Source organism: Parasphingorhabdus sp., assembly GCF_039939955.1.
Lineage (GTDB): Bacteria > Pseudomonadota > Alphaproteobacteria > Sphingomonadales > Sphingomonadaceae > Parasphingorhabdus.
Map to the genome: position 1 here is coordinate 1 of NZ_JBDVHS010000001.1, position 42999 is coordinate 42999.

41 protein-coding genes, 1 rRNA gene and 1 riboswitch are annotated in these 42999 nt (G+C 54.2%); of the genes, 16 read left to right on the top strand and 26 right to left on the bottom strand.

The features are described 5' to 3' along the window. Window positions 1–28: 28 nt before the first annotated feature. Both ABJG22_RS00005 and ABJG22_RS00010 read left to right on the top strand, forming a co-directional pair. A complete protein-coding gene (locus ABJG22_RS00005; RefSeq protein ID WP_348018182.1) occupies window positions 29–385 on the top strand; it encodes a GFA family protein in 357 nt (118 codons plus the stop codon). A gap of 111 nt (window positions 386–496) precedes the next feature. Beyond that, window positions 497–916 (top strand): hypothetical protein, encoded by a 420-nt coding sequence (locus tag ABJG22_RS00010; RefSeq protein ID WP_348018183.1) that lies wholly within the window; start codon window positions 497–499, stop codon window positions 914–916. 109 nt (window positions 917–1025) lie between these two features. On the opposite strand, the gene glnA is transcribed toward ABJG22_RS00010, so the two are convergent. The 15 genes from glnA to ABJG22_RS00085 form a co-directional block, all read right to left on the bottom strand. Then, window positions 1026–2438: a type I glutamate--ammonia ligase gene (gene glnA, locus ABJG22_RS00015; protein ID WP_348018184.1), complete on the bottom strand. Its 1413-nt coding sequence runs from the start codon at window positions 2436–2438 to the stop codon at window positions 1026–1028. 50 nt (window positions 2439–2488) lie between these two features. Further along, on the bottom strand, window positions 2489–2827 hold the full coding sequence (locus tag ABJG22_RS00020) for a P-II family nitrogen regulator (RefSeq protein WP_348018185.1): 339 nt from the start codon (window positions 2825–2827) through the stop codon (window positions 2489–2491). Window positions 2828–3079: 252 nt separating this feature from the next. Continuing rightward, window positions 3080–5203, bottom strand: coding sequence for a PQQ-dependent dehydrogenase, methanol/ethanol family (locus tag ABJG22_RS00025; protein WP_348018186.1), 2124 nt, complete (start codon window positions 5201–5203; stop codon window positions 3080–3082). Between the two features lie 178 nt (window positions 5204–5381). After that, window positions 5382–5915 carry a histidine phosphatase family protein gene (locus ABJG22_RS00030; protein ID WP_348018187.1) on the bottom strand — a complete coding sequence of 178 codons (534 nt, stop codon included), beginning with the start codon at window positions 5913–5915 and terminating at the stop codon, window positions 5382–5384. Then, on the bottom strand, window positions 5912–6706 hold the full coding sequence (locus tag ABJG22_RS00035; protein WP_348018188.1) for an adenosylcobinamide-GDP ribazoletransferase: 795 nt from the start codon (window positions 6704–6706) through the stop codon (window positions 5912–5914). The genes ABJG22_RS00030 and ABJG22_RS00035 overlap by 4 nt, the downstream gene beginning before the upstream one ends. Further along, window positions 6703–7716, bottom strand: coding sequence for a nicotinate-nucleotide--dimethylbenzimidazole phosphoribosyltransferase (gene cobT / locus ABJG22_RS00040; RefSeq protein WP_348018189.1), 1014 nt, complete (start codon window positions 7714–7716; stop codon window positions 6703–6705). The genes ABJG22_RS00035 and cobT overlap by 4 nt, the downstream gene beginning before the upstream one ends. Then, the gene (bluB, locus tag ABJG22_RS00045; RefSeq protein ID WP_348018190.1) at window positions 7713–8363 is read right to left on the bottom strand and encodes a 5,6-dimethylbenzimidazole synthase; all 651 of its coding nucleotides are present in this window, start codon (window positions 8361–8363) and stop codon (window positions 7713–7715) included. The genes cobT and bluB overlap by 4 nt, the downstream gene beginning before the upstream one ends. Further along, window positions 8360–9835 carry a cobyric acid synthase gene (locus ABJG22_RS00050; RefSeq protein WP_348018191.1) on the bottom strand — a complete coding sequence of 492 codons (1476 nt, stop codon included), beginning with the start codon at window positions 9833–9835 and terminating at the stop codon, window positions 8360–8362. The genes bluB and ABJG22_RS00050 overlap by 4 nt, the downstream gene beginning before the upstream one ends. Continuing rightward, entirely contained in the window at window positions 9823–10764 is a 942-nt protein-coding gene (cbiB, locus tag ABJG22_RS00055) for an adenosylcobinamide-phosphate synthase CbiB (RefSeq protein ID WP_348018192.1), read from the bottom strand. Before cbiB ends, ABJG22_RS00050 begins: the two co-directional genes overlap by 13 nt. Beyond that, window positions 10761–11534: an ABC transporter ATP-binding protein gene (locus ABJG22_RS00060; RefSeq protein WP_348018193.1), complete on the bottom strand. Its 774-nt coding sequence runs from the start codon at window positions 11532–11534 to the stop codon at window positions 10761–10763. Before ABJG22_RS00060 ends, cbiB begins: the two co-directional genes overlap by 4 nt. Then, window positions 11534–12517: an iron ABC transporter permease gene (locus tag ABJG22_RS00065; RefSeq protein ID WP_348018194.1), complete on the bottom strand. Its 984-nt coding sequence runs from the start codon at window positions 12515–12517 to the stop codon at window positions 11534–11536. Before ABJG22_RS00065 ends, ABJG22_RS00060 begins: the two co-directional genes overlap by 1 nt. Further along, complete coding sequence (locus tag ABJG22_RS00070; protein WP_348018195.1) at window positions 12517–13395, bottom strand: ABC transporter substrate-binding protein; 879 nt, start codon at window positions 13393–13395, stop codon at window positions 12517–12519. Before ABJG22_RS00070 ends, ABJG22_RS00065 begins: the two co-directional genes overlap by 1 nt. After that, window positions 13392–14003 (bottom strand): cob(I)yrinic acid a,c-diamide adenosyltransferase, encoded by a 612-nt coding sequence (gene cobO / locus ABJG22_RS00075; protein WP_348018196.1) that lies wholly within the window; start codon window positions 14001–14003, stop codon window positions 13392–13394. Before cobO ends, ABJG22_RS00070 begins: the two co-directional genes overlap by 4 nt. Further along, window positions 14000–14983, bottom strand: coding sequence for a threonine-phosphate decarboxylase (locus ABJG22_RS00080; RefSeq protein WP_348018197.1), 984 nt, complete (start codon window positions 14981–14983; stop codon window positions 14000–14002). Before ABJG22_RS00080 ends, cobO begins: the two co-directional genes overlap by 4 nt. 1 nt (window position 14984) lies before the next feature. Continuing rightward, a complete protein-coding gene (locus ABJG22_RS00085; protein WP_348018198.1) occupies window positions 14985–16880 on the bottom strand; it encodes a TonB-dependent receptor in 1896 nt (631 codons plus the stop codon). Between the two features lie 132 nt (window positions 16881–17012). Further along, window positions 17013–17214, bottom strand: a riboswitch (cobalamin riboswitch). 31 nt (window positions 17215–17245) lie between these two features. Between ABJG22_RS00085 and cobU the strand changes: the two genes are divergently transcribed. Further along, on the top strand, window positions 17246–17782 hold the full coding sequence (cobU, locus tag ABJG22_RS00090) for a bifunctional adenosylcobinamide kinase/adenosylcobinamide-phosphate guanylyltransferase (RefSeq protein ID WP_348018199.1): 537 nt from the start codon (window positions 17246–17248) through the stop codon (window positions 17780–17782). An 875-nt stretch (window positions 17783–18657) separates the two neighbouring features. Here cobU and ABJG22_RS00095 read toward each other — a convergent pair. Then, entirely contained in the window at window positions 18658–18876 is a 219-nt protein-coding gene (locus ABJG22_RS00095; protein WP_348018200.1) for a hypothetical protein, read from the bottom strand. A gap of 690 nt (window positions 18877–19566) precedes the next feature. Between ABJG22_RS00095 and ABJG22_RS00100 the strand changes: the two genes are divergently transcribed. Next, a complete protein-coding gene (locus ABJG22_RS00100) occupies window positions 19567–20439 on the top strand; it encodes an OmpA family protein (protein WP_348018222.1) in 873 nt (290 codons plus the stop codon). Window positions 20440–20457: 18 nt separating this feature from the next. On the opposite strand, the gene ABJG22_RS00105 is transcribed toward ABJG22_RS00100, so the two are convergent. From ABJG22_RS00105 to map, 5 genes are all read right to left on the bottom strand, one after another. Then, window positions 20458–21756, bottom strand: coding sequence for a hypothetical protein (locus ABJG22_RS00105; protein ID WP_348018201.1), 1299 nt, complete (start codon window positions 21754–21756; stop codon window positions 20458–20460). 10 nt (window positions 21757–21766) lie between these two features. Continuing rightward, a complete protein-coding gene (locus ABJG22_RS00110) occupies window positions 21767–22516 on the bottom strand; it encodes a VOC family protein (RefSeq protein ID WP_348018202.1) in 750 nt (249 codons plus the stop codon). 360 nt (window positions 22517–22876) lie between these two features. Further along, window positions 22877–24220: a hypothetical protein gene (locus tag ABJG22_RS00115; RefSeq protein ID WP_348018203.1), complete on the bottom strand. Its 1344-nt coding sequence runs from the start codon at window positions 24218–24220 to the stop codon at window positions 22877–22879. A gap of 261 nt (window positions 24221–24481) precedes the next feature. Then, the gene (locus ABJG22_RS00120) at window positions 24482–25375 is read right to left on the bottom strand and encodes a bacteriophage abortive infection AbiH family protein (RefSeq protein ID WP_348018204.1); all 894 of its coding nucleotides are present in this window, start codon (window positions 25373–25375) and stop codon (window positions 24482–24484) included. 135 nt (window positions 25376–25510) lie between these two features. Continuing rightward, on the bottom strand, window positions 25511–26335 hold the full coding sequence (gene map, locus ABJG22_RS00125; protein WP_348018205.1) for a type I methionyl aminopeptidase: 825 nt from the start codon (window positions 26333–26335) through the stop codon (window positions 25511–25513). 135 nt (window positions 26336–26470) lie between these two features. On the opposite strand from map, the gene ABJG22_RS00130 reads away from it, so the two are divergent. Together ABJG22_RS00130 and ABJG22_RS00135 are read left to right on the top strand one after the other, a co-directional pair. After that, window positions 26471–28222 carry a sulfatase-like hydrolase/transferase gene (locus ABJG22_RS00130; RefSeq protein WP_348018206.1) on the top strand — a complete coding sequence of 584 codons (1752 nt, stop codon included), beginning with the start codon at window positions 26471–26473 and terminating at the stop codon, window positions 28220–28222. 40 nt (window positions 28223–28262) lie between these two features. Continuing rightward, the gene (locus ABJG22_RS00135) at window positions 28263–29033 is read left to right on the top strand and encodes a competence/damage-inducible protein A (RefSeq protein WP_348018207.1); all 771 of its coding nucleotides are present in this window, start codon (window positions 28263–28265) and stop codon (window positions 29031–29033) included. 226 nt (window positions 29034–29259) lie between these two features. Here ABJG22_RS00135 and ABJG22_RS00140 read toward each other — a convergent pair whose 3' ends face one another. Continuing rightward, a complete protein-coding gene (locus ABJG22_RS00140; protein ID WP_348018208.1) occupies window positions 29260–29856 on the bottom strand; it encodes a hypothetical protein in 597 nt (198 codons plus the stop codon). An 86-nt stretch (window positions 29857–29942) separates the two neighbouring features. Between ABJG22_RS00140 and ABJG22_RS00145 the strand changes: the two genes are divergently transcribed. The 7 genes from ABJG22_RS00145 (at window position 29943) to ABJG22_RS00175 (ending at window position 37188) form a co-directional block, all read left to right on the top strand. After that, entirely contained in the window at window positions 29943–30206 is a 264-nt protein-coding gene (locus tag ABJG22_RS00145; protein WP_348018209.1) for a hypothetical protein, read from the top strand. Between the two features lie 178 nt (window positions 30207–30384). Next, window positions 30385–31629 carry a nucleotidyltransferase gene (locus ABJG22_RS00150; RefSeq protein ID WP_348018210.1) on the top strand — a complete coding sequence of 415 codons (1245 nt, stop codon included), beginning with the start codon at window positions 30385–30387 and terminating at the stop codon, window positions 31627–31629. Window positions 31630–31742: 113 nt separating this feature from the next. After that, window positions 31743–32102 (top strand): hypothetical protein, encoded by a 360-nt coding sequence (locus tag ABJG22_RS00155; RefSeq protein WP_348018211.1) that lies wholly within the window; start codon window positions 31743–31745, stop codon window positions 32100–32102. Then, window positions 32092–33132 (top strand): CBASS cGAMP-activated phospholipase, encoded by a 1041-nt coding sequence (locus ABJG22_RS00160; RefSeq protein ID WP_348018212.1) that lies wholly within the window; start codon window positions 32092–32094, stop codon window positions 33130–33132. Before ABJG22_RS00155 ends, ABJG22_RS00160 begins: the two co-directional genes overlap by 11 nt. A 155-nt stretch (window positions 33133–33287) precedes the next feature. Beyond that, entirely contained in the window at window positions 33288–35966 is a 2679-nt protein-coding gene (gene acnA / locus ABJG22_RS00165) for an aconitate hydratase AcnA (RefSeq protein ID WP_348018213.1), read from the top strand. Between the two features lie 44 nt (window positions 35967–36010). Further along, entirely contained in the window at window positions 36011–36661 is a 651-nt protein-coding gene (locus ABJG22_RS00170) for a carboxymuconolactone decarboxylase family protein (protein WP_348018214.1), read from the top strand. Beyond that, complete coding sequence (locus tag ABJG22_RS00175; RefSeq protein WP_348018215.1) at window positions 36658–37188, top strand: VOC family protein; 531 nt, start codon at window positions 36658–36660, stop codon at window positions 37186–37188. Before ABJG22_RS00170 ends, ABJG22_RS00175 begins: the two co-directional genes overlap by 4 nt. On the opposite strand, the gene ABJG22_RS00180 is transcribed toward ABJG22_RS00175, so the two are convergent. Continuing rightward, a complete protein-coding gene (locus ABJG22_RS00180; protein ID WP_348018216.1) occupies window positions 37185–37823 on the bottom strand; it encodes a TetR family transcriptional regulator in 639 nt (212 codons plus the stop codon). The two genes, ABJG22_RS00175 and ABJG22_RS00180, sit on opposite strands and share 4 nt — an antisense overlap. A 159-nt stretch (window positions 37824–37982) precedes the next feature. Between ABJG22_RS00180 and ABJG22_RS00185 the strand changes: the two genes are divergently transcribed. Then, complete coding sequence (locus ABJG22_RS00185; protein WP_348018217.1) at window positions 37983–39557, top strand: DUF389 domain-containing protein; 1575 nt, start codon at window positions 37983–37985, stop codon at window positions 39555–39557. Between the two features lie 9 nt (window positions 39558–39566). On the opposite strand, the gene ABJG22_RS00190 is transcribed toward ABJG22_RS00185, so the two are convergent. Then, the gene (locus ABJG22_RS00190) at window positions 39567–39983 is read right to left on the bottom strand and encodes an acyl-CoA thioesterase (RefSeq protein WP_348018218.1); all 417 of its coding nucleotides are present in this window, start codon (window positions 39981–39983) and stop codon (window positions 39567–39569) included. Then, on the bottom strand, window positions 39973–40275 hold the full coding sequence (locus ABJG22_RS00195; protein WP_348018219.1) for a hypothetical protein: 303 nt from the start codon (window positions 40273–40275) through the stop codon (window positions 39973–39975). Before ABJG22_RS00195 ends, ABJG22_RS00190 begins: the two co-directional genes overlap by 11 nt. Before the next feature lie 120 nt (window positions 40276–40395). Here ABJG22_RS00195 and ABJG22_RS00200 point away from each other — a divergent pair, with 120 nt between their 5' ends. Further along, window positions 40396–40824, top strand: a complete 429-nt coding sequence (locus ABJG22_RS00200) for a CBS domain-containing protein (protein WP_348018220.1) — start codon at window positions 40396–40398, stop codon at window positions 40822–40824. 78 nt (window positions 40825–40902) lie between these two features. Here the strand turns inward: ABJG22_RS00200 and ABJG22_RS00205 are convergent, their stop codons facing one another. Next, window positions 40903–42420 carry a lipopolysaccharide biosynthesis protein gene (locus ABJG22_RS00205; protein WP_348018221.1) on the bottom strand — a complete coding sequence of 506 codons (1518 nt, stop codon included), beginning with the start codon at window positions 42418–42420 and terminating at the stop codon, window positions 40903–40905. Between the two features lie 490 nt (window positions 42421–42910). Between ABJG22_RS00205 and ABJG22_RS00210 the strand changes: the two genes are divergently transcribed. Further along, window positions 42911–42999: ribosomal RNA gene (locus tag ABJG22_RS00210) — 16S ribosomal RNA — on the top strand; the annotation flags it as partial.

Below are 42999 nucleotides of genomic sequence, written 5' to 3' on the forward strand. Positions count from 1 at the left end.
CCCGAATGGGTGGAGGAGATGTTGCGCGATGTCTGACGGATTAAAATTACAGGGCGGCTGTCATTGCGGCGCGGTGCAGATCACGGTTGCGACACCGCCCGCCGAAGTGCTGCGCTGCAATTGTTCGCTATGCCGCAAAACAGGCTGGCGCGGCGGCTATTGGCATCCCGATCAGGTGACGATCACGGCCGATCCGGACGCGCAAAATGCCTATGTTCAGGGTCATGAATCGATCACCCTGTGGAATTGCAAGACCTGCGGATCGCAAACCCACTGGACCCCGCTAACCGCGCCGCCGGACCGCATGGGGGTGAATATGCGGATGTTCGACGTTGCTGACTGGCAGCACCTGCCGGTGCGCGATGTGGACGGGGCTAGCGGTTGAAAATGCAGAGACCAGCGCCCCGCGGCGCCGGTTGAGGTAGCGGTTTAGACAGCCTGCGCTCACCGCAATATTCGAGCTTGTTCGACAAAAAGGAAATGTTAAACATAGCCGATGCGAAAATTCCCTACTGATTTCCTCATTCCCACAAATGCTCGGCTTTCGGGTCCGGCAGAGGCAGCCAGTATGGAAATCAAGTTGGAAAGGTTCTCGCTAGACCATTTGGATGAACCAATAGAGACATCCATTCGTCTCGACGGCATTCAGTTGCCAAACTTGGTTCCGCTCGAACTTTCTGGTGAAGCTTTTGATTTTCCGATTAATCCGACTCAAGGATATATAGACGGATCGATCTACATTGGGCATGCCCATCATCCCGTTGACGTCACTTCAGTCAGCTTTGGGCGCTGTGATGGCAACCAAATCGAAGTAGAGGTCGTCATGAAGTTCATTTTCGACTTTGAAGGACTCGATGACTTTTCAGCCACCGACTGGGTATGCCGCACAAATTCGGTTATCGCCTCAAGTCACTAATGTCGCGTTGAACAATTTGTCTCCAAAATGGGTAGCATCCTCGTCGTCCAGAAAAAAGCCCGGAGCAATCGCTTGCCCCGGGCTTTTTGTTTCAGTCTGATCGGAAAGATCAGCTGCTGTAATACATGTCGAATTCGACCGGGCTCGGTGTGGTTTCGAAGCGGCTGACTTCTTCCCATTTGAGTTCGGCATAAGCATCGATCTGGTCTTTGGTGAACACGTCGCCTTTGAGCAGGAATTCATGATCGGCTTCCAAAGCTTCCAGGGCTTCACGAAGCGAACCGCAAACCGTTGGCACTTCGGCCAGCTCTGCCGGTGGCAGATCATAAAGGTTCTTGTCCATGGCTTCGCCCGGGTGGATCTTGTTCTCGATGCCGTCGAGGCCAGCCATCAACAATGCAGCCGATGACAGATATGGGTTGGCAAGTGGATCAGGGAAGCGGAATTCTACGCGCTTTGCTTTGTCGCCTGCACCATATGGAATACGGCAAGAAGCAGAACGGTTGCGGCTCGAATAGGCGAGCAGCACAGGTGCTTCAAAACCGGGAACCAGACGCTTGTAGCTGTTGGTTGTCGGGTTGGAGAAAGCGTTGACCGCTTTGGCATGTTTGATCACGCCGCCGATATAATAGAGGCACATGTCCGAAAGGCCGGCATATTCATTGCCCGCAAAGAGCGGCTTGCCGTCTTTCCAGATCGACATATGGGTGTGCATACCGCTGCCGTTATCATCCTTGATCGGCTTCGGCATGAAGGTTGCGGTCTTGCCATAGGCATGGGCAACCTGTTGCACGACATATTTATAGACCTGCACCCGGTCAGCGGTTTCGGTCAGCGTACCAAAGGTAATGCCCAGTTCGTGTTGAGCCGAGGCCACTTCGTGATGGTGCTTGTCCATCGGCAGGCCCATTTCCATCATGGTCGCAACCATTTCACCGCGAATGTCTACGCAGCTGTCAACTGGCGCAACCGGGAAATAGCCGCCTTTGGCGCGCGGACGATGGCCCATATTGCCCATGTCATAGTCACGGCCGGTGTTGGTCGGCAGTTCGATGTCGTCGATCTTGAAGCCCGAACGGTCATAGCCGTCTTCGAATTTCACATCGTCAAACATGAAAAATTCAGGTTCCGGTCCAACATAGATGGTGTCACCAATGCCGGTCGACTTCAGATAGGCTTCGGCGCGGACCGAGGTCGAGCGTGGATCGCGGTTATACAAGCTTCCGTCACCGGGTTCGACAATGTTGCAAACCAGGATCATCATCGGGGTCGCAGAAAACGGGTCCATATAGACCGCGTCGAGATCGGGACGCAGGATCATGTCGGACTCGTTAATCGCTTTCCAGCCTTCGATGGAAGAGCCGTCAAACATGAAGCCTTCTTCCAGAACATCTTCGTCGATAACTTCTGCGCACATCGAAAGATGCTGCCATTTGCCCCGTGGATCGGTGAAGCGCACGTCGACCCATTCGACTTCGTGCTCCTTGATCATCTTAATTACATCGGATGCTGAATTGCCCATTTTTTAGTCCCTTGGTTCTGGTTGGTTTAATTGGGTGGTGATTGAAGAGATTAGATGGCGTCGTTGTCGCGCTCACCGGTACGAATACGGATGGCTGCTTCGACCGGAATGACGAAAATCTTGCCGTCGCCGATGCGACCGGTTTGGGCTGCCGCAGAAATGGCTTCGACCGTGCGGTCGGCAAGGCTGTCTTCTACGACCACTTCCAATTTTACCTTGGGCAGGAAGTCCACAACATATTCCGCGCCGCGATATAGCTCGGTATGGCCTTTCTGACGGCCAAAGCCCTTGGCTTCGGTCACGGTGATACCAGACACGCCGACTTCGTGTAGCGCCTCTTTGACTTCGTCCAGTTTGAAGGGCTTGATGATGGCTTCAATTTTCTTCATTTTTTAATCCCCGTGTACCTTTTCCTAAGCCCCTTTCTCGCACAGCAAGACAACGGCTTCAGCCGGACACAATTGCCCGAAGATATTCAATTACCATGCCAGAATCGATTCCCGAACAGAATCGCTGATATGCGTTGGGCTATTGCTAAGGCGTATTCGAACGACTGACAATGCCGCCTAAAATATAGGCATTTATCGAAGCAAATGACTATATTTTAGGCAGTTGTTGTGGCGTCGAAGCGTGTGCGTTGGTTAGCGCGGGGTCGGCGCGGTCAGCTCTGGCAGATTTTCTTTCGTCCAGATCGACCGGTTCACGACATAGTGGCGGATGTTTTCCACCTGATCGCTGCTCAGCTGGGAACCAAAGCCGACCATGCCATGCTGTTTCAGCGCGCCGCCGGTGACGATTGACCCCCATGCTGCGGTGTCGGGCAGCACGCCGCTGACCCGCAGGTCCGGTGTGAAGCCATTGCCGACCGCGCTGTCGCCGTGACAGACTAGGCAGTTGCGCCCGTAGAGACCCTTGCCCGCGGCAATCTGTTCCGGGGTTCCATTTTGCACAGGTGGATCCCAGATCACTTCGGTTTTCTCAGGCAGGGCTGGCAATTGCGTGTCTCCGCCCAATTTCATCACCACGAGCCGTGGAATATTGGGGAGCTGGCGTGTGACGCCGCCCGCGACACCCGCGACCAGCGGAAAGGCACCGCCTTTGCTGGTCAGGAAGGCGACATATTGCTCGCCGTCGATCAAATAGGTGGAGGGCGCGCTCACAATGCCGGACTGCATCGGCAGGCTCAGCAATTCGGTGCCCTTGTCGGCGGAATAAGCCTTGAGAAAGCCGGTGCTGGTTCCCTGGAATACCAGATTGCCTGCGGTGGTCATCGTGCCGCCATTCCATGCGGCTGGATAGTCCGCGCTCCATTCGACCTTGCCGGTCTTTGGATTGAACGCGACCAGCTTGCCGGTGGTTGCGGCAATGGCCGCGCGATAGACGTCCTTGTCATCGGGAAGCTGGCCGATGGCCCAGCTGATTCCGACGTTAAAGCCAAGGCGCTCGCGCTTCTTGTCGATCTCGGAAACCGGTACATCAAAACCCTGCGGAACCTGCTGCGCGGGAATATAGACGAGGCCGGTCTTCGGATTGTAGCTCATCGGATGCCAGTTATGCGCGCCCAAAGCGCCTGGAATGCCGACAAAGGGCTTTCCGGTTTTATAGAAACGCGCATTGGGATTTTCGATCGGGCGACCGGTGGTCAGGTCATAGCCTTCGGCCCAGTTGATTCCGTCGACAAAAGGTTCGGCGCTGATCAAAGTGCCGTCGAGCCGGTCGATGACAAAGAAAAACCCGTTTTTCGGCGCATGATAGAGCACTTTGCGCATCTGGCCGTCGATTTCCAGTTCGGCCTGAATGATATGCTGGGTCGCGGTATAGTCCCAGGTCTCGGCCGGTGTTTCCTGATAATGCCAGAGATATTTGCCGGTATCGGGATTGACCGCGACGACCGAGGACAGGAACAGATTATCGCCTTCGCCGCCGGACCGCAGGCCGTGGTTCCACGGGTTGCCATTGCCGACACCAAAGTAAAGCTGGTCGAGCTCTTCGTCATAGACGATGCTGTCCCAGACGGTTCCGCCGCCGCCGGAGACTTTCCACTCGCCGTCGCCCCAGGTCTTGGCCGCGGCTTTTGCAAAAATCTCGTCGCTGGCCGCGCCGTCCGCTTTTCCTTCCGGATTGGGGACGGTGTAGAAACGCCATTTCATATTGCCGTCGCTGACATCATATGCGGAAAGATAGCCGCGCACGCCAAATTCGGCGCCGCCGTTACCGATGATCACCATATTTTTGACCACGCGGGGCGCGCCGGTGATGGTATAAGGTTTGCTGTTGTCGGTGGTCTGGGTTTCCCAAAGCCGCGCGCCGGTATTCGCGTCCAGCGCGATCAACCGGCCATCAATGGTCCCGAAGAATAGCTTGCCGCGCGAAATGGCGACGCCGCGGTTGACGACATCACAGCAGGCATCGACGGCTTTCTCGCCCGGCACTGCCGGATCATAGGACCAGAGTTCCTCTCCGGTTTTCGCATCATAAGCAAAGACTTTTGACCATGCGGTGGAGATATAGAGCTTGCCATCGACAACAATCGGGGTCGCTTCCTGTCCACGCGCATCGGGCAGGTCTTTAAACCATGCGATGCCCAGCTCGCCGACATTGTCTTCGTTAATCTGATCCAGCGGGCTGTGGCGCTGCTCCTTGGCGTCAAAACCGATATTGCTCCAATCCGTCGCGACGGCCGCATCGGTTGCCGCCGGTTCGCTGGTCTGGCTTTGGCAAGCCACCAACATTAGAGGAGCCAATAACATTCCCAGCCTACGCATCACCCGTCTCCTAATATCGCCGAACGGTTTGCCGCCCGTGCAATTTAATTGACTAGCTAAACCGGAGGCCGTTGGTCAAGGATTATAGGTGAGGCTGGGCAAGGCCAACGTCCGCTTAGGTCCAAAACAGACAGCCCGTGGTATCTGCCGAGAACAGAATGCTGTAAATTGGGGTCACCTAAATTCTTGTAATGGAACCCGGCTCAGCGATGTGATTTGGAAGAAGATGAAATCCGTCTTGGCATTTGTCGGCCATGATGGCGGCAATAGGTCCACCATGGGCGATGACCGCGATATTCTGGTCTGCTGGCAGGTCATGCCAAGCCCCTAAAGATCGGGCTACCATTTCAGCCGTTGTTTCACCACCGCCGGGCCGGAAGGTTTCCGGAGCGCTCAACATTCCGTCCATGGCGTTTCCGGTATCGCGGTATATATTGTTCCAACTACATCCTTCCCAACTACCGAAATTCCGCTCTCGCCAGCGGTAATCTGCCTGCGCTTCAATTGACAAAGTATCGGCAGCACGTTCGGCAATGGTTCGGGTCCGGCGCATGTCGGAATGGACAATGATGTCGGGGGAGAATGCAACGAGCTTCGATACAATATCCGCCGCCAAACAAGCGCCCTCGCGGCTCAAACCCATATCGCTAATGCCATAGCAGCGCTTCTGCCAATGGAGCGCCACAGGGGGATGGCGGACCAGCCAGATCATATGCCTGCGACCGCCAGTGAAGCGAGCAAAAGGATGAGTTGGCCTGCATAGGCAGCGAAGCCGAGGCAGTCACCAGTGGTTCCGCGCAATCTTCGCAGCAGCAGCTTCCGGAACCACAGCAGGAACAGGCTGGAAAAGCCCAATGTCAGAAGTGCGCCAATCGGTTGGAAATAGACAAAAAATCCAAGAGCCGGGGTAGCGCTGACGAGTGCCAGAAACAGATCAGAAAATCCGGTTCGCCCGCCGACATCCTTGGCCAGACCATCAACTTGCGTCGCCGCCGGTGCGACAAGAGCCATGACCGCAACAGCCAGTAACCGGCCAAAACAAGCCGAGGCAACCAGCGCGACTAGTACCAAATCCTGCGGCAAAGCAATGAGCAAGGCCGCCCGCAGACCAACAGCAAGCATCAGGCCCAAGGCCCCATAGCTGCCGATCCGACTGTCCTTCATGATCCGTTGGGTCGATTCGACATCATGGCCACCGCCAAAAGCATCACAGAAATCTGCCACGGCATCCTCGTGAAAAGCGCCAGTCAGCCGTGCTTCAACGACGAGAGCGACGATAACCGCAATAGCGCGGGGCCATATATGTGCGCTCCCGACCAGCACCGCCGCAGTGGCGAGGCCGACCAAGGCTCCCACCAGCGGAAACCAAATCACCGAACGGGATAGACCATATCGGGCTTGCTCGGCGGTCAATCCACGCAATCCGGGTACCGGCAATCGGGTCAGAAACTGCACGGCCAACAGTGGTGGCATCCACCAATTGAGAGCGGGGCGTTCAGTCATGGCATGATATCCGAAAGCTTCGCGACATCATTCAGCAGGGCTGCGGCGCTATCAAGCAATGGCAAAGCAGTCAGCGCGCCGGTTCCTTCGCCCAGCCGCATATTCCATTCCAGCAGAGGTTTTAGACCAAGATGGTTGAGTGCCGTGCGATGTCCCGGTTCCGCTGATAAATGGGCGGCAATCATAGATTTTGTTGTCCCCGGCACCAACCGCTCGGCAATCAAGGCTGCGGCTGTGGTGACATAGCCGTCGAGCAACAAGGTTGAACCCTGTTTGGCGGCCTGGGCATAAAAGCCCGCCATTGCCGCGATCTCGAAACCGGCCACTTCTGCGATGGCGGAAACGGGATCATCGGCTAATATTATACGGGCCCGCTCTACGGCTTGAGCGACGATGGCGCGTTTGTTTGATAAGGATTCATCATCCGCACCGGCGCCGCGTCCCGTTGCTATCTCGACGTTAGCATCTGCAAGCAACATCGTCAGGCAGGCGGCAGGCGTTGTATTGCCAATGCCCATTTCGCCGGCGATCAAAAGCACAAAACCTTCTTCGTGCCCGTACTTAGCCTCTGTTTCCCCAACCGCCCAAGCGGTTTGAAACTGGGCCCGGGTCATCGCCGGTCCGGTCGCCAGATTGCCTGTCCCCGCTGCTATGCGAGCGTCTTGGAAGGCCGGAGTTCGGCTCCCTGCGTGTGGAGGCTGGATCGTTCCGACGTCGACCAAACGCAAATCTGCTCCCTGTGCGCTGGCCAAGGCAGTGCTGGTCGCTTTCTCGACCAGAATCGTTTCCATCATGGCAGTCGTCACCGTTGAAGGCCATGCAGATACGCCGCTTTCAACTACCCCATGATCGCCCGCAAATAAGACGATCCGCCGCGGCTTCGTTCGTGGCGCTAGATTTTGTTGCGCCACCGCCAGCTGAACCGCCAACTCTTCGAGATGGCCCATACTCGCTTGCGGTTTAGCAAGAGCATCGAGATATTCAGCTACATGCTTCCGGGTAACAGTCATCTTACAAACCGCGTCTTTCTTTGGTCTATTCTATCTTGCCAGCCCAGTTTCACCAATTCTGGTTCATCACTCTCCTGCGCAGGATAGCCCATGCACAGATAGACAATGAATCGCCAATCAGAAGGAATGTCCAGTATCGCGCCAATCTTATCCGGTTCCAAAATTGAAACCCAGCCCAAACCAATATGGCGCGCCCGGGCCGCAAGCCACAGATTTTGAATTGCCATGACCACGGAATAGGTCAGTGTTTCCGGCATAGTCTGACGGCCTAGCCCACGCCCTTCCGCCGCGTTTTCATCACAGAAAACTGCCAGGTGAACGGGAGCTTCCCGTAATCCGTGGAGCTTTAGTCTCTGATATTCCGATCGAAGCTGTTCATCATCATAAACATCCGCGGCTTTTCGATTTTCCGTATCGACATGCTGGGCGATTGAAGCGCGAATGGCTTCGCTTTGTACCGAAACAAAACGCCATGGCTGCGCATTGCCAACCGAAGGCGCCAAACAAGCATGGTCGAGTAAATCATCGACGATGTTCGGATCCATCGGGTGGCTATCAAACCGTCGTATATCGCGACGCCATGCCAAAAGCGTGGTGAGGCTTTCACGAAAATCACCATCGAATAGGGGCGCGTCCAAAGAGGTCATGCCGCGTCTCCAGCAATCGCCAGAAGTCGCTCGACATCGATATATTCCTCTAACGCCTTTGCCAATGCATCCAAGGCTTGATCAATAATGGCAGCCTGTTCTTCGCCATTGGAAACAGTCCCGAATTTTTCCAACCATGATTGGCGCTGAGATGCGCTATTGAACAGTCCGTGGACGTAGCAGCCGGATATTCGGCCATTGGCGCTGATTGCGCCGTCGAGGCGTCCATCCTGGAACCGCAGCATCGGACTTGCGCCGTCTTGATTTTCTGCATCAATATGGGTTTGCCCCACATGGATTTCATAGCCGTCAAAAGCCTGATCATCGGCAATGGATGTGCCGGAACTCTGCGTTAGCGTCTTGGACGTCGTGAGGGTTGTTTTTACGGGAAGCAGTCCTAGTCCGGGGACGGTTTCCGCCGCGCCTTCAATCGCGTCAGGGTCTGCAATGCTATCTCCCAACATTTGATAGCCGCCACAAATGCCCAAAACATGGCCACCCCGGCGGACATGGGCAGCAATATCAATATCCCAGCCTTGGGCGCGCAGAAACTGGATATCCGCGATGGTCGCTTTGGTCCCGGGAATGATGATCAGCGATGCGCTGGCCGGTATCGTTTCTCCCGGCGGCACCATGTGCAGACGCACCTGTGGTTCTAGGCGCAAAGGATCAAAGTCATCGAAATTGGCAATCCGCGACAACATCGGCACCGCAATTTCGATAACACCCGCGCTTGCTGTTTCGGATTGCTGCAACACAACCGCATCTTCGGCAGGCAATTTATGGACCATCGGCAGCCACGGAATGACGCCCAGTCCTTCCCAACCCGTGCGCTTGGCTATTGCGGCATAGCCATCATCAAACAGGCTGATGTCGCCACGGAATTTGTTGATCAGAAAACCTTGGATCAGTGCGGCATCTTTGCTTTCGATCACCGCTTTCGTGCCTACTAGTGACGCAATCACGCCGCCGCGATCGATATCGCCGATCAGGACAACCGGCACGTTGGCGGCTCTGGCAAAGCCCATATTGGCGATATCGCCCTCGCGCAGATTGATTTCTGCCGGACTGCCGGCGCCCTCCACCAGCACGATATCGGCCTCCGCAGAAAGCCGGTGATAGGAATCCAGAACGGCTTGGAGCAATTTCTCTTTGCGATCCCGGAAATAGCCGGCGTCCAGTGTCTCTTGCACTTTGCCGTGGACAATTACTTGTGCGCTCTTGTCGGATTGCGGTTTGAGCAGCACCGGATTCATATCAACATGCAGCGGCACCCGGCAGGCGATGGCTTGCAGGGCCTGAGCCCGGCCAATTTCACCGCCGCCCGGGGTCACCGCTGCATTGTTCGACATATTCTGCGGTTTGAACGGGCGCACCCGCAGGCCGCGATTGGTCAACAATCGACACAGACCCGCGACCAGCACCGACTTGCCGACATCGGAACCGGTGCCTTGCAGCATCACAGCACCCATATCAGTCCTCCGATAACCAACCACAACAAAAGGCAGGCGCGCAGATAGATTGCCAAAGCCCTCGTCAAATCGGATGGACGGGGCCGCTCTCCCTCACCCAATGTGGCGCGAGCAATCCATTCACCATCATAGGTCGCCCCGCCGCCCATCTGCACATGGAGCGCGCCGGCCATTGCCGCTTCCGACCAACCGGCATTGGGGGAGAGATGCTTGCGCGCGTCGCGTAACATAATCCGCCAACCGCCCATGCCCGCAATACAGATTAGCAGACCGGCAATCCGGGCCGGAACGAAATTCATCACGTCATCACAGCGCGCGGCTGCCCAACCAAAATGCCGATAGCGATCATCAAGATGTCCGATCTGGCTATCCCCGGTGCTGATGGCTTTAAATACGAACAGTCCCGGCAAGCCGGCGACCAGAAACCAGAAGGCTGGCGCGACGATGCCGTCACAAAAACTCTCGGCTAGGCTTTCCGTGGCGGCGGATGCGATCCCGCGATCATTCAGATCATCTGTGTCGCGCCCCACAATCATCGACAAATATTCTCGCGTTTCAACAATGTCGCCCTGTTTCAACGACAGGACAATCTTTCGAACGTGCAGATAAAGGCTGCGCTGGGCCAGACCGGTGGTTCCAAGCAAGATGATGACGGCCCAGCCGAGCCATCCGGTCAAAGCCGCTTCCAAAGCTGCGCCAATGATGACGGTCAGCGCGACAAGCAAGGTCACCGTCCCGACACCGGCCCATTTTTGCGCGGCTTCACTACCGGCGTTCCATGTCCGATCCAGTTTCGATATCAGGCGCCCCGCCCACACCACGGGGTGGGGGACGCGGCGATGGAGTGCCTCGGGATAGCCCAGCAAAGCCTCAACCACCAAAATGGCCAACAGTTGCTCGGGGCGATCCCCGAGTAGCGAAAATGTCATGGCAGACGCCGCACCGGGACGACCAGGGGTTCACCCGTGTCGCTCTTGCCGATCTGCACCTCGACCCCGTAAGCTTGTCCCATGATGTCTGCGGTCATAACGGCATCCCGCGGACCGGCCGCCAATATATCGCCATCCTTCATAATCATGATGTCATCCGCGAAACGCGCCGCCTGGGTCAGGTCATGGAGCACAACAATCACGCCATTTCCGGCTTTGGCGTAGTTTTTAAGCCGTTCGAGAACATCAAATTGGTGCGCCGGATCAAGGCTGGCCAGCGGTTCGTCCGCGAGCAGCCATTTTGGTTCGCCGGCTAACACTCTGGCCAGCAAGACCCGTCCCTGCTCGCCACCGGAAAGACGCATGGCTTTGCGTTCTGCCAACTCGGTACAATCCGTGGCCGCCATTGCTTTGGTGACGGCTTCATGATCAGCAGCGCCCATTCCCCATCGCCCCGAATGGGGCAAGCGGCCCAGTCCGACGACGGTTTTCACGTCGACATTCCAATGAATATCTGGTCGTTGCGGGAGCAAACCGATAAGCTGTCCGCGCTCTCGCCCCTCGAGCGACAGGATCTGTCGATCATCCAGCTTGACTATGCCGCTTTGCGGTTCTCGCAGACCGGCCAAGCAGGACAACAGGCTGCTTTTGCCCGCGCCATTTGCCCCTAATATGACGGTCACCCGGCCGAGTTGAAACTGGCCGCTGATATTCTTCAAAATGTCACGGCCGCGCAATGTCAGGCCGAGCTTTTCAAAAGATAGAAACATCAGGCAAGCTCCCGGTGCATTTTATAGAGCAGGATCATGAAAAACGGCGCGCCGAGCAAGGACATGGCGATACCAAGTCGCAATTCGCTGACCGTCGGCAATATCCGAACGGCACTGTCCGCAGTCACGATCAAAAGCGCACCCGCCAGAGCCGAAGGCAGCAGAACTGCCGATGGCCTATGTCCGGCAAAGGGCCGCACGAGATGCGGAACGATCAGACCGACAAAGCCGATAATACCTGCTGCGGCAACCGATGCGCCGACCGTCAAACCGACACCCAGAACCGCGAGCCATTGTAAGCGTACAACATTGACGCCCATTGATCGCGCGGCATCTTCCCCCAAGGTCAGTGCATCGAGAGAGCGGCCCGTCGCGATCAGAAACAGCATGCCCACGGCAATGATCGGGACAGCCAGTTTGACATCATCCCAGCTGCGATCGGTCAGCGCGCCCATCAGCCAAGTGACGATCTCTGTGGTCGCAAAGGGGGTGGGGGCAAGGCTGATCATCAGCGACGTCAGCGAAGCCGCGAGGCTGGAAAGAATGACGCCCGCCAGTGTGAACAGGATCAAACTGCCTGAACGGCCCGCCAACAAAGCTAGCAATCCCATGCCGATGGCCGCACCCGCCAGCGCAAAGGTCGGCAGTAGCCAGGCCGTCATTGCATAGCCAAAATAGAGCGAACTAACCGCACCCAGCGCCGCGCTACTCGACACGCCAAAGACGCCCGGATCGGCCAACGGATTGCGCAAATAGCCTTGCATGGTAGCCCCTGCCATCCCCAGTGCGGCACCAATGGCCGCGCCCAAGATGATCCGCGGCAATCGCAGTTCCATGATGATGAGGCCGCTGAGATCATCTTCTAGCCAGGCCAGTGGTGAAACCCAGACTTTGCCAGCCGCAAGCGACAATATCATCATCACGATAAGAGCGGCCATCAATAAGAGATTGAGCCGGACAGCATTGCGATTGGGGCCTATCATTATCGTGTCTCCAATTGGCGGCGGGCGGCGGACAGCGTTCCAACCGCTTCGATCAATGTCGGACCGGCACAATGCAAGAGCCGCGCCGGATAGTCGGCGACGGTGATCCGATGGGACAGGCTTTTGAGCACGGGATGCGACAACAAGCGGTCACTATATCGGCTGCCCTTAACTTCTGCGTTGTTCGAGAATAGCAAGCGTGGCGGTCGCGCAACGAGATGCTCTAGCGGTAAGATATCCCATTGTTTCAAGCCGTAGCTTTTGCTGACATTCTCAAAACCGGTTCGCCGGAGCAATTCACCCGGCAAGGTTCCGGCACCCGGTACCAGCCCCCCGCTTCGCCAGATCAGTGCCGGGATCAGTTTGTCGTCCGCTGGCTTGGCTTTGGCAAAGGCCGCAGTGATGGATTTGTTGAGGCGGATGCCACGCCGGGGTGCGCCGACAATCTCAGACAATTCTGTTATTTGCTGCTGGCTTTCGGCGACGCTTTGCGGAATCGACAATTTGATCAGCGGGATACCCAACCGGTCCAATGCTCTCTCTGTGGGAATGGCGATATGAGAGCCTGCAACCACCAGATCCGGTCGCATCGCCAAAATCTCTTCCGCCGTTCCGGACGTTGCGGGAAATTGTCGTGCCAAGGACAGGCCAATAGAGGTCGCGCGTTCGTCGTGTGAATAGTGGCTGATTGATTTGATTTGATGTTTGTCCGCAAGCTGCATCAACAGCGCATCGGCGCAAGGATTGATCGATATGACGCGCTTTGGATAAGTAGGAACATCTGCCGTCGCGCTGCGCGTGATCACCTCTGCATCGACCAAGGTGGCGGGCCATAAAAGCATCGCGGACGCGGCCAGAATGGTAGAAATCGGTTTCAATATTCAACACCCTTTTGAGCCTTGAAACCGGCCTTGAAAGGATGTTTCACTTCTTCAAACTCGGTCACCAAATCCGCAATTTCAATCAACTCAGGCTTCGCATTTCGTCCGGTGATGCAGATATGCTTCTCCATCGGCCGCTGCGCCAAGAAATCTGTGATGTCTTTGATGTCGAGCGTGTCGTCGCGCAGCACGATATTGAGCTCGTCAAGAATCACGAAATCATAGTCTGGATCCATGATCAACGCCTTGGAACGCTCCCACGCCGCCTTTGCTGCGGCGATATCCTGCGCACGGTCCTGCGTGTCCCAGGTGAAACCGTCTCCCATCACTTCGAGGGCCAGCAGATCGGGATTGGCTTCGAAGAAATTCTTTTCACCGGTCTCCCAACTGCCTTTGACATATTGCACGATCGCAACTTTCATGCCCCACCCCAGTGAACGGATAGCCATGCCGAAGGCCGAGGATGATTTTCCTTTGCCCTTGCCAGTGTGCACCAGCAATAAACCACGCTCAATCGTCCGGCGGGCCTGTATCTTCGCGCGTGCAGCCTGCACCCGCTTCATCCGGGCATTATGTTTGCTATACGGTTCTTCGCTATTGGTCACCGGTTCTCTCTCCAATTGTTGAGGGCGATAGATAGCCGATCCCACGCCGTTTCATCTTTGGGTAGTCCAAAGCGCAATTGCTGAGAATTCGCTTCAAACGGTCGGACCAATATGCCCGATTTCCCCAGATACTCAAACAGGTCCCGTGCGTTATCATGGGCCGCGAGCCGGAACAGGGACGTACCACCGACAACGTCAAGATCGTTATCTCGTAGCAGCTGATCCAATCGGGTGGCCCATGTTTGCAGCCGCTGTCGATGGTCCTGTTGCCACTGCTGGTCCCGATAGGCCGCAAGACCAACCGCTATCGTCATACCCGAAATCGGCCAGTCGCCAAGCAAAGCGCGCAAGCGCCGTACCACCGATATATCGGCAATGACGAAGCCGAGCCGGAGACCCGCCAGTCCAAAAAACTTGCCAAATGATCGCAGCACAATCGCGTCTCCGCGATCGGGGAGAAGGCTTGTCGCAGGATCACTATCGGCAAAGGCCTCATCGACAATCAATTGCGCCTGCACCTGCCGCAAGCGCTCCGTCGCTATGACCCGGCCATCAGGATTATTGGGATTGGCAAGGATCAGCAGATCATGATCATCGGCTTGAGCGAGCGAAATTTCAGCAGCATCTGGCCATGCGGCCCTATGTCCGGAATAGATGGGCGTTAACATTGCACTGCATTGGCTAGAGAAGAGCGTACCCAACAGCCGGATTGCAATATCACTGCCGGGCACGGCCACAATTTCGGCCGGATTGTTCACCCCAAAAGCATGGGCAGCGGCTGCTTCTAGCTCCCCCAATTGCTCGGGTTCCGGGAGGCGGCACCATAAGGATGGATCGACATCGGCAATGGGATAAGCCAGCGGGCTAATCCCGGTCGACAAATCAACCCAAGGGGTTGGCGCATCATGAAAATGCGCAGCCGCAGCCGCCAATCGTCCGCCGTGAAAGCGGAACGGATCGGCGGCTGGACCGAGGTTCATATCAGTAGCTCAACCGAACGCCCGCAAAGGCAGAACGTCCCGGTGTCCCATAGCGGTAGATCGTTTCATATTGCTCGTCGAACAGGTTTTCGACGCGGCCATATAGCTCGATATTGTCGGTGATGGGCATGGCAGCGCGCAGATCAACCAGCACATATCCCTCGACTTCACGCGTGTTGGACACATTGTCGAACTGCGATCCCACATGGGTGATTGTCGCGCCGGTTTTGAGGCCGAAAGACCAGTCATAGTCGACCGAGGCATTGATGCTATGTTTCGGGCGACGATTCAGGATCAGACCCGTGTCACGGTCTTTTGCATCGACCAACCCATAGTTGAGCGACCATGTTAAAGCTTCGACCGGGCGAATGGTCAGAGCAAATTCAACACCCTGCGCGCGTGCGCGCGTGACATTATCATAGGTGCCGAACGGGCGGTTTTCGCATATACCGGTCTGCACGGGGCAGCTGATGAAATTGATCAGGTTGCGACTGTTGCGCCGGAAAAGCGTGACACTGACCTCAACTTTTTCATCGATCAATTTTTGCGTCACGCCCGCATCCCAACTCGTGGAGGTTTCAGGAGCGAGGGAGACATTCCCATATTGGCTGAACAACTGGAATAAGGAAGGCACTTTAAACCCTTCCCCATAGCTAGCACGGAACGTCGTATTGCCCTGATTGGGGCTGTACACCATGTCGCCAGCAAAAGTGGTTTTGCTGCCAAACGTGCTGTGATCATCGTGACGGAGACCTGCCGTCGCGGTGAAGCCTTCGATTGGCGTGACGCTAAGTTGACCGTAGAAACCGTCAATATTTGCATCAAAATTCTCGGCCGATGTCCCCGAACCGTCGCGATACCGGGATGTCTCTGTCTCCGCGCCGATCGTTGCCTGGAACATATCCGATATGTCGAATATACCTTGATATTCAAACCGTTCATTCCGGCCCAGCGCATCAAAAGTCTGCACATCGAGATTGAAATTATCACGCTTTGTCCGTGTATATGCAAAACCGAAACGGTTGCGGAAGCGCCCATCGAACAAAGCGATGTTCACGCCTGAATATCCGACAAACTCTTCGGTATTGGCGACCTCGGGCGTATCGCCGAAGGCAAATGTCGGTGGTGCGAAACCATCAATATCGGTCCGGCCATCCGAATAATAGCCGCGCAGGTCGACAGAAATATCATCGCTCAAGCTAATCTCGAATTTCCCGTTGGCACCAAAGTTGCGATAGCCATCGGCCTCGGTTCCGCCGCGCTCTTCGTTGAATGCCGAGAAACCATCGCTGCGATAATAGCCGGCACCGACACTAGCGGCGACCGGGCCAAATCGTCCGGAGACATTTCCGACCACTTGACCGGTATCCCGATAACCATATTCCGCACGGACATTGACGTTGAGGTCTTCGGTTGGCGCACGGGTGATGGTGTTGATCACGCCGCCAACGGCCTGACTACCCCAGATCACCGATTGTGATCCGCGCAGCACTTCGATCCGCGCAATATTGCCGGTCATCAGATTGCCAAAGTTAAAGCCGCCGCCCGGTGAGGATGGATCATCGAGTTTGACACCGTCAATCAGCGCAACGGTCTGGCTGGAATCAGCGCCGCGAATGAACACCGATGTCGACGTTCCAATACCGCCATTGCGGGTGATGGTGACGCCGGGTATATTGCGGAGCAGGTCGGCGACCGCGACGCTCTGCGTCTGTTCGATACGATCTTCGTCAATGATCGCGATCGATTGGCCTGTTTTGGAAAGAGGCTGCTCCGAACGGGAAGCGGTAACGACAATGATGTCCTCGCCATCCTCGGTCGTTGCCGCTGTCTCAGCAAGAACAGGCTGAGCGATCACCAAAGCGGTGCTGGACAATAAGATATTAGAAAAACGCATAAATATTCCTTTTTGACAATCATTCAAAAAGGCCACGCATATTTACGCCCGTGGGAATTCCACATGCGCAGCCCGAAGTTAATCGTCGCCACGCGAGGAGATCCTCGATCATATGGCACACCCCGTCCGCATGATAGGTCGACAGCTACGGGCAGGTCTCCTGGCTCTTGGATCATCGCTTGGCCTGTCCCCTTCCCAGACATGACGTCCAGTGGGATTTGACAGACTCGCTCACCAATCACAGTTGCGGGGGCAGCTTCGGATTGGAAAATTGCTTTTCCTTCCGAATTCCCTTTTGATCCCGTCTCCGGGAACCTGTAGCGGGGGTCGCTCTAGTCATCCCCCATTTTCGGAGCAAGGAAAATATGTCTGCCGATATAGTCAAAAATGAGCATATCACCTTGATATTGGGCGGAACCCGGTCCGGGAAGAGCAGTTTTGCGCAGGATTTGGCCGAGAAAAATGGCGATAAGCTCGTCTATGTTGCCACCGCACAGGCCTTTGATGAAGAAATGGAAGATCGCATCCATCGTCATCAGAATGACCGCGGATCCGGCTGGCAAACGGTGGAAGAAACGCGCGATCTAGCGTCCGTTATTACCGCTTATTCATCGCCCGAGACAATGCTGTTGATAGATTGCCTGACGATATGGCTTAGCAATCTGATGCTTGCCGAAGCGGATCTGGAAACGGCGCAGGATCAGCTTGTCAAAGCGCTATCCGAAGCCCCGGGTCCCATCATCATGGTGTCCAACGAAGTGGGTGCCGGTATCGTTCCAGAAACCCCCTTGGGACGCCGTTTCCGCGATGAAAGCGGGTGGATGAACCAGCGCGTCGCCGCCGCGGCCCATGATGTCGCCCTAATCACCGCAGGTCTCCCCCTATGGCTCAAACAATCCTAGGTTGAACAAATATTGTTTGTTTTGACATGGAACGACGTTCTTTCTGAACGCTTCGAGACACCATAATTTATGAAAAAGAGGTGCCCTAACTAGTCCGTCGAGAACGGGTCTCAGGTTTAATTTTCTCTGTTAACCGGCTAATGTGTAGGGAAAGTTCTGCAATCATCCATAAATCCAAGCTGCAACGATGACTAAAACGCCTAAATTCTATAAGTAATGTACTCCATATGGATGCCTCGACCTCAAAAAAACAACAGGGAATTGCACGAGCATTGTCACTCTAATCCCTCTGTGATTCAACACAGTGATTGAAGCTTGAAAGCTTCAATGGAAACAGGCATATTATTATGAGAGACAATACAGTTGTGAAATCTCATGTTGTTGCCACGTTAGAGTATATTCCGTTCGTGACGTTTTGCAAAAATCTAGGCAGTTTCGATGATGAAAAACTTATTATTGGTATCTAATAAAGTTGGTTTTACGATCACTTTTCTTGGGATATCTACATTTTTATTTTTCTTGGAATTTACCTATAACTTCACCGGTGCTTTAAATTTTCAACTAGCACCAGATGATCGTGTTATAATACAAGGTATTTGTATATTTGTTGTTCTTACGTGCTTATTGATTAAAGACACAATTGAAAAAGAGAACGGATAAAATAAATTGAAGCGCTGTTCGCCTTCCTTGTTGAACAGGCGAAGAAGCTGGTGCCATCTCACAAGCCAAGCATCGCTTAACTTTTTTCTCCACGAGACTCTTTTTCAGATTACAGTCAGATGAGTCCATTCGTGGATAAATATTCATCGATCCTCCTGCTGTATCGGTTGGCATCCATAGCGCCGTCGCACTAAGCAGGAGAGTGGCTACATCAATTAAGCTACGTCACCGCCACCCAAAGCGCTACCATCTACAAAAGCATAGCCATTCTCCATGGCAAACTCTCTCAAACCGGACTTAAATTCAACAGCTTGGCTGGGCGACAGATTAAATTGATAAGATTGTTCCGCCATATGGCGACCATCCCCGCATGACACGACTGCCCATGCTCCAACAACAACAAAAAGTCGTTCGCAGATTTGTCGTTTGCTCATACGCCATCACCCATGAAAGTGCATCGAATCTTTTCTGCGATACCGCCTCTCCCAAAGAAGGTGGCAAACGCTACGCGATTGAATAGTTCGTTTCCAACAGTTCCCGTCCCAATGATCGCAATATTTGAACCGCCATCTACAGATGTGATTCTCATAAAAACCGACTCCGGAGGGAAAGCGTGGCGACCTCTAATAGTTTCATTTGAGACTGTCCTATTGGAATAATCAATAGTCTGCCGTATCCAGTTACCTCCGACAAGTTCAACGTTGCGCTCCGTCTGCGCCGGAAACCGCATTCCTGCGCCTAGGGCGGCGCAGCAAGGTGCCGGAGGCGTTATATTCCGCGATCAGGTTCTGGCCATCATAGCCCATGCGGATGGTCGTGCTGCCGGTGGTTTTCGCAAGACGGCCATAGGGATCATAGCTCAGGGTCGTACCCGACGGTCCGGAGATAAGGTGGTTCTCTATTTCATAGGTATAGCTGTTGGTGCCATCCGAGGTGAGATTGCCGCGATTGTCATAAGTCAGCGACAGAACGCCCCCTATGGCTCAAACAACGCTAGGCCGCTTTTACGGCCAAAGGACAAACGACCGTTGTAACCGCAATTATAATTGCGTAACCGCAAGTTCAGGGGGATGAAATATCCAGGGCGCGCAAAGCCAGAGGCTATTGACTGAAGGAGTAGAATGATGACCAGCATTTCCAAGATGACGAAAGCAAGCCTTTTGCTTGCCACGGTTGCAATATGGGCACCGAGCAGCGTCATGGCGCAGACCGTGGCCGATCGACAGGATATTGTCGTAGAGGGTCAGCAGCTTATCGATCTAGCGACCGCGCCAAAAGGTCCGGAGATCAAAGGCATTATTTCCGCTCGTAGCGGCGACCGGCTGCAAGTCACGGCGGCAGACGGTACACAGACCATCATCACCTTTATCGAAGCGACCGAGATCAGATCCAGCAAGGGCCCTTTCGGTCTGAGCCGCAAAAGACTGGGCGGTGACGCATTGCTCAATGGCTTGCCGGTCACCGTCAAAACCGTGCAGATGGGCGGCGGGCTATTCGCGAGCCAGATTAAATTGCGCAGCAGCGACCTCAAAACCGCGCAGATGATCCACAATGGCACCAGCCAGAGCTTTGCCGAACAAACGGCGGCAACCGACGCCTTGCGCAGCCGCGTGGGCGATATTGACCAATATAATGTCAAAGGCACGACCAATGTCTATTTCGACACCGGCAAGGCGGAGATATCCTGGCAGGGCAAAGCCGATCTGTGCGCGACCACCGATGCCGCCGAAGCCATGAACAACGCCCTGATCCTTGTCGTCGGCTATACCGATTCCACCGGGGATTATGAATATAACCAGCAGCTCAGCGAGAAACGCGCCGGCCGCGTGGTCAATTTCATTCAGCAGACATGCGGCTGGAAACCCTATCGGATGCTAACCCCGACCGGCATGTCCGAGGCGGATCCGATGGCCAGCAACGATACCGAAAGCGGCAAGGCGCAAAACCGCCGCGTTGCGGTGAATATCCTGGTCAGCAAAGGCCTCGACGGCTTTTGATTGCATCGCCCAAGACTGCTATTCAACAAAGGCCGGTACGATGACCTCGGCAACCTGCGTCATGATCTTGTCATCCCGGTCATGGCCGGTGATGACAATATTCAGGTCCAGCGCATCCACCGCAATGACATATTGGCCGCCGCCGCCCCAGGCCCAAGTGGTGTCATAGCTTGTATCGCCGACAATGATCGGCCTTTGATACCAGAAATAGCCGTAACGATAGGTTTCGGGCATCCAGTCTAACGTCGGCTTCACCAGCCCGCTGGTGGCCTTGTCCAGATAGTCTGCCGAAATCAGCTGCTCGCCATTCCACTGTCCCTCATTGAGGACGACGCTGCCCCATTTGAGCATGTCGCGCGAGGTCTGGCTGACCATCCAGCCCGCTTGCGGCAGGCCGCTGACATGCGTGTCCCAGCTATAATTGCTGATCCCCATCCTATCGAGAAATTCTGTTTTGATAAAAGCCTCGGCGCCGCCTGGCACAAGCGCGTCAATGACCGTCATCACCATCATTGGATTGAAGTTGCCATAGCGATAGACCTGTGATTCCGGGGTAATCGGTTCCGTCTGCTCGAGCAGGGTCTGCACCAGTCCCTGACCTTGCAACGGCGCGGGGTCTTTCTCCAATTCTTTCCATTTCTCATCATCGACGTTCAGCCCCCCGTGCATCGTCAGGGCCTTGTGCAGCGTGATATTCTCAGCGCCCGCCGCAAATTTTGACGGATCCAGATCTTTCAGAAAATGGACCAGGGGCTTGTCCAGATCGTCCATGGTCAGATAGCCCAACTGGATCGCGCGGCCCAATAGCAGACCGGTATAACCCTTGACGGACGACGCCTGCGGATGCGCCAGATTGATGCGACCGCGCCGGTTGTAGCTTTCGAACACAAGCTTGCCCTTATGCGCGATCAGCAGGCTATCGTACCGGCCATGTTTGTCGTCGGCGATTTCTTTGGCCAGCGTGACAATCTTGCCGACATCGCCGCCATCGACCCCCAAGGTGCCGACGGGAATAGCGTCCCCCCTGTCCGCGGGTGTGGTGTCGATAAAAATCTGTTCGAGAAGCGGGACATCCCGGAATGTGCCTTCGGCCTCGGCCGCAGTGGCTTCCGGCGCGCGCGCACCCTTGTCTGCATTGCTTTCCGCATGGGCAGCATGGAGACTGCCAACGCCGCTCAACAGAGCAATGGCAAGCAGCCGCGTCGATTTCATAGTGATCATCATATCTTCCCCCTCGTTGCAGCGCATCTGTCGGGCAAGGGAGGCAAGGAACAAGGATGGTTCGATCAAATTTACCGGCGGTTCGATGAACGACATGGGGGCATGGTCACAGCCGTTCCAACCAATTGTGCAATCGGGCGCTGGTTCGGCCCCGCATCAACCAACGCACATATAGATTGGCCATCCGGATCATCGCGGAGGGGCCGCGCAGTTCCAGTCCGGCACCCGAAAATTCCACTTCTCCTTTGGGGGTGCCCAATTTTATCGCAATTTGGTGCGGGCCTTCTTTCACATGCTGCTCAATGCCGAGCGATTTGAAAAGCCGGTTCAGACGCGATGCTTCGGGATGGGTGAGGGTCAGGCCCAAAAAACTGGGCCCCGCATCGTCATGCAGCCCTTCGTAGCGGCTCCGCCATTGGATGACATTGGGGCACACGCTTAAAAAGCCCGGTCCGATCATCGCGCGCGTATAATCAACGGGGACGCCATCGGTCGTGTGCGCCGCCGACTCCACCTGTTGAATGCGGGCTCCTGCCTCTTTGGCGGCGGCGGTGAAAGCGGTAAAATCATGGGTCGCGATATACCAGAATAGCGGCGTGGGCTGCTCCAGTTTTTTGACAATTTCAATGAAGGGATTGAAGCCTTTATAGATTGGGTTGGGGCCGAGTATCTCAAGAAACCGGCCCGCGCCGAGAGGCAAAGTCCCGCTCCAATAAAATTGGCCCGGCACAGGGTCCTGCAATATCGGCTTATAACCAAGGCGCCGCGCAACCGCATTCACGCCGCTTTCGGTATCAGGAACACCGATACCAATATGATCAAGCGGCGCTCCCCCTCGGTAAACCAATAGCGACATTAGAAATATCCCCGTTAATGTTAATGGCTATCATTAGCATATATTGGCTTTTATTCCAGTGAAAGCGTGATTTCTAAACGATTACTGTGATGAGGGGGTGTGTTGACTGTCATCGTAAGTCCTGCTCGACAACCCTCTGCTTGGTCGCAGCGCGGAGGAAAACGCCCCCGGCTTGCGGCGCATTCGTCAGCAGGCGCATATTGTGTTTTACAGGGTGGAACGGGATCGGCTGTTTATTGTGCGGGCGTTGCCGCACGGGATGGGTTTTGAGCGGGTTTTAATGACTGGAAGTGATGATTGGTTTCGGTAAGTCATAACTAGTGCGTTTGATAAACTGTCACCGTAATCCCGTAATCTAGGCTATTGCTGTCTTTCTTCGTTCAATTGAATAGTGAATTTCCATTCATAACCATCTTTGATTACGCCGCCTCTGAAAGGGGTCTTCTTTAGACTGATTTGTCGTCCACTAAGAAGCTCTGAAAACTCCATCAGTTTTTCTATATGGCCATCCACGTCTGACAATTCTGCTTCTGGCATGGCCCGAAACAATAGCACAGCGCACATATCGCAAAATAGCTGTTCAGCTTCTTGCGCCTCACCCAGGGCATTGACATTGAGCGTGAGTGTCAACTTTGTTGCGGCAATCTCATTTCCATCAACATAATAGGCGACATTGTTTTTCCAAGGACTATCGCCGATCTCGAACATGTTGGAACTGACGCCCCAATCATCGCCGATATAATGGCAATAATTACCCATCTTGAGTGGAGTTTCTTTCAGAAAATCCATCGCTGCATAGGGTGAAAAACCATTCTCGGCCGAAACTTCTGGTGGGTTTTTCTCCCTTGCGCTCATGGTTTTAATGTCCGTTATGATCTGCCGCACCTCTCTCTTGGTCGAAGGCTTGTGCTTGATCATTTCTCGTCTCCAACGTTGAAGATGATCAATATTGAACCGAAAATACTTTAGAGCTAGCCATTTGCTCTGGCGGCGAAGTTTCGCGTCCTCAATCCAAATGCCGAGAATGGAGTAAGCCGACTCATACACCATGTATCTGCTAAGCAGATAGAGAAAGGGTATGAACAATATTGAGAGAAAGACCGGAACAAAGAAATCTCGCAAGACTTCTGCAAACTCCAATGTTGGCCAGAGCTGGACGGTTTGCAAAAGGCTTGCGATGAAATAAATTCCGCCAATAACAGGCAAGATACAGCCCAAGAGTTTTTCAATTGATGCAAATTCAGGCTTGCCTGCAGAATATTGATCCATGATTGCGAGGACAGTGATGATGGGGACCGCGATCAGTTCGAGGAGTAGGTGATAGCTGTGCATTTCGATGATGAAAGTAAGCAGAGCGGTTAAGGCAAAAAGTTGACGGACTTCTTTCGAAAAATATGAACTGTCTTCAGCGATCTTATTTGCGCCAAGCAATGTGACGAAGGCGGTGGTTAGTGTCCAGGCAATGACGGCTTTAAGATTATCAAACGTCCAGATCGAAAATAGGCTGAGCAGCCATATGCAGCCAATGATGTAGATGGTTGCAATCAGGAAAACCGAAGATACTTTCCGGTGAAAAAAGACCCGTAGCACCGCAGCGAATGCTGAGCGAATATCGGGTTTGGCCATGACGAAGATCAGAAAGATAGCGATCCAGATGAGAGCTGCATATTCGCGATTACTGAATTGTTCGAAAAATGCCGCCATGCGAACAAGATAGGAGCTTGTCGACCAAATGAAAACCGATATTGGCATCTTGCTGCGCGAAGCAAGGACGGCTCCCTCAAATTACGGCAACAGCTTCAGCAGGCACCAAAATTTTTTCGGAACTTGCGCGCAAAGTCAGGCCGCAGATCCGAGCGTAGAAATCTGAATGGTGGGGACCAGTACGTTTATGAACTTTGAGTTTAGTGCAATTAGTAAACTGTCACCGTAGTCGGTAACTGATGCCGCCGACCACAGATCCGATTAATCGAATTGCGAGAGCAGACGGTACTGCACGAGATGAGATGCGATGTCATAGGCACCAAAAAGTCTCTTTCGCTCCTCACGATCGTCATAGACACTTATAGTCCATTGAGTCTTCTGAAGATCGACTTGGTCCATTATCGCTTCGATATAGGGTTCATCCACCTCAGCGAGACCATGACCCATAATACTCACTTCACGGATATCGCTAAGCGAACCGAAGAATGCGGAGTTTGAGTTGATCAGTGCTGCAGTGGGCTTAAATGTAGCCGCAAAATAGTCATCAATATGTTCGATGCCTTCACGTACCCGCCAATCATCATCCGGTCCCTCGGGCTTGAAGTTGAGGCTGTCCTCTGGTCGCCGTTCCCAACCGTGCCCGAACACTAGTTCTTCGGCAGGCTCGGCGGCAGAGCCGTGAATATGTAGGATACGTCCTCTAGGCACGTCGTAGACCTCCTCGAGAGTCGGCGTATAGTTGAAGTTCAAGAACAGCGATGTAGGGTCAATAATGAGCGGATGCGCGATTGTCGATCGACTGGGTATCTTTAAGCTTCGGATCCAGTCCGAGAAATGGCCGCGCAACACATATGAGAGACCGGATGCGATTTTTTCGAGCTCATACTGAAAATCGTCATAGCCCTTTTCGTCGAGGAACTGGGAAGCATAGTCAACCGCTTGATCGGCGTCGAATTCAGCGAGTCGTTGTTCGAAATCGGCCCAGAAAGGGAGGTCAGCCGAGAAATACTCGCCTACCATACGAAATACGGAGGGGTTTGCTTTGTAAAGATAGGTCGCAAAGTGACGATATTCCGATGCGATCTCGTGGAAGAGGTCGAAGCCGTTACCAATGATATAAAGTCGGTTAACGCCCATGACTTGGGAATGCATCATAAGGGACATGCGCATCTACGTTGGAATGCAGATCTCGACGAAAATTAGTGGGGTGTAATCCAATTCGGGTGCCAGCTTTACACCGGTCCTTTTCGCCCCAATGGCAACCAACCAACAAAGAGTTGTCCCACCCCCTCAATAAGGCGGGCAATCCAGTCCAGTCGGGCTCTTCGTAAATATCTCGTTCCCGTCCTCGGTAATCCCGATACTATGCTCGAACTGCGCCGTTAGCGAGCGGTCGCGGGTGACCGCTGTCCAGCCGTCGTCGAGCATCTTGCAGGCATATTTGCCGATATTGATCATCGGTTCGATGGTGAAGAACATGCCGGGGCGCAGCTCCGGGCCGGTGCCGGGGCGGCCGACGTGGACGACTTCGGGGGCGTCGTGGAACATCTGGCCCAGACCATGGCCACAGAAATCGCGGACGACGGAATAGCGGTGGCGTTCGGCGTGGGTCTGGATCGCGTGGGATACGTCGCCCATGCGGTTGCCGGGCTTGGCCTGTTCGATGCCCAGCATCAGACATTCATAGGTGACCTGCACCAGACGGCTGGCCTTGATCGGGGTCTTGCCGACCAGGAACATGCGGCTGGTATCGCCGTGCCAGCCATCGACGATCACGGTCACGTCGATATTGACGATATCGCCTTCGTTGAGTTTCTTGTCGCCGGGAATGCCGTGGCAGACGACATGGTTGATCGAGGTGCAGCAGCTGTGCGTGAAACCGCGATAGCCGAGCGTTGCCGGAACCGCGCCGGCGGCAAAGGCCTGCTGCCGGACCATATCGTCGAGCGCGCCGGTGGTCACGCCGGGGACCACATGGGGAACCAGACTGTCTAATATTTCGGCGGCCAAGCGGCCGGCCTTGCGCATGCCTTCAAATCCCTCGGGCCCGTGCAGCTTGATCGCGCCGGTGCGGGATTGCGGGGTGGTGTCTTCTACGGTCATATAGTCTGTCATGCGGCCTATATAGGCATGGCGTGCTTATTTGGCGAGACCCCAAAATTGCAAGACATTTTGGGGATATTAACCTAGAGGGGGCTATGTCGCCCGTCAGAAATAACAAAGGCGTTCAATAGGTTGATGCAAAATCGCATGAAATTTATGCTGATCGGACTGAGCATTTTGCTGGGCGCCAGCGAGATATGGCGGCGGCTGACTCTCTTGATGCTGCCGGAATTTCAGCCGGTCGGGCTGGTCGCCTTTGGCGGATTGTTCACGCTCTGCCTGATCAGTCTGATCGGGATTGCGCTGTTCACAAAGGGCTGGCTGCGCTGGCCGCTGGCGCTGGTCTTGGCGGCGGGGTCGATGCTGGTCGACGGCTATCAATGGGCGGTGGGCGACTTCATGGAATATGAGGCCTTTGTCACCATGGTGCAAAGCGCCGATGATGTGGGCAGCGCGGTGGCGCAGCAAGGCGCGGCGCTGGCGATGAGCGCGGCCAAGGCGCTGCTGCTGCTGATCGGTGTCGGGATGAAGCCGCGGGGCGCAAGTGGGCTGTTGACGCGGGCGGCAAAGGCTGTGGCTCTGCCGGTCCTGCTGGGGCTGCCGGTGCTCTTATTCTTCCGCGGCGGGGAAGGGGGCAGCGGCCTGCCATCCTCGCACAGCGGGGCCAGTCTGGCGATGCTCTATGGCTATGATATGGCATTCACCGACCGTGGCGCGCGCCAGCCGGTGACGCTGAAACCCAGCGGCGCGCAGCGGACGTCCGATATCGTGCTGATCATCGATGAGAGCATTGCCGGGGCCTATCTGGATATCAACAGCGCGGCGGGCGTCTATTCCGGATTGATGCCAGAAGAGGGTGAAGCGGGTGAAGGCGAAGCGGGTCCCAAACCGCCGATCCACAATTTCGGGCTGGCGACCTCGGTCACCCATTGCAGCGTCGGCACTAATGTCGTGATGCGCTATGGCGGGACGCGGGACAATTATCGCGAGACGATCCGCAGCGGCCCCTCGATCTGGGCTTATGCCAAGGCGGCGGGCCTCGCCACCGTCTATATCGATGCCCAGCGCACCCATGGCCGCTACCAGAACCAGATGGACGCGGCGGAGCGGAAGCTGATTGACCGCTGGGACCAGTTTGACGATGTGCCGGTGCTGGACCGCGACCATGCGGTGGCGACCCGGCTGGCGGGCTATCTCGGGGATGAACAGCCGCAGCTGATCCTGATCAACAAGATCGGCGGCCATTTCCCGGTCAGCGACAAATTCCCGCTCAGCCACGCGCGCTATCAGCCGATGTTGAAGCGCGGGAAATTCGCCAATGTTGCCGACACGGCGACCCCCGACGGGCTGGACGGCAGCGCCAGCAACTGGCGGCTCTACCGCAACAGCTATCGCAACACCGTGCTCTGGAATGTCGGCGGCTTTTTCGACCGGCTGTTTTCCGAAGAGACGGCCGCGGGCAATTTGGGTGACGCGACGATCCTTTATACATCCGACCATGGCCAGAGCTTTCACGAGCGCGGGGACCGGGGCGAGGCGACCCATTGCACCCCCGATCCGCAGATTGAGGAAGGCGTGGTGCCGCTGGTGGTGATCGGCAATAGCGGTGACGCGGCGCAGACCCGGCGCTGGGCAGAGGCCGCCGCCGCGGGCAAGGACAAGCTCTCCCATTATCGCATCTTCCCGACGATGCTGAGCCTGATGGGCTATGCGCCACAGGATATCGCGCCGCTCTATGGCCCGGATCTGTTCGCCAGCGACCCCGATCCGTTCACGTTCAACGTGCGGTTTAACGCGCGGCTGGGCAGCGATCCGGAGTGGCGGCACGTGCCGCTTGCCGATATCGCCCGCCCGCCGCGTTCCGACTATCGGGCAAAGCCGATCACCAGCCCGAAATAACATATTCCCAAAGCGCGTGGCATCGCTCTATAGAAACGCCATGACCCAAGAAACGCCACCAGAAAAAATCTGGACCGCCGCGCTGATCGTGATCGGCGATGAAATCCTGTCCGGCCGGACACAGGACAAGAATATCGCGCAGGTCGCGAGCTGGCTCAACGTGCAGGGCATCCGCCTGGCCGAGGTCCGCGTGGTCGCCGATGATATGGATCATATCGCCGAGGCGGTGAACATATTGCGCGCGCGCAATGATTATCTTTTTACCACCGGCGGCATCGGCCCGACCCATGATGATATCACCGTCGATGCCATCGCCAAGGCATTGGGCATTGGCGTGACCATCCACCCGACGGCGCGCGCGATGCTGGAGAAATATTACGCAACGCGGGGCGGGCTGAACGAAGGCCGCCTGCGCATGGCCCGTGTGCCCGACGGCGCGGAGCTGATCGAAAACCGCATGTCCGGCGCGCCCGGCATCCGGCTGGACAATCTGTTCCTGATGGCCGGGGTTCCGCATATTACCGCCGGCATGCTCGATGCGCTGACCGGCACGCTGGAAGGCGGCGCGCCCTTGCTCTCCGCCACGCTCGGCGCCTGGGCCGCAGAAAGCGAGATTGCCGCGATCCTAAGCGATACGGAAAAAGCCCATGAAAGCTGCGCCATCGGCAGCTATCCGTTTTTCCGTGACGGCACCGTCGGCGCGAATTTCGTGGTGCGATCGACCGATCCGCATGATCTGGAGGCCTGCCGCGTGGCGCTGAAAGCCGGGCTTGAGGCTGCGGGCTATGAGGTTACCGACGGCGGGATTTAAGCGGGTCTCGTAGACTCGTCCCCCCGTTCGTCCTGAGCTTGTCGAAGGACCTGTTCACACGCGAAGGACGTTTCCAGACGCCATGCTTCGACAGGCTCAGCACGAACGGATTAGCAAATCCACCACCGTCATCCTGAACTCGTTTCAGGATCCATTGCGCCGCAATCGCAGCCTGTGATCTTGGAGAGGTGGACCCTGAGCGGAACGCCATCGAAGATAAACGAGTTCAGGATGACGGGTGTTTGTCACCCAAAGCCCTCGCCTCCAAAGCCCGCCCGCGCAATGCGCCCGCCCGCGCGTCCTTGGCCTGTTTTGCCTCCCGCGCCCGCCGCGCCAGTAATTTCGTCCGCATATCCGCCAGCTTGGCGTCCAGCGACCGGGCGACCGCGGCGTCGGCCTCGCGCCGGTCGACTTTATTGCCATGCTCGTCAAAGCGCAGGCCGTCCTGCCATTCGTCCCAGCTGAGCAGCTTGTCCGCGCCCTGTCCGGTCAGATCGCCCTGTTTGATCAGCATCGCCAGCATCGAATCCGACGGCACGATCCGCCGCTCCACCTCTTTGCCGCCGCGCAGGATGATGACCTCTCGCCCGACCACCGCGCGTTCATGCGCCACCGCGATCAGGCCGGTACGGGCGCTGGCCTGCGCCTTTTTCCAGCGCTCTGCAAAATCCGCATCCCGCCGCCGCAACCGATAGGCCGAGGTGGTCGACATGCACGCCACCCGGCACGCATCGCGGACACAGCCGGCCTTGCGCAAGGTCGCCAGAAACACGGTGCGGGTCGCTGGGGTCCAACCATCATGACGGGGTTTTTTGGTGGTCATGGGGAAGGCGTATCAGAGGGCGGGGGGTGTAGGAAAGACTGTTGGATTTTTGAAATGCATGTAAAATCAGGTTAAGGCATGGTGAAATGACCGCAAGAATATTCCTCGCCACATATCTACTGTCGGTCTTCCTCGCCGATATCACGCTCCAGTGGATCGGCAGGATGCACTACCCCAAATCCTGGGATCTGTTTTTGGGCTTTTACGGATTTCCGCAGATGCTGTTGGCTGACACGCTGCGGCTATATTTGGAAAGTCCTCTGCTAAGCAGCTTCGTGGCGCTGATAGCGGTAGCGGCGCTGATTTGGCTTCTGTCTTATACTTATCGGCAATTTGCTCGGGGCAAATAGGGCGCTGTCAACGTAACTCATCGGAATTCGGCCCGCCGTTACCTTCTGGAATTTCTTAATTATTTTAAATGGTTAAAATGCCAAGCCTGTTATTTTTCGACCGGGGGTTGAATGTACATGGTTTGTTCCTACATCTATAGTTACGAATAAAGTAACTGTACTTCTCAGGGAATGAAATATGGCAGATTATGATACCTCACCTGCTCTTGATGAGCTGCTCCTAGATATTTCAACGATGATCGAGTTGAGTGATCATGATCGAAAGATTGCGGCCAGCCGATATCGAAAATTGAAGGAATTTTTGCTGAGGCCTGAGAGCCATTTCGCTGATGTGTTGGAGGATGATGATACCGACAGTGCAATCTATGCGCAGGGTTCAATGGCAACCAGCACAACTATTGTGAGTGGGGAGAATGACGATAGGTTTGATATTGATGCTATAGTTGACTTAGTAGTTCCAATCACATGGTCTGACGATGAGGTTCTAGACAAGCTTTATGAATCTCTGGAAGGGTTTCCTGACGCGCACGAAATTGAGCGTTGTACTCGCTGCGTGCAAATTCGCTTTGCTACTATGCACATGGACGTGACTGTGCTTGACCGACATTCGGAACCCCGACAACCGAGGACTGGAGAAATTTTTCACAGTCCAGACGAAGGCCCAACAGAACGCGTGAAGTCTAATCCGTATGGCTTCGCTCGATGGTTTAGAACTTCTGTAACTTACCCAGCTAGAGAATTTGAAGAAAGTATTACAGCGTCGAGAAAATCTTTGGCTGTGAATAGATTGTCATCTCGCTCTACCATTGCAAAAGTTGACCAGGAAGAGTTACCACCAGGTGTACCTTCGAGAGTTGATGCTCAAGAAGTTATTGCTTTGAAGCTAATGAAGCGGTTTTTAAACCTGAGATATCAGAATTCTGAGCTTAAAAAGCCACCTTCGATCTACGTTGCGAAAATGGCTGTAGTTGCAGGCTACCAGTATCTTGGCCTCACGGAACAGCTCGATAGTCTAGCGTACGTTATCCAGGAGGATATGCAAAATGCAATCAACGCTAATTGCGGTCCTGATCGAAGAAATCCATCCTATACAGTCGAAGTGCTAAATGACCGATGGCCCGCGACAAACGTTGATCGCACTGCTGCGAGGGATGAAATGGCAGCGTTACGGAAGTCTATTCAAGAAATCAAAGAAGGAAGCCTAACTCAAATTAGTAAAATGCTGACCGAATTGTTCGGTGAAAATGTTGCAAAACGGTCGGTTGAAGCGACTTTAAAGCGCCGTACAGCAGGCCAAGGTGGTACATCAAGCTATCAAGAAAAAGGAACTGGAGCGGTTCTAGGTGCTTCCATACTTCCTGCCCCGGCGATCGCAAAGGCACCAAAACAAGATTTTCATTCAGGCTATTACAAGAATAAATGAAGGCGCTTGGTTATCACAACAGACCGCGGAAATTAGCCAATCAGTGTGCTATCATGGCAAGGCTTTGGCCGAGCTTTGACTATTCCGTCCACGAGGATGGCTGTGTATCGTGGATGGGTAAAGTGAGAGGTTTTCAGCAATTTTACAAAATTGCTGTGATCTGGTCTCCGGTGGACAAAGATGCACCATGTGTAATGCTTCTCGATCCAAAGCTGAAGCCTAGGGAGGGAGGGAGCTTTGAAGATATTCCGCATCTCTGGTTTAATGTTAAAGACCCTGAGAATTCCGCCCTTTGTCTTTTTGATCCGGAGCAAAACCAATGGGACGATACGATGGCAATTGCGGAAACGACTGTCTTTTGGGCAGCGCGGTGGCTTTTGTATTATGAGTATTGGCACTTGACGGGTGAGTGGTTTGGAGGTGGGGTGGGCCATGAAAGTATAGCCAAGGCAAAGCAATCAAATGTTCACTGATCGTCGTTCTAATTCAACAACAACCAAACGAAAGCGGCAGGCTTGGCCAAAAGACAAGCCATTCAAAATATTGTCATTAGACGGGGGAGGAATACGTGGAATCTTCGGCGCTTGTCTTTTAAACAAAATGCAGCAAAATTATGGCGCTGGTGAACATTTGTCTCGCTATTTTGACCTTATCGCGGGCACTTCCACCGGTGGGATCATAGCCATCGGACTTGGACTTCAAATCCCGACAGAAAAAATTGAAATGCTTTACATGCTTGGCGGTAAAAAAATATTTCCGCCGTTCTGGACTCGTTTCAAAATAGCTCGTTTTCTAAAATCTTTGTTTATGAGTCTTCATAATCACAAGGAATTGGAGTCAGCGCTTAAAAAGAATTTTGAAGACAAACTTTTCGGGGAATCGAAAGCGAGACTTGTGATTCCGTCATTTTTGGGACCCAAAGCTGAGATTGCAGTGTTCAAAACGGATCATCATCCAGACATCAAACATGACTGGAAGACAGAAGCATGGAAGATTGCCCGATCCACTTCAGCCGCACCAACTTTTTTGCAGGCAATGGAGAGTAACGAGGGGGTGCAACGCAAACGTGACAAAAAGTACTTTCTTGATGGCGGTGTTTGGGCGAATAATCCGATCATGTCTGCAATAGTTGATGCGATGTCGAGTTATGATATCGAGCTTGAACAAATAAAAGTTTTGTCGATAGGTACCGGAAATTCTGCACCTTCCGTTTCTAAGAGGGGATTAAGGGGGGGGCTAGTGACTTGGAAAAAGATCATCAGTACAGCAATGTTTCTTACCACTGACAACGCACTTGGTCAGGCGGGACTATTAATTGGGCCCGAGAATATTCTCCGTTTAGAACCCGATAAAGTTAATTCGGACATTGAGTTGGATGACTGGTATCGCGCTCGCATGTCGTTGCCGAATGACGCCGACAGAACTTTCACCGAGAATGCAGATTCCATAGCTGGATTTTTCTCAGAGACAGTTGCCTCCCGTGAAGCACATTATTGTAATTAAAAGCCCCGATATTGGCGATCTATTTTTTTGTACGACATTGCCTCTCTAACACCCATCAGCTAAAGCGCTCCCAAATCTGATTCATCAACCGTTTTGCGCCGTTTGTGGCGCTCTCCTCATTCGGTTGGATAACGACAAAAACGGAGCAACCATCCATGACCACCACCGGACAAGATTCACTCGGCACCCGTTCGACGCTTAGCGTTGGCGGTAAAGATTATGCTTATTATTCGCTCGCCAAGGCGGCGGCGAAGCTCGGCAATATTGATCGGCTGCCCTACACGCTGAAAGTCCTGCTGGAAAATATGCTGCGCTTTGAAGACGGCGGCTTTACCGTGGATGCGAAAGATGCGCAGGCGGTGGTCGACTGGCAGAAGGAAGCCAAAAGCGCGGCCGAGATCCAGTATCGCCCGGCCCGTGTGCTGATGCAGGATTTTACCGGGGTTCCGGCGGTTGTCGATCTCGCGGCGATGCGCGACGGGATCAAGGCTCTGGGTGGCGACGCGGAGAAGATCAACCCGCAGGTGCCGGTGCATCTGGTCATCGATCACTCGGTCATGGTCGACGAATTCGGCACGCCGCAAGCGTTCGAAAATAATGTGGCGCTGGAATATCAGCGCAATATGGAACGGTACGAGTTTCTGAAATGGGGCAGCAAGGCGTTTGACAATTTCTCCGTTGTGCCACCGGGAACCGGCATTTGCCATCAGGTGAATCTGGAAAATATTGCCCGCGCGGTCTGGTCTTCGAAAGACGGTGACGGCGTCGAGGTTGCTTATCCCGATACCTGCGTGGGCACCGACAGCCATACGACGATGATCAACGGTCTCGGCGTGCTCGGCTGGGGCGTTGGCGGGATTGAGGCCGAAGCCTCTATGCTGGGCCAGCCGGTTTCGATGCTGATCCCCGAAGTGGTCGGGTTCAAACTGACCGGTGAACTGGCCGAGGGCATTACCGCGACCGATCTGGTGCTGACCTGTGTGCAGATGCTGCGCGAAGTCGGCGTGGTCGGACGCTTTGTTGAATTTTACGGACCGGGCGTTGCGGCCTTGTCGCTGGCGGACCGGGCGACCATCGCCAATATGGCGCCGGAATATGGCGCGACTTGCGGCTATTTCCCGATTGATGACAAGACGCTCGACTATCTGCGTCTGACCGGCCGTGACGAAGCGGATATTGCTCTGGCCGAAGCCTATGCCAAGGAGCAGGGCTTCTGGCGGCATGATGATGCGGCAGAGGCAATCTACACCAAGACGCTGGAACTGGACATGACCAGCGTTGTGCCGTCGCTGTCCGGACCGAAATTGCCACAGCAGCGCGTGTCGATGAGCGAGCTGGACGAAGGATTTAACCGCGATCTGTCCGCTGTCTTCAATCGCGATGACAGCGCTGGCCGGGTGGCGGTCGATGGCATGGATTATGATCTGGGCCATGGCGATGTCACCATCGCGGCGATTACGTCCTGCACCAACACCTCCAACCCCAGCGTGCTGATCGCTGCCGGTCTGGTCGCGCGCAAGGCGCGGCAGCTTGGCCTGCAGCGCAAGCCTTGGGTCAAATCATCGCTCGCGCCGGGATCGCAGGTGGTCACCGACTATCTCGACAAGGCGGGGCTTTCCGATGATCTCGACTATCTCGGCTTCAATCTGGTCGGCTATGGTTGCACCACCTGTATCGGCAACTCCGGTCCTTTGCCGGCGCCGATCTCCAAGGCGATCAACGAGAATGATCTGGTTGCGGCTTCGGTATTGTCGGGTAACCGCAACTTTGAAGGCCGCGTGTCGCAGGATGTGCGCGCCAACTATCTCGCTTCGCCGCCGCTGGTTGTGGCTTATGCGCTGAAGGGCACGGTCCGCGAGGATATGTATGAAACGCCGATCGGGCAGGGCAGCGAGGGACAGGATGTCTATCTCAAGGATATCTGGCCGACCAATGACGAGGTGCAGGCTGCTATGGGTGGCGCGGTGAACCGCGAAATGTTCATGAGCCGCTATGCCGACGTCTATAAGGGCGATGCCGCCTGGCAGGATATCGACGTGACCGGTGGCGACACCTATCAATGGCGCGCGGGCAGCACCTATGTCGCTAACCCGCCCTATTTCGAGGGCATGGAAATGACCCCGGCTCCGGTGGGCGATATTGTCGATGCGAAGACTTTGGCGGTGCTGGGCGACAGCATCACCACCGATCACATCTCACCAGCAGGCGCAATCAAAGAGGACAGCCCTGCCGGAGAATATCTTACAAATCATCAGGTTAACAAGGCTGACTTCAACAGCTACGGCTCCCGCCGCGGAAATCACGATGTCATGATGCGCGGTACTTTCGCCAACATCAGAATCAAAAACCAAATGGCCGACGGAAAAGAAGGTGGCTACACCAAATATAACGGTCAGGTCATGCCAATCTACGACGCGGCAATGAAGCACAAAGCTGACGGCAATGATCTGGTGGTTATCGGTGGCGAACAATATGGCACCGGCTCTTCCCGCGACTGGGCAGCGAAAGGCACCAACCTGCTCGGTGTTCGGGCGGTGATCGTCGAAAGCTACGAACGGATTCACCGGTCGAACTTGGTCGGAATGGGCGTTCTGCCTCTGCAATTCGCAGAAGGTGTTGATCGCAATACGCTCAGCCTCGATGGTACAGAAAGCTTCACGATCCAGGGTGTCGCCACGCTGAAACCACTGCAGGAAGTCGAAGTCGAGATGACCCGCGCCGACGGTACGAAGTCTACCTTCAAAACCCAGTGCCGGATCGACACCGCCAACGAGATGGAATATTTCCTCAACGGCGGCATATTGCACTACGTACTGCGGAATCTGGCAGGCTAGTAAGCCAAAGCAAAATGTGCATAGTCGGGGCATAGGAGAGACCCATGCCCCGACTGCGCGAAATACCGCGAGCCGAAGTCACCGACGATTATATTCTCGGTCTGTACAATATGCTGTTCGGGGATCGCGATCCTGTCGAACAACCGGGAACCGCAACCGGCACTCCGGGCAATTGGTGGACGGTATTCGCTCAGGTCCCCGATGCTTTTAAACATACTTCCGAGGGCTTTGGTTTCTACCGCTCGTCCAATCGCAAGCTGAATCCCAAGCTTCGCGAGCTAGGTCAGATCCGCGCTGGCTATGCAGTGGGATCACAATTTGTCTATTCGCAGCATAGCAAGGCGATGCGCTTTGAAGGCTATTCCGAAGAGCAGGTCAAAGCCATTCCCAATTGGCAGGTCGCCGATTGTTTCACGGATGCCGAGCGGGCGGTCCTCGCTTATACGGATTGCCTTGTCCTCGAACGAGGCAGGGTGCCTGATGGTGTTTTCGACGCGTTGAAAAAGCATCTGGGCGAAGTCGAGATACTCGAACTTACTTACATCACCTGCACCTATATGATGCACGCCGTTATGAGCCGGGCGTTAAAGCTGGAATTCGACGATATGCCCGAGCGTGTGGTCGAAGTGCCAGCACCTGATGGTGCCACCGCGGACGTAATGGGCATGGTCGACAAGAGAAAGGATGCGCAATGAGCTATCATCACCTGGCCTTGGCGGCGAAAGACATGAAAGCGATTCACGCATTTTATGAAGGTGTAATGGGCTTCGAACTCGTCAAAGTTGAGATCGCCCCCGTCATGGGCGGCGGTTGGGGCAAGCATTTTTTCTACCGAATGGATGGCGACGATAGCCGCTTCATTGCTTTTTGGGAGTTGATGGATACGCCGGGAGAAGACGGATATTCATATGATCTCAACGAAGCGGCGGGAACCCCACAGGGCACCAACCATTATAGTTTTGCTGTCGATACTGACGAAGAGCTGATTGCTTGGCGGAAGAAATGGAATGCCGCGCAACTCGACGTGCTCGAAATTGATCACAATTGGTGTCGTTCCATCTACACACGCGATCCCAACGGTAACATGATCGAGTTTTGCCTTACGACCGGCAGCTTCACCGACAAAGATCGTCAGCGCGCTTTGGCGGCGTTGGACGAGACCAGCATGAAGCCCTCTCCGCCGCCTGCTATGATGAAGCAATGGATGGCGAAAGACGCTTAGCTAGCAATGTGCAACTCGGGTTGGCCGGTTGCGGGACTATCATTGGCCTGCAAACCTTTGAGGATGGTGTTGATTACCATTCTGAGTCGCTCTTCGGTCGCGAGGTGCATCATCTGCATCATGAGTCGTGGGTTACAAAATGGTTGCATCATCGTGTTGACTAACGACACGACATTGTCGAGCTCTAGACCTTTGAAATAACCCTTTTCCATCGCTTCGACGAGAATCGAGGCCATATAGTGGTCCGCTAGATCAACATAGCCCTTGATCACTTCAAAATGTTCATCACCCAATTCCATATAGGATTCAAACAGGCCAGGATCTTCTTCGCAGCGGCCGCGCTTGACTGCTAGTCGGCGAGCAAAAAACTGATACAGTTTTTCTTCTACGGGCATATCCGCTGAAACCAAATCCTCCATGATGACATGAAGTTCTGCAAACCATTGCTCGGCCATAGCTTCTGCGAGCGCATCCTTGTTTTCGAAAAAGCGATATAGATTGGAAGGTGACATTCCGATCGCCGTTGCAAGATCGGTCATCGTAAAGCTGATGGAACCTCTTTCATGGATTATCTGATCAGCGGCAGCCATGATCTTGGCTCGTGTAGCGGTAATGTCGGTTTCGGGTCGAGGCATATTTTCTTCCTGCGAAGGCTCCTAGAGGCGGCGAAATAGCCAATGTGATCTATATAGGTGACACGGTTTCATGATAAAAGGCAAAAAATTTCATTTTTCAATTACGCTGGAGGTAACGTTTTTCTATTCTCGACCCTTTTTGCGCGCTAAAGCACTAATATGAAAGATGATCAGGTCAGTACGGTTAGCGCGGAACAGTCAAAGCCAAAACAGTCATCCGGACCACTAGAACCGATTTCCGGCAGCATCCGTTTGTTCCGTAGATGGTGGCGCGTTGTTGTGCGCGGTGGCGTTGATCAGCAGGCCGTTATTGCGAAAGTTCGCGAAGATAGCGGTTTTACCCCGCATTTTGCTTTTATGACGTCGATGTCCGCTGGTATTGCAATACTTGGACTATTGCTTTCATCTCCTGCAGTTGTCATCGGCGCCATGCTGCTTTCCCCCTTGATGGGGCCGATTTTGGGGGTGGGGTTTGCTCTCGCAATCGGTGACTCCGCTTGGTTGAGGGAGAGTGGAAAAGCCATTATATTGGGTACCATAATCTCGGTTCTTTTCGCCGGGTTGGTGGTGGTTATGTCCCCGCTACAGACCGTCACCGCTGAAATTGCCGCACGTACACGACCCAATCTCTTCGATTTGGCGGTAGCACTTTTTTCGGCCTTGGCTGGTGCTTATGCGATGATTCGAGGGCGCATGGGTGCAATTGTCGGTGTTGCGATCGCGACGGCTTTGATGCCGCCACTTGCCGTTATCGGCTTCGGGCTGGCGACATTAAATTGGACAGTATTTGGCGGCTCATTGTTGCTGTTTTTCACCAACTTGATGACCATAGCATTGACTGCGACCGCTATGGCCTGGCTCTACGGTTTCCGTTCCTATCTGTCCGAACGACAATCACAGTTTCAGGTTGTCGCGATGGTGGCGGTCTTTGTCGCACTGGCCATTCCTCTCGGACTTTCACTCCGACAGATCGCCTGGGAGGCCAATGTCTCGCGTTCGGCCAATGGATATATCAAAGACCAGTTCGGGAAACGGGCGAGCGTATCGAAATTAGAAATAGATTTTGATGCAGAGCCAATTCTTATCAATGCAACCGTGTTCACGCCTTCGGTCATTGCGGGCGCGGCCGAAGAAAGTTCGAGAGTTCTCACCAGAACATTGGGGCGGTCGATATCCGTGAACGTAGATCAGTTTAAGTTGGAAACCGGCGAGGATGCGCAATCCGCGGAACTCGCCGCTGCAAAAATGCAAGCGCAGGCGCAGGAAGCCGAGATTCAGGTGAACCGCTTGCGCGAAAACCTGGCCTTGATCGCCGGAATTCCGATGGATGACGTGATGCTGGATACCAGCAAGCAGCGTGCAATGGTGATTGCAAAACCGCTTCCGGGGGCGTCGCTGGCTTCTTATTATGCGCTGGAGCAACGCGTTGCTGCGGGAGCGGAAAACTGGACGATATCGTTGCGGCCGCCGGCGATCGCTTTGCCTGACTTAGTGATTACAGATGGTGCGGTGATACCAGCATCAACCGACGATCTGAATTTGATAGTCTGGGCTTTTGAAAGGATAAACTTGCCTTTGGGTATGGATGGATCTTTGGCGGATAGGGCTGTGGTAAAGGAATGGTTGGAGACGAAAAATGTCCCGATCGATCAGGAAACCGACGGAGATATCGAAAATGGTCGGGTTACGTTGCGCTGGTTGGCTCCGTCGGAGGCGCAGAGTCCGCCCAATTAGATTATCCGTCTATTTTAAATATTTCTTCTTTGCTTCTGCCGGTATCACGCGAGGCTGATGATCCTCATCCAGCGCCACGAAAGTGAACAATCCGCTGGTCACAGGGACCTGTTCTTCACCGAGGTTTCGCGAAGCGATCACATCTAGCCGAATGGCAACTGAGGTCCGTCCGATCCGTTCTACGCGGGCATAGACCGAGATTAAGTCACGGGTGAGGATTGGTGCAATAAACTCCATCGCTTCTATGGCTACGGTAGCGGTCGACCCCTGGGCGACTCTTGCTGCCATGATTCCGCCGGCGATATCCATTTGTGATAGTACCCAGCCACCGAAAATATGACCGTTGTTGTTCAAGTCCCTCGGCTGCGGCGCCACGCGCAACACCGGTTGCATCTTTGCGAGTTCGGCAAGATCTTCATTGATCATCGGGGTTCATACCTTTTGAAACAGGGTCGTCGATTGATTCATCGTGGCCGGTCCCGCTTGAAAGAAACACTAGGCCCATCAATGCGGCCATCAACATCACGGCGAAAGCTACGCCACCTGCGGTCGCTATATACATGTGAATTGACACCAAGCCATGTCTGTAAAAAAGAATGCTAAGGGTGACGATGATGCACGTTAGAGCAAATATCGCCATACCGCGCATCAAGCGCCAATATCGGCGCCAAGCGATGCTCGCATAGAGCGGATCATCTAAACGGGATGGCTGGGGCAAGGGGGAACTCCGTTTGTTTTTCATGCATTGGACCCGAATCCTGTTACCATCAAGTCCAATCGCTTTCAAAAATATGCTATAGAAGTGCAAGAAACAGAATCAGAGCAGGGGAGAGGGCCGATGACCATTCATTCGATTTTGCAGGGACGTAACCACGAAATATATAGCTGTACTGCAGATATGTCGGTTTCGCAGGCGGTTCAGATATTGGCGGAAAAGCGGATCGGTGCCCTACCGGTGTTGGATGGTGAAGCTGTTATAGGCATTTTCTCCGAACGCGATGTGCTCCATTCCATTCGCAAATATGGTCATGCGGCCATGGATCATGTGGTGCGCGATGTGATGACGGCTGATGTGATTTCCGTAGATCGGAGCAAGAGCGCGATCGGCGCATTGTCGTTGATGACCAAAAGACGGATCCGTCACCTGCCAGTCGTAGAGGATGGCAAGCTAGTGGGTTTTGTGTCGATCGGAGATCTTGTGAAATATCGGATCGACAAAATCGAGAATGAAGCGGCCGCGATGCGGGATTATATCCAATCTGCGTAAGGGCAGGGCTGAAATGCCAATGTTAAAGGAAGGCTGTTTTCCCAATTGTTGCTACAATATCGAATTATACAGTGCTTTCTAGCTCTCGGGGCTTGGTTCCGGCGCCGGATCGCTTTCAACCTTTCGGCGAACAAGGAGTGAATATACTTCTTTGAAGGTAGCGGGCGACAGGAACCATAATAGTCCGGCATAAAATATGCCCCCGCAGGCAACCATTATGCCGAGTTGAAAATAAACCTGCCAGTTTTCGAAACCCGGTATTATGCGAGACACTATATAGACGCCGACCGCCATGGCGACGCTCGACGACAGACCAGGGGCCACGGCGCCGATGAGCTCGCGTAAAGTGATGCCGATTTTGTCGTGGCACATCCAAAAGGTGAAGCCGGTCAGAATCGGGAAGGCGACGAGCCAGCCAATGACCAATCCTGTCGTGCCCCAATTGACCGCTATCAGGAATATGATCGGCATGGTGAATGCCCCAAACATGGAAATGCGCAACGATGTTTGGGGGCGTCCTAATGCATTGATGGCCGGTGCGAAGATGATCTGTAGGGTCATGATGGGCATGGCGAGAGCCAGCATTGCAACAAAGGGAGCCATCTCCAACCATTTTGGCCCCAAGACTGTCGCTACCAATGGTCCAGCAGTGACGCTCATTCCAAGATAAGCAGGGCAGGCCACAAGCATGATCAGTCGGACGGCCTTGAGAAAGGCATAGCGCATGGAGGCGGGGTCGGATTGGAGCTTTGCATATGCCGGGAATGCGATTTCATTGAGAGGCGGTATGAATTTGGCGGCTAAGATTGTCGTGAAGAATAGAGCTTCGGCGTAGATGCCTAGGTCATGTGGATCCAGGACCCGGCCCGCAATGAAAATGTCGGACTGGCTCTGGATGGTCCAGAACATATGCGTGCCGAGCAGCGCAAGTCCGAACGTCAAATTTTCCTTGATCCCTTTGAAATTGAACGTCGGCCAAAAATATAATTGGGCGAAGAAGAAAATTGCGATGGCTCTGACCCACAATCCGGAGAGAGGCGCAAGCACCAAGGTCCAGACACCATATCCTTGGAGCGCACAGTATAAAGCAACCGACGCTGAGACGATTGCGGATAAGAGATTTGCAATGGCCGTTTTGCGAAACTCCAATTCTCGCGCCAACAGAGCTTCCCCCAATATAATGAAGGGGGATGCGAGAAAGATTAGCGCCTGCAGGTGGAGCATGTCCTGGATAATCGGCTGCCTATAATAGTCTGAAACGGCAGAGGCCAAAATCAATTGCAGGGTCGCAATGCCGGCATTGAGAAGAATCAACAGGCCAAATGTTTGCCGGATTCGGAATTTGTCGATCTTTTTTGCCTGAACCAGGAAGCTGGCGAACCCATATCCGCTCATAAAGGTCAAAAAAATCATGACCACTTGGGTCATTGCAAAAATCCCATAGTCAGCTGGGTTGAGCAAACGGATTACCGCGAGCGTCGATCCCCAGGTCACCATCTGGCTAATGATCTGAGTACCAGAACGCCAGAATACTGCGCTTCTCACACGGTTTCCAAAGCTGCTGTCGCTGACCGTTGTTTCGTTTTCTATCGACATATGTTGACGTTCTAGGTCCCTTCGTATCGCGCTAAAACCTGCCTTACAGGCGAAATGCGAATATTTTTAAACAAATTCGAAAAAACTATGTTGACCGAATCAAGCCGTCCATCTAGAGACCTTTTCACCGGCACGAAGCGGCTCACATGGGCCCCACAGCGCTGGTCGTCAAAATTTGAAAACAACGGTTCTCCCCGGTAGCAATAGCGGGAAAAATCGTTGTCTGTGTTTTGGTGGGCTCTTTGACATTGTAATAATAGATGAAGGGACATGTGGGCGGCGGCCCCAGACCCGGGAACTTCAAGGTTCCGGTGCTCTGGTAATTTAAGTCGTTCCATAAGTTTCATGTTGGATTTATCCAGCAGGTTACTGAACATGTCCTTTATATGTATCCATATACGTAAAAAAGATTTGTGCAGGAACGGCTCCTTGAAATGTAGCTGTTTCGGTGGATGGCAAACTTCGGTTTGTGCCACCATTACAGGACATCAAACTTGAGAGTTTGATCCTGGCTCAGAACGAACGCTGGCGGCATGCTTAACACATGCAAGTCGAACGAGATCTTCGGATCTAGTGGCG

What these genes read in the sequence shown, in the direction of transcription:
- ABJG22_RS00130 (WP_348018206.1), top strand. Translation starts at nt 26,471, where the DNA reads ATGAAATTTATGCTGATCGGACTGAGCATTTTGCTGGGCGCCAGCGAG.
- ABJG22_RS00030 (WP_348018187.1), bottom strand. Translation starts at nt 5,915, where the DNA reads ATGATCTGGCTGGTCCGCCATCCCCCTGTGGCGCTCCATTGGCAGAAG.
- map (WP_348018205.1), bottom strand. Translation starts at nt 26,335, where the DNA reads ATGACAGACTATATGACCGTAGAAGACACCACCCCGCAATCCCGCACC.
- ABJG22_RS00005 (WP_348018182.1), top strand. Translation starts at nt 29, where the DNA reads ATGTCTGACGGATTAAAATTACAGGGCGGCTGTCATTGCGGCGCGGTG.
- cbiB (WP_348018192.1), bottom strand. Translation starts at nt 10,764, where the DNA reads ATGACATTTTCGCTACTCGGGGATCGCCCCGAGCAACTGTTGGCCATT.
- ABJG22_RS00150 (WP_348018210.1), top strand. Translation starts at nt 30,385, where the DNA reads ATGGCAGATTATGATACCTCACCTGCTCTTGATGAGCTGCTCCTAGAT.
- ABJG22_RS00065 (WP_348018194.1), bottom strand. Translation starts at nt 12,517, where the DNA reads ATGATAGGCCCCAATCGCAATGCTGTCCGGCTCAATCTCTTATTGATG.
- ABJG22_RS00025 (WP_348018186.1), bottom strand. Translation starts at nt 5,203, where the DNA reads ATGCGTAGGCTGGGAATGTTATTGGCTCCTCTAATGTTGGTGGCTTGC.
- ABJG22_RS00140 (WP_348018208.1), bottom strand. Translation starts at nt 29,856, where the DNA reads ATGACCACCAAAAAACCCCGTCATGATGGTTGGACCCCAGCGACCCGC.
- ABJG22_RS00035 (WP_348018188.1), bottom strand. Translation starts at nt 6,706, where the DNA reads ATGACTGAACGCCCCGCTCTCAATTGGTGGATGCCACCACTGTTGGCC.
- ABJG22_RS00080 (WP_348018197.1), bottom strand. Translation starts at nt 14,983, where the DNA reads ATGAACCTCGGTCCAGCCGCCGATCCGTTCCGCTTTCACGGCGGACGA.
- acnA (WP_348018213.1), top strand. Translation starts at nt 33,288, where the DNA reads ATGACCACCACCGGACAAGATTCACTCGGCACCCGTTCGACGCTTAGC.
- ABJG22_RS00020 (WP_348018185.1), bottom strand. Translation starts at nt 2,827, where the DNA reads ATGAAGAAAATTGAAGCCATCATCAAGCCCTTCAAACTGGACGAAGTC.
- ABJG22_RS00170 (WP_348018214.1), top strand. Translation starts at nt 36,011, where the DNA reads ATGCCCCGACTGCGCGAAATACCGCGAGCCGAAGTCACCGACGATTAT.
- ABJG22_RS00185 (WP_348018217.1), top strand. Translation starts at nt 37,983, where the DNA reads ATGAAAGATGATCAGGTCAGTACGGTTAGCGCGGAACAGTCAAAGCCA.
- ABJG22_RS00060 (WP_348018193.1), bottom strand. Translation starts at nt 11,534, where the DNA reads ATGTTTCTATCTTTTGAAAAGCTCGGCCTGACATTGCGCGGCCGTGAC.
- cobU (WP_348018199.1), top strand. Translation starts at nt 17,246, where the DNA reads ATGTCTGCCGATATAGTCAAAAATGAGCATATCACCTTGATATTGGGC.
- ABJG22_RS00085 (WP_348018198.1), bottom strand. Translation starts at nt 16,880, where the DNA reads ATGCGTTTTTCTAATATCTTATTGTCCAGCACCGCTTTGGTGATCGCT.
- ABJG22_RS00010 (WP_348018183.1), top strand. Translation starts at nt 497, where the DNA reads ATGCGAAAATTCCCTACTGATTTCCTCATTCCCACAAATGCTCGGCTT.
- ABJG22_RS00110 (WP_348018202.1), bottom strand. Translation starts at nt 22,516, where the DNA reads ATGTCGCTATTGGTTTACCGAGGGGGAGCGCCGCTTGATCATATTGGT.
- ABJG22_RS00050 (WP_348018191.1), bottom strand. Translation starts at nt 9,835, where the DNA reads ATGGGTGCTGTGATGCTGCAAGGCACCGGTTCCGATGTCGGCAAGTCG.
- ABJG22_RS00175 (WP_348018215.1), top strand. Translation starts at nt 36,658, where the DNA reads ATGAGCTATCATCACCTGGCCTTGGCGGCGAAAGACATGAAAGCGATT.
- ABJG22_RS00120 (WP_348018204.1), bottom strand. Translation starts at nt 25,375, where the DNA reads ATGATGCATTCCCAAGTCATGGGCGTTAACCGACTTTATATCATTGGT.
- ABJG22_RS00180 (WP_348018216.1), bottom strand. Translation starts at nt 37,823, where the DNA reads ATGCCTCGACCCGAAACCGACATTACCGCTACACGAGCCAAGATCATG.
- ABJG22_RS00155 (WP_348018211.1), top strand. Translation starts at nt 31,743, where the DNA reads ATGGGTAAAGTGAGAGGTTTTCAGCAATTTTACAAAATTGCTGTGATC.
- ABJG22_RS00100 (WP_348018222.1), top strand. Translation starts at nt 19,567, where the DNA reads ATGACCAGCATTTCCAAGATGACGAAAGCAAGCCTTTTGCTTGCCACG.
- ABJG22_RS00145 (WP_348018209.1), top strand. Translation starts at nt 29,943, where the DNA reads ATGACCGCAAGAATATTCCTCGCCACATATCTACTGTCGGTCTTCCTC.
- ABJG22_RS00160 (WP_348018212.1), top strand. Translation starts at nt 32,092, where the DNA reads ATGTTCACTGATCGTCGTTCTAATTCAACAACAACCAAACGAAAGCGG.
- ABJG22_RS00205 (WP_348018221.1), bottom strand. Translation starts at nt 42,420, where the DNA reads ATGTCGATAGAAAACGAAACAACGGTCAGCGACAGCAGCTTTGGAAAC.
- bluB (WP_348018190.1), bottom strand. Translation starts at nt 8,363, where the DNA reads ATGACCTCTTTGGACGCGCCCCTATTCGATGGTGATTTTCGTGAAAGC.
- ABJG22_RS00200 (WP_348018220.1), top strand. Translation starts at nt 40,396, where the DNA reads ATGACCATTCATTCGATTTTGCAGGGACGTAACCACGAAATATATAGC.
- ABJG22_RS00105 (WP_348018201.1), bottom strand. Translation starts at nt 21,756, where the DNA reads ATGTCGTTCATCGAACCGCCGGTAAATTTGATCGAACCATCCTTGTTC.
- cobT (WP_348018189.1), bottom strand. Translation starts at nt 7,716, where the DNA reads ATGACTGTTACCCGGAAGCATGTAGCTGAATATCTCGATGCTCTTGCT.
- ABJG22_RS00135 (WP_348018207.1), top strand. Translation starts at nt 28,263, where the DNA reads ATGACCCAAGAAACGCCACCAGAAAAAATCTGGACCGCCGCGCTGATC.
- ABJG22_RS00190 (WP_348018218.1), bottom strand. Translation starts at nt 39,983, where the DNA reads ATGATCAATGAAGATCTTGCCGAACTCGCAAAGATGCAACCGGTGTTG.
- ABJG22_RS00115 (WP_348018203.1), bottom strand. Translation starts at nt 24,220, where the DNA reads ATGGCGGCATTTTTCGAACAATTCAGTAATCGCGAATATGCAGCTCTC.
- glnA (WP_348018184.1), bottom strand. Translation starts at nt 2,438, where the DNA reads ATGGGCAATTCAGCATCCGATGTAATTAAGATGATCAAGGAGCACGAA.
- ABJG22_RS00095 (WP_348018200.1), bottom strand. Translation starts at nt 18,876, where the DNA reads ATGAGCAAACGACAAATCTGCGAACGACTTTTTGTTGTTGTTGGAGCA.